Origin of the sequence: Ruegeria sp. R14_0 (genome assembly GCF_017743975.1) — a bacterium.
Lineage (GTDB): Bacteria > Pseudomonadota > Alphaproteobacteria > Rhodobacterales > Rhodobacteraceae > Ruegeria.
Genome location: NZ_JAGHRC010000008.1, coordinates 112,396 through 169,625, shown reverse-complemented (window position 1 = coordinate 169,625; position 57,230 = coordinate 112,396). Strand labels below are relative to the sequence as shown.

The window sequence follows — 57,230 nt, the reverse complement described above, 5'->3', positions numbered from 1 at the left end:
GCCGCCAGAGCTGGGCGCTGACACTGACAGCGTTCTTGCAGTGGGCTCCGTTTGACGGAGCCCACCCACATTTGCGGTCAGCAGGCAAAGGAATATCCCCCGTTCACCGGATAGGTCTGGCCGGTGATCCAGCTGGCGGCATCAGAGCAGAGAAACAGGATCATTCCGGCGGGATCTTCCGGTTCGCCCAGACGGCGGATCACATATTGCGACAAGGCCCGCTTCTCGGTCGCTTCATCCGGGATCAGGTCGGCAACCGCCGGGGTTCTTGTGCCACCCAGAGCGACGCAATTCGCGGTAATCCCGAACCGGCCGCCGGCCTTGGCAATTGCCCGCATGAAGCCCGCCGCGCCGGCCTTGGCCCCGGAATAAACCGCCAGATGCGGTTCGCCGACGCGACCGGCATCGGAAATGACGGTTACGATGCGGCCATAGCCGCCCTTGACCATCAGGGGCATGGCGTGTCGGGTGCAGTTCAGAACCCCGTCGAAATTGGTGGCCATCCAGCGGCGCCATTCGGCGGGATCGGATTCCCAGAACGGAACAAGATCGTCCAGCCCCGATGTCGGCCCGGCATTGCCTGCGTTGTTGACCAGAATATCCACGCCGCCAAAGGCGGTCTGCGCCTCGGCAAACGCCGCGCGGACGGCATCGAAATCCGAGACATCGAAGGCCAGCGGCAGCGCCTTTGCCCCGGCGGCTTCCACTTCTGCGGCAACGCTCTGTGCCCGGTCGGCATGGAAATCGTTGACGACAACAGCACCCGCGCCGTGTTCCGCCAGATACAGCGCGACCTGACGGCCCACGCCCTGACCGGCCCCGGTCACGAAAGCGGTGCGTTCCTTGATGGCAAGCAATTCACTCATTTCAGTTCCCTTCCTATCCCAGCCATCTCTTGCGGCGGCGATAATGTTTGATGTCGCGATAGCTCTTTCGTTCGCCGGACGCGGTAACGCCAAGGTAGAATTCCTTGATGTCCTCATTGTCGGCGAGCTTGTCTGCCGGGCCGTCCATCACGATCCGTCCGTTTTCCATCACATAGGCATAGTCGGCGATGGACAGCGCTGCTGCGCTGTTCTGTTCGACCAGGAAAAAGGTGGTGCCTTCGGATTTGAGCTGCTTGAGAACGTCATAGACATCCCGGATCATCATCGGCGCCAGTCCCAGGGACGGCTCGTCGATCGCGATGATCTTGGGCTTGGCCATCATAGCCCGGCCGATCAGCAACAGTTGCTGTTCGCCGCCGGACATGAAGCCCGCGGTGCGGTTGCGCAGGTCCGCAAGCCGCGGAATCAGGGTATAAACATGATCCAGCCGGGTTTTCAGCTCGGCGGCGTTGGGCACCATATGCCCGCCCACGATCAGGTTTTGCTCAGACGTCAGATGACGCAGCACGCGCCGGCCCTCCATTACGTGGATCAGGCCGTTCTTCACAACCTTCGACGCTTCCATGTTCTGAACAGGGGTGCCGTCCAGAATGATGGACCCCGCCGAGACGTTGCCATCCTCGGATTTGAGCGTTCCCGAGATGGCCTTGAGTGTCGTGCTCTTGCCCGCGCCATTGCCGCCCAGCAGCGCAACACATTGACCTTCCTGCACTGTCATGGACACGCCTTTGAGCGCCAGGATGACATCGGAATATGTCACTTCTACGTTGTTGAGTTCCAGCATGGTCGTATTGCCCGGGGCTGAGGATAAGGACGGGCACCGCTGATGCGGTGCCCAGTTTGGTTCACCATTTCTTGACTTCAGGAATATCGACGCCGGTCGCTTCGATGGTGATTTTCCCGTTTTTGACGGTCCCGACATTCACTTTGAGGCCTTCCAATGGAAAAGGCGCTTCGGGAGTAAACGTGAGGGAGGGAAGAAAGCCGTGGGTTTCTTCGGTCGTGATCGTTTGAGCAAAGAGGGCTTCGCGTACTTTCTCGCCGGTCAGTCCTTCGGCGCCGTTCGCCTCGATCGCGTGCTGGATCACGGTCACGGTATAAAGACCCTGCGACACACCCATTGCTGTCACGACGTTCCAAGGTGCCTCGAGCCCGTACTCTGTAACCAATGTCTCGTAGAATTGTCGCGCGGGAGTGTCCTCATCGGCCGCAATCGCCATGCCGTAGGCTTCAAAGTCTCCCTCCAGTTGCTCAAGGCCGCCAAGTGCCGCCCCCGAGGCTGGAAGACCGTTATGCGAACTCATCATGATCGGGATGTTCGCCCCATTGGCCTGCAGGCCACGTTTCGCGGCAACCACGATAGAGGTGTTCGTTTGGATAATCAGCGCCTCGGCCCCGGCCCGTACAACGCGGCGCATTTGCCCCGTCAGATCGGTGGGTTGCACCTCGGTATAAATGACCTCTACGAGGTCGATCTCTTTGGGGTGCTCTTCGGCATAGAGTTCAAGGCCCTTTGCCATGTCGACATAGGCAGGCGAGGCTTCGGAGGCGAGGATTGCAACCTTGAACGGTTCGTCTCCGCCGCGCTGTTCACGCATCCAGTTCAGAAAGCCCGCGCTTTCGTGCGAGTAGGTCGGGCGTGGGTTGAAAATCCAGGCATCCGGCTGCCAGGCAAAACCGTAGGCCGCTGTCGCCATGAACATCGGAATTTTGTCTTCCGGCAGGCGTTCGGAAAGAGCCGCCACGTCAGGCCCGCCGAGCCCGACAACCGCAATCGGGTCCAGTTCCGATTTGATCCCGGGCCAGAGACTTGCCACCTGTGCCGCGTCATAGCGGGTTTCGTAATTCTTGTAGTTCAGCGTGACGCCAAGGTCCTGACCTCGGGTTTCATTCCACCAGGTGAACACGGCTTCGCGTCCGCCGGCCAGAATGGGCATGATGTCAGCATAGGGGCCGGAAAAGTCCGACAGCAGGGCCAGATTATAGATCTCTTCGGCCTTCGCTTTCAAAGGCATGGTCGCCGCGACGGCCATGGCGCCCGCTGCCAGAAAGCCGCGAAGCCCCCGTTTCGTTTGGTATGTCATGTTCTTCCTCCCAGGTTGAATGCCGCCCCAGATCAGTAAGGAAACGGCCAGATACGGTATGATGATTTCAGGATGTTCCAGCGGTGCATCAGCCCCTTGGGTTCAAGGATCATGAACATCGCGATCACGCCGCCAAGAACGACATTCATGCCGGCGAACACGATATCGCCGCCAAGAAAGGACACCGACTCGGCGATATTGGGGCCAACCGTCGCGATGATTTCCTGAATGATGCGGATGACGAAGACCCCGACCAGAGCCCCCACGATCGAGCCCATGCCGCCGACGATGATCATTGCCACGAAGAAGATCGAATGGAACAGGGTGAACTGATCCACCCCGACAAAGCGGATCAGATAGGCCCACAGCGCCCCGCCGACGCCGGCATAGAACGCTCCGATCAGAAAGGCATTCGCCTTTGTGGCCGCGACATTGATCCCCATGATCCCCGCTGCCACGTCGTCGTCCCGGACCGCCACAAATGCGCGGCCAAAGCGGGATCGCACGATCCCGAACGCGCCCGCGATCATGATTGCCGCGACTGCAAGATTCAGGTAGAACTGAGAAGACTCGCCGACAAAGCGCAGTCCTAAAAGTTCTGCCGGCGGGACGGTGATCCCGTTTGACCCGCCCATCCAGCTCGATGGCAGGTTCAGGACGGCAAAGTGAAAGATGAACTGCGCCGCAATCGTGGTCAGAGCCAGGTAAAATCCCTTGATCCGTGCCGCAGTCAGGCCAAAGAGAAAACCGAACAGGGCGGCCGAGATCCCGGCCAGGGGAATCGTCAGCAGGAATGTCAGACCGGTCTTGGAGGCCAGTATCGAAGCCGTATAGGCCCCGACCCCCATGAACGCCGCCTGGCCCAGGTTGATCTGGCCCGCATAACCGGTGCAGATCTGAAGCCCGACAGCAATGACGGCGCTGATCAGCATCATGTTCAGGATGGCGATGATGCGCCCGCTCACCAGATAGGGTGCTGCCAGCATCAGAGCCATGAAAACGACCAGGGCAAGCGCCTGCCAGCGCGTCCGGACAACACGTCTGTCACTGCGATAGCTTGTGGAAAAAATGCCGGAAGGATCCATGGTTTACACCCGCTCGATTGTGCGCCAGCCGAACAGGCCGGTGGGCCGGATCAGTAGGATGGCGAGCATGATGATGTAAGGCACGACACTGCCAAGTGAGCCGCCGATCAACGGATCAAGGTAGTTGGTGGTCAGGCTCTGGGCGACACCGATGATCACACCCGCCAGGATCAGCCCGCCGATAGATTCCAACCCGGCAAACAATGCCACCGGCAGCGCGGCAAACCCGATATCCGAGGCCAGAAAGGTCAGCGACTTGCCGCTGAGAAAGATCATTGCACCAATCGTGGACAGGATTGCCCCGAGAACCCAGGCAAAGGCAATCGAACCCTTGACCGAAATGCCCATCGAGGATGCGACGACGTGATCTTCCGCCACTGCGGTCATCCGCAGGCCCGACCGGGTCCGGTTGAAGAACCACGACAGGCCGACAGCGGCAACAATGGTGATGATCCCGCCGATCAGCAGGTTCATCGGGATCAGCATATCGCCGACGAACAGGGGCTTCAGTGGGAAAATGATCGGGAAGGGCCGCACGGCGGGACCGAACACAAGCAGCACCAGACCGCGCAACAGGATCAGCAGGCCAACCGTGACCATGACCATCGAAAAGACCGATTCACCGATCAGCTTTGTCAAGAAAATTCGTTCGATTGCGTACCCGACCAGCCCGGCCAGAACCAGCGAAAGGGGTATCGACAACCACAGGCTAAGCCCTGCCTGCATCGTCGTGAACCAGACGATGAAACCGCCGATGATCACCAGTTCACCCTGAGCGAAGTTGAACACCTTGCTGGCCCGGTAAATCACCACGAACCCCATGGCCACCAATGCATACAGCAGGCCGATCAAAGCCCCGGTTATGATGTCATTTATGAAATAGACCATTGTCGCCGACCTCCCCTAATTTTGCGACTGCCGGCTGGCAGCCTTCGATGCGTTTTTGACGTCCGATATGCGAACCGTGGCTTTGAGCACGCCTTGGCGTCCATCCTGATAGGTCACGGCGATCTCAAGGTCAGTCTGGTTGTCGCCGCCATAGATTGCATCGACAAGCTTGGCATATCGCTCTTCCAGAAAGGCACGCCGAAGCTTGCGGCTGCGGGTCAACTCGCCTTCGTCCGGGTCGAGTTCCTTTGGGAAATTCGCAAACCGCTCCAGGCGTGAGCCTTCGGGCAAAAGCGCATTGATGCGCGCCACTTCGCTTTTTATAAGTTCCAGAATCTCGGTTTTTTGCGACAGATCGGTGTAGGTCGAAAAGCTGATATTGTTCTCTTCCGCCCAGCGGCCAAGGACTTCCATATCGATATTGATCAACGCGCTGACGAAGTTTCGGGTTTCGTCGCCCAGCGTCATGAGATCCTTGATATAGGGGCTGTAGCGCAACCGCGTCTCGATGAATTGCGGCGGATAGCTGTGCCCGTTTGCCAAACGGCGCATGTCCTTGACGCGGTCAAAGAACAAAAGTTCGCCACTGTCGGTCATCGACACCGCGTCACCGGTTTTGTACCAACCGTCTTCGGTCAGCTCCTCGGCGGTCTTCTCGGGCTTGCCGTGATAGCCACCGAAGCCCGATCCGCCACGCACCTGAAGCTCCCCTTCGTCCGAAACCCTGTATTCTAGCGGTTCGCCGTAGTTCTTGTTGCTTTGCATCCAACTGCCGCTGGTTTCCAGCTGATAGCTTTCGCCGACATGCGCGGTCAAAAGGCCGATTTCGGTCGCGCCATACACGTTGCGCAGCTTAACCCCCATCGCGTGGAACATACGAAAAACGTCTGGCGCCATCAGGGCGCCGCCGCTCATTGCGTTTTTGGCCTTACCAAGGCCAAGATTGTCGCGCAGGTGATGCAGCACAAGCGCCTCGGCAAAGGGAAGCTGCAGGCGCGCGGCAAGCCTGGGCTTTCGCCCTTCCAGCCGTTCGACATGAACGTCGCGGCCAACCTTCATACCCCAGTCGTACATCGCATTGCGAAACTTGCCCGCGCCCAGCATCCGGGCCTGAACGATCGAGGCAAGGTTTTCCCATTGCCGCGGGCTGAACACCAGGGCGTCAACCGCCAGTTCGCGGATGTTGGCAAGCACATCCTCGGGGCCTTCGGGAAAGTTGACGACCATGGGCGCGAGCAGTCCGATCGAAAGGCCGAAAATCTGTTCAGTTACCCAGGCGGGGGAAATATAGGTCAGGTATTCGGTGCCCGGCGCGATATCGACCGCCCCCATCACCCGCGAACAGTTGTCGAACAGATAGCGTTGGCTGATGACCACACCCTTGGGCTTTCCGGTGGTCCCCGACGTATAGGACAGCAACGCGATATCATCCGCCCGTCCACGTTTTACGTGTTCTTCAAATCTGGTTGGTTCCTTGGCGTGGATCTGACGTCCTGCCGCGCTTACACTTTCAAAGGAATGCAACAGGGGATGATCATAGCCCCACAGGCCGGAATCGTCCCAGTAAACGATCGCCAACGCACCCGAGTACGTGCCAGAGATCTCGACGCATTTATCGACCTGCTCCTGATCCTGCGCCAGGAATATCCGCGTCTGGGAATCCTCAGCCAGATAGAGGATCTCCTCGGCGGTCTGATCCGGATAGACGGAAAGAACCTTACCACCCAGCGACTGCACCGCGTATTCAGCCCAGAAATGTTCGGGTTCGTTTTCGCCGATCATCATGACGGATTCGCCGGCCGACAAGCCCAGGTTCTCCAACCCGAGAGCCAAGGCGCGAACCCTGTCGAGAACATCGGCCCAGGTGAACTCACGCCAGATACCCAGGCGCTTGTGCCGTTCCGCGAGTTTGGTCGGTGTAGATGTCGCTCGCGCGAGCAAAACCTGCGGCAGGGTTTCGCTAGGTGTCACTGCCGGGTCCGAAAAGACCATTGCTGTCCGTTGTTTGACCATGCCGCTACCCCAGATATGCCTTTATGACAGCCGGGTCCTTCTGGATTTCTTCCGGGGTGCCTTCGGCAATGACCCGCCCGAAATCCAGCACCACGATCCGGTCGGCAAGGTCCATGACAACGCCCATGTCGTGCTCGACCAGAACCACTGGGATCTTGCGTGCCTCGCGCACATCGAGAATGAAGCGCGCCAGGTCTTCTTTCTCTTCCGAGTTCATGCCGGCCATCGGTTCATCCATCAGGAGGATCGACGGTTCCTGCGCCAATGCACGGCCCAGATCGACACGCTTTCGCAGCCCATATCCCAACGTGCCCACCGGCCGGTTGCGGATTGCCTCGATCTCTAGAAAGTCGATGATCTCTTCTGCGGCTTCCCGATGTTCCGATTCCTCGCGCATCACGGGACCGAACTGGAAGAAGGCCTGGACCACATTCGATTTCATCAGCATGTGACGACCAATCATGATGTTTTCCACCACGGTCTGCCCGGCAAAAAGATGGGTGCCCTGAAACGTACGCGCCACACCGCGCCGGGCGATCTGATCGACGCGCAGGCCGGTCACGTTCTGCCCCGAGATTTCGACATGTCCCTTTTGCGGGCGGTAAAAGCCGGCGGTCACGTTCAGAAAAGATGTTTTCCCGGCACCGTTCGGGCCGATGATCGCAAGCAATTCATCGTCGTTGACAGAAATGCTCACATCGTTGAGCGCAGTCACACCGCCGAATTTCAGTGTAGCGCCGCGCACGGCGAGCGGTGTTGAAGCATGTCCCGCATCCAGTGTCATGACAAGGCACATGACTGGCCTGAGCAACCCGCCGGGCCGTATTCAACCCGATCGAACGGTGATCCGCTTGTGACATGGTTTCGTCGCATCGTTTCTCCTCCCACCTCTTTTTTCAGAGGCTTGCTGAAAACTAACATATGTTAGAAATTTAAATCAACACCGGAGTCCGTTGACCCTAAAGAACCATTCAGACTTCTGAATATTCGGCGGAAAAACTCCGCATCCCGGTTTGATCCTGGCACCATACTGTTCCGGAGGCACCGGTTCCATCATTATGCAGTTGCAAGTTGCAGGGCAGCGTCAACGGGGCAAGACCCCGGAAAGAAAACCGTCCTGGCGGTTCTTTTAAGGCATCCGCGGCCAGGTTGAGAAGCAGCGTGGCCTGCAAGGGGCCGTGCACAACCAGTCCGCGATAGGACTCGGTTTCGGTCGCATAGACGTGGTCATAATGGATGCGATGCGAATTGAACGTCAGCGCGGAATAGCGAAACAGCAGCACCGGATCGGGTGTCAGGCTTGATGCCAGCGTGGCGGCGTCGGGCGCTGCGGGGGCTGGTGCAGGTGCGGTCCGCGCCGGGCCGGGCGGTGTGATCCCGCGAAAGACAATGGTTTGTGTCTCGCGGATGCAAAGCCGGTCGCCGCTTTGAAACTCCTGTTCGAGGTCAACAAAGACCAACACGCCGCTGCGGCCCTGCTTGGCCGCTATATCCCCGATCGTCGAGCGTCGGGTGACGGTCTCGCCGATTGCCAGCGGCGCGATATGGGTGACATTGCCGCCAGCCCACATGCGGGCAGGCAGCGGGACAGGCGGCAGAAACCCGCCCTTTTCGGCATGGCCGTCCTCTGAGAGGGCCGAGGTCGGCTCGGCATCAAGGGCCAGACACCAGTGAATGCCCAGCGGAACATCGCCCGCGCCGTCCCAAAGATGGCCGCCAAACGTGGCGCGGAACTTGTCGATCAGCCCCTGTGTCAGCAAGTCTTCGCGGGTTTCGGTGCGCCCCTGCCAGGGTGCCAGCGCCTCAAGGTCAATCTCGCTCATGGGCCTCAAACCTCAGAAGGATCGCGGCATGCCGAGGATATGTTCACCGACATAGGAGAGGATCAGGTTGGTCGAGATCGGGGCCACCTGGTAAAGCCGCGCCTCGCGGAACTTGCGCTCGACATCGTATTCCCGTGCGAAGCCAAAGCCGCCGTGGGTCTGGATGCAGGCATTGGCCGCTTCCCAGCTGGCCTCCGAGGCCAGCAGCTTGGCCATATTAGCCTGCGCTCCGCAATCCAGCCCGGCATCGAAGCGCCTGCAGGCTTCAAAGCGCATCAGATTGGCGGCCTCGATGTTGACATAGGCCTTGGCAATGGGAAACTGCACGCCCTGGTTCTGCCCGATGGGACGGTCGAAAACGATCCGCTCGCCGGCATAGGCGCGGGCCTTGTCGGTGAACCAGTAGCCGTCACCGATACATTCCGCAGCAATCAGGGTGCGTTCGGCGTTCAGACCGTCAAGGATATGGTAAAACCCGCGCCCCTCGGTGCCGATCAGGTTCTCGGCGGGTATTTCCAGGTTGTCGAAGAACACTTCGTTGGTTTCGTGGTTGGGCATGTTGTCGATCGGGCAGATCTCCATGCCCTTGCCGATTGCCGCCTTCAGATCGACCATGAAGATCGACAGGCCCTGCGACTTTTTCCTGACCTCTTTCAAGGGCGTGGTGCGCGCCAGCAGGATCATCAGGTCGGAATGCTGGATACGGCTGATCCAGACCTTCTGGCCGTTGATCTCATACCGGTCACCCTTCTTGACCGCGGTCGTCTTCAGTTTGGTGGTGTCGGTCCCGGTTGTCGGTTCGGTCACGGCCATGGATTGCAGGCGCAACGCGCCGCTGGCAATACCGGGCAGGTATTTCTGCTTTTGCTCATCCGAACCATGCCGCAGAAGCGTGCCCATGTTATACATCTGCCCGTGGCAATGGCCCGCGTTTCCGCCGCAGCGGTTCACCTCCTCCATGATGATCGAGGCTTCCGTCAACCCCAGACCCGAGCCACCGTATTCCTCTGGGATCATCGCGGCAAGCCAGCCCTCGCGGGTCAGCGCATCGACAAACTCCTCGGGGTAGCTTTCGCGGCGATGATATTCCGGCGGAAACTGCGCACAAAGCGCGCGCATTGCGTCGCGCAGATCATTATGGGTGTCGGGGGCCGAGGTCTGCATCGCCTATTTCGCCCCCGGTCCGGAGGTTTCAAGGATTTCTTCTTCGGCACGCTGCCACAGCTCATAGGAAATCGGGTTTTCGCTTTCCTCGAGGATATGTCCCACCAGGCCGATGGCCCGCGCCATGACGCCGAAACCGCGCACGATCTTCCAGGGGAAGCCGAATTCGCAGCAGATCGCCCCGATCGCGCCGGTGGCGTTGATCGGCAGCATCTTGCCCGATCTTTCCTCGGCCACGGTCTGAATTTTCTGGATCAACGCGATGTATTCGCCGGATTTTCCGTTCTCGGCGGCGATTTGGAAAAGGCGCGGGGTGCGCGGATCGACGGGCTTGTGCACCGGATGGCCCAGCCCCGGCACGATGGCCTTGCGGGCACGGAATTTGTCCACCGTCTCGACGGCCAGCGCATCCAGATCGACACCGGTGCCCAACTTGTCCTGTGGCAGTGCCTCGTAAAGCATTTTCGAGGCACCTTCCATAGAACCGACAAAGACGGTGCCCAGCCCACACAAGCCAGCCGCCACGGCCGCCTGAAGCGATTCCGGCGCCCCCATATAGGTCATCCGCGCCGCCAGGGCCGACGGCGTGATGCCATGTTCGACCAGGGTAATGACGATGGCGTTGAACACCCGGCTTTCCTCGGATGTGGCCTTGCGACCCGTCAACTGAAGAAACGCCAGATCGCCGAGGTTCATGTGGCCCAGGATTTCGTTGGGCAGATCGAGCCCGCGCACGCTGATCTTGTCAGAGGTGCTCCAGGCAATGTCGGAGCTGATTTTTTCTTTGCGTCTTCCCATCAGACAGGATCCCACGAAAAGACATCCGCCGAAACTTCGAGCGGTGTGAATTGCGATTTGAGCGCGGGAATGGCACGCTCGGCGATTTCGTCGGCGGTCCAGCCATCACCGGAATGAACCGACCGCACCGGGCGGGGCTGGTTGAACAGGAAGATTTCGTTCTTGCGAACCGCAAAGATCTGTCCGGACACGTCGGCCGCGCGGTCGCTCATCAGGAAACAGGCCATTGGAGCGACTTTGGCCGGTGTCATTTCCTTGATCTTTTCGACCCGTGCCGCCTGTTCCGGGGTGTCTGTCTTGATAGACGAGATCATCCGGCTCCAGGCGAAGGGCGCGATGCAGTTTGACCGCACGTTCCAGCGTTTCAGGTCGAGCGCGACCGATTTCGAGAAGGCCGCGATGCCCAGCTTTGCCGCCGAATAATTCGCCTGCGCCAGATTGCCAATCAGCCCCGAGGTCGAGGTCATGTGCACCAGAGCACCGCCCTCTTGTTCGCGGAAATAATCGGCCGCCGCGCGGCTGGTGTTGAACGCACCGTAGAGATGGACCTTCACAACCGCGTCGAAATCCTCGTAGGTCATCTTGTGGAAGAACCCGTCGCGCAGGATGCCCGCGTTGTTCACCACCGCGTCGATGCGGCCGAATTCGCTGACTCCGGCTTCGATCATCGCGCGCGCGGCGTCCGGATCGGTGACGTTGCCGCCATCGGCGATCGCATCGCCGCCCGCCGCCTTGATTTCTTCAACGACTTTCTGCGCCGCGGTTTCCGTCTGTCCGGTGCCCTTCAGTGACGCGCCCAGATCATTGACCACCACGGCGGCGCCTTCCGAGGCTGCCATCAAGGCGATATCACGCCCGATCCCACCGCCGGCCCCGGTGACCAGAACCACCTTCCCATCAAGTGCCTTTGTCATCTTCATTCTCCCTCAGCTTGCCTTGCGATATTTGTCCAGGCCGCCGGTATGCATGACCCGGCCCATGAGCGGCACGCCGATGATCTCTTCTGCCTTGTTCGCCGCTGCGATCAGCTTGTCCAGATCAATGCCGGTTTCGATGCCGAGCTCGTGACACAGGAACACCGCATCCTCGGTGCAGACATTGCCTGCGGCGCGGGCGTGACCGTGGCCCGCGAAAGGACAGCCGCCAAGACCGGCGACCGAGCTTTCGAACATGTCCACGCCCATCGACAGGGCGGCATGGAGATTGGCGATCCCCAGCCCACGCGTATCATGGATGTGCATACCGATGCGCGCCTCGGGCGCCATTTCGCGCAGCGCGCCGATCATCCGTTTGACCGCCTCGGGGTTTCCCCAACCCATGGTGTCGGCGACCACGAGGATCGGCACGGGGATGTTCTCTTCTTCGCACAGCTGAAGGATAAAGCGGAAATCGTCCAAGATTCGCTCTTGCGGGATGGGGCCTTCGAAGTTGCAGCCAAATGCCGTCATCACATAGGCCGCGTCGACGGTATATCCTTCTTCCTTGTAAAGACGGACCCAGTCGCGTTGTTTTTCCCGCATCTCCGCCGAGGAACAATTGTTGTTCGATTGGGCGAATGCCTCGGAGGGATAGAACAGCAGGCGCGGGTCGATATCGACCTCATGCGCGGTCAGGGCCTTGCGAAACCCTTTGTCGTTCAGCCACAGCGATGTGTAATTCACGCCCGGCTTGCGCTTGATACGCTGGAACAACTCGCCGGTGTCGGCCATTTGCGGTACGTATTTCGGGCTGACGAAACTTCCGACCTGAATGCGCTTCAGACCGGTTTCGCTGAGCATGTCGATCAGTTCGATCCGCTCTTCGATCGGATAAATCTTCTTTTCGATCTGAAAACCCTCGCGCGGGCCTTCTTCACGAAATTCGACGAATTTGGGAAAGTCGTTCATTTCATCACTCCTCGGATGGCAGAATCTCGGCGATGACCTGGCCCCGGTCGACCATGTCTCCATTCGAGACGGATATGTGGCTGGCGATCCCGGCCGCGGCCGCCCGGATCGAGATTTCGAGTTTCATGGATTCCAGGACCGCAACCACGTCGCCTTCGGCCACGCTCTGACCATCGGAGACCTTGATTTCGACAATCATGCCGGTCAGCGGAGAGGTCACGGCGCGATCCGCCGCGGCATCGCCGCCGGCAAAGGCAAGGGGCGCGGCGGGGCGGAAGACCAGGCGGCCTTCGGGCGTGCCCAGTTCGATCACGCCGGCATGCAGACGTGCCTCGATCAGGTGGACAGTGTCGCCCTCGTTCAGGCGCCAACGGCCCGGCGTGATTTCGCGTGCCGACAGTGTCAGCGCCTCGCCGTTTTCCGAATAGACGGTGTATCTGGCACCCGGTTTGACAGGACTGACGCGCAATTCCTCGGATACCTCGTCAGAATCGGTAAGCGTCACGCGCTGCCCCGCTTCCATCGCATCGCCGCCCAGTCCAAGCCGCCAGCCGGTAAAGGCATCACGGTTGGTCCAGGGATTGGCGTTTGTGTCGCTGCGCGACTGGGTCACGAAGAGAATGGCAGCGGTTGCTTTCCACAGATCGGGGCGGGTCAGGCCGGGTGCCTGTGTCAGCTCATCCAGCCTGCCGTCGATCCAGCGGGTATGCACCTGCATCCGTTCGAATTCATGGTTTCGCGCCAGCGCCGTCAAAAAGGCGCGATTGGTTTCGACACCTTCGACCGCGACATGATCAAGCGCCGTGGCCAGACGTGCCAATGCGGTTTCCCGGTCGGGCGCGTGCACGATCAGCTTGGCGATCATCGGGTCGTAGTAGGGCGTGACGGCATCGCCTTCCTCGACGCCGCTGTCGATACGCAGGCCCGATGGCAGGCTGAGCGTGGTGAGCGTACCCGTCGACGGGGCGAATTGCATCGCCGGATCTTCGGCGTATAGCCGTGCCTCGACCGCATGGCCGTTGATCGCCAGATCCTCCTGCACCAGCCCGAGGCCCGCGCCTTCGGCAATGCGCAGGTGAAGCGCGACAAGGTCCAGCCCGGTGATCGCTTCGGTGACGGGATGTTCCACCTGAATGCGCGGGTTCACCTCAAGAAAGAAATATTCGTCCCCCGCGACCAGAAATTCGACCGTGCCCAGCCCGCGATAGTCCAGCGTTTCACCGAGGCGCACCGCGTCGCGCGCGATGTCGTCCAGAAGCGTGCGCGGCAATCCCCAGGCCGGGGCTTCCTCGATGACCTTCTGGTGACGGCGCTGAAGCGTGCAATCGCGTTCGAACAGGTGCACCACATGGCCCTTGCCGTCACCTGCGATCTGCACTTCGACATGGCGCGCCTCGGGCAGGAAACGCTCCAACAGCAGCCCTTCGGAACCGAAGGTGGATTTTGCTTCGCGCAGCGCGCCTTCGATGTCCTCGACCAGCGTGGTTTCGTCGGTGACGAGCCGTTGCCCTCGCCCACCACCGCCGCCGACAGCCTTGAGCAGCACCGGCAGGCCCATTTGGCGCACCTCCTCGGCAATCTGCTCGGGATCGGACCGCGCACCTTCGGCGCCCGAAATCACCGGGACGCTGGCCGCCACGGCGGCCTCTTTGGCGCTGGCCTTGTCGCCGAAACGTTCCAGCGTTTCCGGCGTCGGCCCCATGAATATCATGCCGGCGGCTTCGACCGCGCGGGCAAAATCGGGGTTTTCGGCCAGAAAGCCGTAACCGGGATGGATCGCATCCGCGCCCACCGATTGCGCGGCGGCAATCACCGCGTCGATCTTCAGGTAACTTTCGGAGGCCGGTCCGCCGCCGATACAGACAGATTTGCCGATCTCGCGGACATGCAGGGCATTGGCGTCGGCCTGCGAATGTATGCCGACAGGTGTGATACCGCTGGCCCGCGCAGTGCGCGCGATCCGGCAGGCAATTTCGCCGCGGTTGGCGATCAGAAGCGTTTTGATTTTCACGGTTCGCTCCTCACATCCTGAACACGCCGAAGTTGGTCTCGACCTTGGGTCTGCGCGATGTCACATCTAGCATCAGCGCCATGACGTCACGGGTCTCACAGGGCTCGATCACGCTGTCGATCCAAAGGTTGGAAGCAAAATTATAGGCTCCCTGAAAATCTTCGTATTCCTCGCGGATCGGTGCCTTGAAGGCCTCCTCCTCCTCGGCGGTCCAGTTTCTGCCTTCGCGTTCGTTGATCTGCGCGCGCACCTGCGCCAGCACGCTGGCGGCCTGTTCCGGCCCCATGATCGCCGACCGTCCCGTCGGCCAGGCGAACATTGCGTCCGGCTGGAACGGGCGGCCCAGCATCGCCAGGTATCCGGCCCCGTAAGAGCCACCGGTGATGATTGTGAATTTCGGCACCCGGGCCGAAGACATGGCCGTGATCATCTTCGCACCGGCTTTTGCGATGCCCATCTGCTCGACCTCGCGCCCGACCATGAAGCCGTTCACATCGGCCAGGAACAGCAGCGGAATATCACGCTGCACGCAGAGATTGATGAAATGCGTGGCCTTCAGCGCGGCTTCGACGAAAAGCACACCTGTATTGGCGAGAATACCGACCTCGTGGCCGTGGATGCGACCCCAGCCGGTCATGATCGTGTCGCCATAAAGCGGTTTGAATTCGTGAAAATCGCTCTCATCGACCAACCGAGCCACGATTTCGCGGTTGTCGGTCGGTACCTTGGGGTCGCGGCTGATGAGTCCATAAATCTCTTCGACCGGGTAGGCGGGCGCACGGGGCGCTTCGGGCGTCTTGCGGGGTTGGGGTTTTTCGCCAAGATGGCTGACAATTTCGCGCGTGATGGCCAGAGCATGGGCGTCATCTTCAGCCAAATGGTCGGTCACGCCGGAGACGGACGAATGCATCTTGCCGCCACCCAGTTCTTCGGCTTCGACCTTTTCGCCGGTTGCGGCAAAGGTCAATTCCGGTCCGCCCAGATACATAAAGCCCTGACCGCGCACGATCACCACTTCGTCACAGAGCGCGGGGATATAGGCACCACCCGCAGTGCAGGGCCCCATGACCACGGCGATTTGCGGCACACCATCGCCGGACATGCCAACCTGTTGGTGAAAGATGGACCCGAACTGGCCTTCGTCGGGAAAGATGTTTTCCTGATCCGGCAGGAAGGCGCCGCCGGAGTCCACGAGGGTGATAACGGGCAGACGGTTCTTCCATGCGATCTTCTGCGCCCGCACATGTTTGCGCGATGTCATGCCGAAATAGGTGCCGCCCTTTACCGTGGCATCATTGGCGATGATCATGCATTGACGGCCCTCGATCACACCGATCCCGGTGATGATGCCCGCGCCCGGCGGCACGCCATTGTATTTGTTCAACCCGGCAAGTTCTCCGAGTTCCAGAAATGGTGTGCCCGGGTCGATCAGGCGTTCAATCCGTTCCCGCGGCAGGATCTTGCCCTTCTCCACATGCCGGTCGCGCGCCTTTTTGGGGCCGCCGACACGTTGCAGCAGCCGCAGCGCGTGCAGATCGGAGAGTTTTTCACGGTAGTGTGCGTCATTTGCCCGAAAGTCGTCGGACCCGGTATCAAGCAGGGATTTCATTTTGGTCATGGCAGGTTCGGATATTCCCTGAGAACAAAGGCGACCTTGGCGGCGCCGGGTTTTTCGAAAGTGTCAGCCGCCACCAGGTGAACGTCGGCCTTGAAGACAAGCGCGTCGCGCAGGCGTTGCTCGATCTTCTTCTTGAGGGCGGCGTCATCGGCCGGATCACGACCGGGGCCGCGTTCGACAATCACCGTCAGCGCGCCCTGCGTGGTGTGGCCCTCGAAATCAGCGACGATCCGCATGACGCCATTGGTGTCTGGCACCATCTCGGTGATTACGCTGTTGATGGCGGACGGGAATACATTGGCCCCGCGCACGATCAGCATGTCGTCGGTGCGACCGGTGCAGCGGATCTTGGGGCCGGTGCGCCCGCAGGCGCATTCGGTGTCGATGACCTCGATATAGTCGCCTGACCGGAACCGCACGAGCGGGCTCGCCTGGCGGCCGATCGCGGTATAGATCATCTCGCCCTCGGCGCCCTTTTCCCAGGGAATGATCCTGCCGCTATCGGGATCGAGCAATTCGGTGATGATATAGTCCATGTTGACCATATGCATTCCCGACTGTTCGTCGCATTCGGCCCAGTAAGTCACGCCCAGATCGGTTCCGCCCAGCATTTCGGTGCATTTCGCCCCCCAAGCCGCTTCGATCTTGGCGCGGATAGCAGGGATGCCGCCGCCGGGTTCGCCACCGACGATGACCTGTTCCACGCCCAACTCACTAGCCTTGCAGCCCAGCACTTCGGGCGCTTTTTCGGCCAGGTGCAGAACGAAATTCGGAGCACCAACGATGCAGCGCGGGCGCGTATCCGCGCAGGCACGCAGCAGCCGTTCGGCACCGCCATCCGCCCCCACCGGCACATCGATCGCGCCCATATACTGCAACCCCTGCATCACGGGGATGCCGCCGACAAAGCCCTTGGCCAGCGAAAACGCGTGCAACACCATGTCGCCGGGGCGCACGCCATTGGCAAAGAAGCAGCGCGCTGTCATCTCGTGCCACATCTCGGCGTCGGATTCTGTCAGGGCCACATATGAGGGGCTGCCGGTCGTGCCCGACGAGGCCTGCATCTGGATGATGTCCGACATGGGCGCGGCACGGTGCTTGCCAAAGGGCGGCTCGGCAGCGAGGCTTTCGCGGATCTCGGTCTTGTAGGTATAGGGCAGTTTTTGCAGGTCTTCGATGGTGCGGATATCGTCGAAGTCCACACCGGCCTCGGCGAACTTTTCCTGATAGAAGGTCGAGTTCGCCTTGAGATACGCCATCTGATCGCGCAGCCGCTCTTCCTGAATACGGCGCACCTCGTCGAGCGGTGTGCCCTCGATCGTGTGCCAGAAGCGATCATTTATCTTGTCGGCGGCATCCTGCCGCCTGAAGCGCATTCCAAATTGCATGTCGTTCTCCATGTCGGGCAGAGCGATCAATAAGACCGCGGCAGACCCATGACCTTTTCGCCGATGAAGCTGAGGCACAGCTCGCGGTTCACGGGCGCCGTGCGCAACAAGCGCACCAGCGGGTACATCTCGTATAGTCCCGTATCCTCGGTGAAGCCCGATCCGCCATGCGCCTGCAGCGCGGCGTCCACCGCGTCGATCCCGGCTTCGGCGGCGGCGTATTTTGCCATGTTTGACGACGCCCCTGCCGGCAGTTTGTTGTCAAACTCCCAGGCCGCCCGACGGGTCATCAGGCTGGCCATCTCGACCGCTGTGTGCGCCTTGGCCATCGGGTGCTGCACGCCCTGATGCGCACCGATGGGTTGGCCGAACACATTGCGTTCGGAGGCATAGGCCACGCCCTTGTTCAGGGCGAACCGGCCGATGCCGCAGCACAGGGCGGCCAGGATGATGCGTTCGGGGTTGAGACTGTCGAACAGGATCGAGAACCCTTCGTCCACCTCGCCGACCACGTCCTCCGGGCCCAGATCCACCTCGTCGAAGAACAGGGTCCACTGTTCCTCGGGCAGGGGGATCGAGATCTTCACCCGCTGCTTGTCGACGCCCTTTTTCTTCAGATCCACTGCGAACAGGGTAAAGCCGTCGGTCTTGCGGCTGACCTCGGTATGCGGCTTGGTTCGCGCCACGACTAGGCAATAGTCCGAGACCTCGGCGCCAGTGATAAAGGTCTTTTCGCCCGACAGGCTGAACCGGTTGCCCCGACGTTTGGCCAGCGTAGTGGCCTTCATCGTGTTCGACCCGGCGCCCGGTTCCGTGATCGCAAAACAGAACTGGATATCACCGCGGCAGGCCGCCGGCAGCAGCTCTTTCTTGTGGAATTCACTCCCGTGGCTGGCGATATGAGCCAGCGACATGGTCGGCCCGACCACCATCATCAAAAGCGGAATGCCGTGATTGGCGGTGCCTTCCATGAACAGCGCCATTTCGGTCATGCCGAGGCCCGCGCCGCCGTATTCCTCGGGCACCATGATGCCGAGAAAACCGTCATCGGCAATCTGCTTGAACATATCGTGGGGAAACTCGTGCTTGCGCGCGTGTTCCAGCCAATAAGCATTGTCATATGTCTGCGCCAGCTGACCGCCATATTCGTAAATCTGACGCTGTTCATCGTTCAGAGTGAATTCCATGTTTCGTCCTCAAGCCTTGAATTCGGGGGCGCGCCGGTTCTCGAATGCGTCGAGGCCCTCGGCGACGTCATCGCTGGGCAGTGCGCGCACGGCGGCGTCACGCTCAAGCCGCATCTGCTGGTCGATGCCGAGATCTGCGCCTTCGCGCGCCAGCCGCTTCATTTCCGCGATCCCTGGGCGCGATCGGGTCGCGATCTTTTCGCAATATTCCAGCGCGGCTTGGTGCAGATCCGCATCCGGTACGATGTAGTTGACCAGCCCGACCTCCTTGGCCTCGTCGGCTTTGAGCCAGCGCGCTGAGAACATCAGGTCAAGCGCCCGGCGTTCCCCCATTAGCCGCGTCAGCCGTTGCGAGCCGCCCCAACCAGGGATCAACCCAAACTGTGCGTGTTGATCGCCGAACTGCGCGGTTTCGGCCGCAAAGCACACGTCACATCCCAGCATCAGTTCGACCCCGCCGGCCAGACACAACCCCTGCACTGCGACTACGACAGGGAGGGAGGAGGTTTCGAGCGCTCGCAGGTTTTCCATGCCAAAGGCGAGGAAATGGTCCAGCGCGGCGGGATCGTTCAGTTTGCCCTTCACCTCGGTCAGGTCGGCTCCGGTGCAAAAATGTTTGCCCTGCGCCCGGATCAGGATCGACCGGATATCCGGGTCCGCCTCGAACCTGGCGCGCGCGCTCGAAATGCACTCATGCACCTCAAGCGACAGGCAATTGAACTTCTCGGGGCGCGCCAGCTCGATAATGCCGACGCTGCCTTGGGTGATTACTGCGACGGGAGCGCTCATTTCGATGCCCCCTTTGCTTTCTTGTCATATTGCAGCGCCACGCGGCCGGCCTTTTCGCGGGCGATCACAAGCTTCTGGATCTGTGCGGTGCCGTCACCGATCTGCAGACCAAGCACATCGTTGTAGCGCTGGTGGTGGGGCAGGTCGGTCGTGTACCCGTAATGTCCGTGCAGGATCAGACATTGGTGCAGGATTTCGCAGGCGGTCTTAGGCAGGTACCATTTGCACATCGCCGCTTGCGACGTGTGGGGCATGCCCCGGTCGCGCAGGTCCAGCGTGTAATAGCAAAGCTGACGCATCATGGTCAGCTGGGTTTCGGCCTCGGCCAAGGGAAAGCTGACGCCCTGATACTGTACGATCGGCGCACCGAACGCCTCGCGTTCCTGCACATAGGCCCAGGTTTCATCCACCGAGGCCTGCGCCGCGCCAAGGCATTCCAGCCCGATCAGCGCGCGGGAATAATCGAAGCCCGCCATGATCGTCCCGAAGGCACGGTCCTGCTCGGCCATCAGGTTTTCGGCCGGCACAAACACGTCATCAAAGAACACCGATCCGCGGCCGACAGGCTTGGTGCCGATGTCGTCGAAATGGGTTCGCTTGATGCCGTCCTGGTTCAAATCGACAAAAAAGGCGCTGACCCCGCGCGAACCGCCATCGGGATTGCCGGTGCGGGCGAAAACCACGGCCGCATCGGCCTGGCTGGCAAAGCTCATGGACGTCTTTTCACCGTTCAGCCGCCAGCCGTTTCCGGACTTCTCGGCCTTCAGGATCAGGTTCGCCGCATCCGATCCGCCGCGCGGCTCTGTCAGGCCCAGGCCAATGACGGCATCGCCGGAGACCACCTTGGGCACCCACTCCGCAGCGATATCCCGACAGGCGTGCTTGGCCACCATGCCCCCCATGAGAGAGCCAAGAAGCTGCACATAGCTCGCGTTGAAATCGGCATAGGCGATTTCTTCGACGATCAACCCTGATGTGACAGAGCTTTCGCCGAGCCCGCCGAAGTCTTCGGGCAGATCGGCCCCGATCAATCCAAGCGAACCCATCTCCTTGATCAGGGCGCGATCGAACGTATGGCCGCTTGCGCGCGCCTGATAGGTGGGCGCAAGCTTTTCAGTTGCGAAGCGCTTTGCGGTCTCGCGAAACGCCTTCTGATCGTCTGTTGGCTGGAACTGCATCGGTGCTCCTCCCATGAGCGAAAATCTTCTTTTAAAAAATCTAACAAATGTTAGAATGCAGATCAAGCGTAGTTTTAAGGAGGATGCCCACAGTGGAGAATAAGCCAACGGAGAGCTTTGGGACCATGCTCTCGCCCATCCGCGCAGGCCAGCATACATTGCGAAATCGTGTCATCATGGGGTCGATGCACACGCGGTTGGAAACCGAGCCTGACGGCATAGCCAAACAGGTCGCTTTTTACTCTGAGCGGGCGCGGGGGGAGGCGGCGATTCTGGTCACCGGCGGGTTTTCGCCCAATGCCGAGGGCATATTCGATCCAGAAGGTCCGCGAATCGATGATCCGGAAGAAGCGCTTAGCCTGCGCCCGATCTGCGAGGCGGTGCAGGCCGAAGGCAGCCTGATCTGCGCGCAACTCCTCCACGCCGGGCGCTATGCCAAGATCGAAGGCTGTGTCGCCCCGTCGCCGATCCGCGCTCCGATCAACCGTTTCATCCCGCGTGAAATGACCGAAGCCGACATTCTCCGTACCATCGAGGATTTTGCCGTGGCAGCCGCCAATGCGCAGGCCGCAGGCTTTGATGGCGTCGAGATCATGGGGTCCGAGGGATACCTGATCAACGAATTCACCGTCACCCATACCAACAAGCGCCAAGACGACTGGGGCGGCAGCGCCGCGAACCGCCACCGATTCCCGGTCGAGATCGTGCGCGCGGTGCGCGAACGCTGTGGGTCCGAATTTCTGGTTATCTACCGGATTTCGGCGGCCGATCTGATCGAGGGCGGCGCGCCCGCCGATGAAATTGCCGCACTGGCACGCAAGATCGAGGCCGCAGGTGCGGATATTCTGAACACCGGCATCGGCTGGCACGAGGCCCGCGTGCCGACGATCGCCTATCCGGTGCCGCGCGGTGCCTGGCGCAAGGCGGCAGCCAACGTGAAAGCGGCGGTGTCGATCCCGGTGGTCGCCTCGAACCGGATCAACACACCCCAGCTTTCCGAAGACATACTTGCCTCTGGCGATGCGGACATGATCTCGATGGCGCGCCCGTTTCTGGCCGATCCACATTTCGTGAAAAAGGCGCGAGAGGGCCGCGCGGACGAGATCAACACCTGCATCGCCTGCAACCAGGCCTGTCTGGATTTCATCTTTTCGGACCGGCCGGTCGGATGTCTGGTCAATCCAAGGGCCGGGCGTGAAACGGAATTCCGGGATACGCCAGCCGACACGCCAAAGAAAGTGGCCGTCGTTGGCGGTGGTGCCGCGGGCATGGCCACAGCCGCCGAGGCGGCGCGGCTGGGCCATGCTGTCACGCTGTTCGAGGCGCAGGACAAGCTGGGCGGTCAACTGAATCTGGCCCGCGCCGCACCGGGCAAGGACGAATTCGACGAAACCCTTCGGTATTATGCCGGTCAGATGCAGAAACACGGGGTCACGCAGCGTCTGGGACAGCGGGTAGAGGCGAGCGATCTTGAAGGCTTCGACCATGTGGTTATCGCCACCGGGGTCATGCCGCGCATTCCCGACCTGCCGGGTATCGACCATCACAGCGTCGCGACTTACGCCGAAATTCTGTCCGGCGACCGTGTGGCGGGCGACCGTGTCGTCGTGATGGGGGCAGGGGGCATCGGTCATGATGTGGCCGAGTTCCTGGTGACCGAACCCGCCGAGACCGCCAACTCCGACGTCTTTTGCGAAACCTGGGCTGTGGACCCCGAATTTGTCTCATCAGGTGCCCTGGCGGGCGACCCTCTGGCACCGAAGCCGTCGCGCCGCAAGGTCGTCATGCTGCAGCGCAAGACCGCTAAACCGGGGGCGGGGCTTGGTGTTTCGACAGGGTGGATCCTGCGCAACGCGCTGCGCAAACATGGGGTCGAGGCAATGGGCGGCGTGACCTATGAACATATCGACGATGCGGGGCTGCATATCGTCGCGGACGGAATGCCAAAGGTCATCGCAGCCGATACAATTGTGCTGTGCACCGGTCAGGAACCGGAACGGACCCTGGCCCAAGAGCTTGCCGCGCGCAGCGTCCCGGTTACGATGATCGGCGGGGCAAAGGAGGCCGCCGAACTGGATGCGCTGCGCGCCATTGATGAAGGCGTGCGCCTGGCGCAGGATCTCTGAACCGAAGCTCGGGCAAGGGGGAAACTATGCTGACCGACGTCATCCGCGCGGGGCGCGCTGATCTGTATTCGATCTTTCGAACCCGCGCACATGACTGCGCCCGCGCCCTCGCCATCGAGGACGGCAGCAGGAAATTGACCTATGCCGAGCTGCTGGAGCGGGTCGATCGTCTGGCTGCCGTGTTTCTGGCCAAGGGCGTTGCACCGGGCGACAGGATTGCGATCCTGTCGCACAACCGCTCTGAATACTTGGAGGTCGAACTCGCCGCAGCGGGAATCGGCGCGATCGTCGCCTGTCTGAACTGGCGGCTTGTCCCCGATGAACTGTGGCACTGCATCGATCTGGTTGAGCCGGTGCTCGCGGTTGTCGAACCGGAACTTTCAGAAGCGTATCGCGCCGTCGCGTCGACACCCTGTCTAACCGTCGGGCCAGACCTGGAAACGGCCATTGCCGGGGCCGGGCCGGACCCGCGCATCGGAAGCATGGTCGACGATCCAGAGGCCGGTCTGACGATTCTATATACCTCGGGGACTACGGGCCTGCCCAAGGGGGCGCTCATCAGCCACCGCGCGCATATCGCCCGATCCATGGCATTTGCGGCACAACTGGCGCTGGATCCCGGTGACGGGTTCATCGCCTGGGCGCCGATGTTCCACATGGCCTCCACCGATCATGCGCTGGCAACGATCTTGCGGGGCGGGACCGTGGTGATGGTGGACGGATTGCAGCCTGCAGTCATCAACGAGGCGCTGTCGCGCTACCGGATCGGCTGGTTCGTGATGATGCCCGGTGCGCTGGACGCCTTTATCGCAGAACGACGCGCCAACCCTTTGCCCGTGAAGGGGATCAAGGTTTGCGGCGCAATGGCCGATCTGGTGCCGCCGCATCAGATCGCGGAACTGACAGCCCTTCTGGACACGCCCTATCTGAATTCTTTCGGCGCAACCGAAACCGGCCTGCCGCCGGGGACCGCCGATCTGATTGCGCCGGGTGTTACCCCGAACCGGCTTTCCAAGCGCATCAGCGCATTTTGTGAGGTTCGGCTGGTCGATCCTGACGACCGCGAAGTCCCCGATGGGACGCCGGGCGAAATGGCTGTGCGGGGCCCGACATTGTTTTCAGGGTACTGGAACGCCGAGGACACCAACGCTCGCGATTTTCGCAACGGCTTTTTCCACATGGGCGACTTGTTCCGGCGCAATGCGGACGGCACCGTCGACTTCGTGGATCGGGCGAAATACCTGATCAAGACCGGTGGCGAGAACGTCTATCCGGCGGAAATCGAACGTGTGCTTCTATCTCATCCCGGTGTGGTCGATGCCGCGGTAGTGCGGGCATTCGACGTGAAATGGGGGGAAAGCCCGGTGGCCTTTGTCGCCTGCAGCAAGGGCGGGCCGGATGCCGAGGCGCTGATGAAATTGTGCCGCGAAAACCTCGCTGGCTACAAACGGCCGCGCAAGTTTCTGTTCATCGCGTTCGAGGATTTTCCCAGATCGACCAGCGGAAAGGTCCAGCGGCATATCCTCGAAGCCCGGCTCGCAGATTAATTTTTGCTCCGACCCGATCGTCACCCCGCCACGCCCGTTCGCCCCACTAGCGATTTAAGCGTTCCTGTCATCGTTGCGACGAGCTTCTCATCCCCGCCCTTTGGAGTAGCCCCCTGAAAGTGGTCCACCAACCGGGATAGATTGACCCGCGATTGACGTGCTGCCCTCTGTCGGACCACACGGCTGGGGGTTTCCCGGGGGTTTGAGCTCAGGCGGATTCTTCGATCCCTGAGCCATTCATCAGCGCGATCGGTGGTTTGTTCCCGGTTGCGCTGTGGGGGCAGCAGGTCACCCGGCGCTTCGCACGGACGGGCATGGAATGCCGGCAAGTGCCGGTTGGGGCTGCTGCGGGCCTTCAAGGGAAAGTCGGCGACTATCCGATGTGCGGGACAGAGCGGGTATTCACCAAGCGAACTCAAACGTCCGGTTCTGCACTGCGGCCCGACAAAACGATATCAAGTGATCAGCGGTCAGCCGATTGCACCTGTGTAACAGTCTTCTTCGGCCTTCCTGTCTGCATGATCTGGGACAGGTAAGAATTGCGCCGTCTGATGAAGTCACGCAGAAGAGTCGGGTAGTCTTCACTGACGGCACTCTTCACAGAAACCCGACGCTCCAGTTCATATCGCCAGGCCCTTACACGGGCAAGCCCTGTGAAGACGCCAAACTCTCCGATGGCGTCAAAAACGTCGAAATAGCGGAAGACCGGGCCGAAGACGACATCGACGAGGCTGAACTGGTGGCCGTCGAACCATGGTCCCTCCCCAAGCTCCGCGTCCAGCCGAAGGAACTTTGCGCGGAGCGCCGCGACTTTTGCTTCCAACGCTTTATCGTTCGGCGCCGAGTAGAACCCCGCAATGTCGTTCAAGACAGCAGATCCAAATTCAATCCAGGCACGGTGGCGGGCGCGATCGAGAGCGTCGTGCGGATGAAGCGCGTGGGGTTGTGTATCCTCAAGATATTCGAGGATAACCGCAGATTCGAAAATCGGCGTCCCGTCCACAACCAGGACAGGCGTCTTGCCCAGCGGAGATATGGCAAGAAACCAGTCGGGCTTGTTCGAAAGATCGATGTGAGTTCTCTCGAACGTGACACTTTTCTCAGTGAGCGAGATCGCTGCGCGCTGCACATATGGGCAGAGCGCATGGCTAATGAGGTGGAGGCTCATGTTGTCTCTCCCTCCATCTGCACGTTGCCGGGCGCGAAGGAGGGGCTGAGGGCGAAACGGCCGTCGCCCAGAAGTCCTTGCACGACGGCAAGCAGCGTCAGATAGGCCGGGTATTCCCACCCGCCGTTCTCGTATCCGAACATCCAGCCGTTTCCTGAGTGAGCCCAGGTCGCTCCGGCCAAGATGGGCACGGTCGCCGACGCGACCCACCGAGCCTGTACGCCGAGGACCAAAAGGGCACCGGCAATCGCCTCGACTGCAAAGATCATATAGGCAAACCAGCCGGGCAGCCCGATCGAAACGAAGAACTGCGCCGTTCCGGGAAGTGTGAAAATGAAGAGCTTGAGAAACAGGCTGTGCGCCAGGAACATGATACCGAGTGCTATACGGAGCAGGAATATCCCAAATTCTGTGAGGTGCGATTGTGACATGATATGATCCCATGTGTCGATGCATTTGCATCTATATATAACGCGTCACATGCGACGTCAAGGTTGATGCACTTACATGTATATGATAGGTGCTGGATATGAACGAGATTGACCATGCTACTGAGGCCGCCTGGACAGCCCTCATGACTAAAAGCCGCGTTTTGCTTGAGGCTGTCGAATCGTCTCTGAAATCGGCAGGATACCCGCCACTTGCATGGTATGACGCGCTTCTCGAACTCGAGAAGGCAGGCCCGGACGGACTCCGTCCATTCGAACTCAAAGACCGGATTTTGTTACCCCAATACGGTACATCGCGGTTGCTGGACCGCATGGTGAAAGCAGGGCTGGTGGACCGACGGAACTGCTCGGAAGATGGGCGAGGTCAAAACATTTCTATCTCTGAAAAGGGTAAATCTGTCAGGAGGGCGATGTGGCCGATCTATGAACGGGTTCTGTCGGAAAGGATCGGCGCAAAGCTGAAACCCAAAGACGCCGCTCAATTGGCCACGCTACTCTCAAGGCTCTGAAGTCTCGGTCGACTGACGCGAAACCTGTCTTTGACTTTCCACGCTAAGTGGCCCTGATTTTTTTCACGTTAATTGGCCGACAGTTGCCTATGTCGGTGTGCGAAGGGTGTTTCGGGCTGTTTCGACGTCCTTTCGCATCCAACAGACTTCTGCGTGATCGTTGATAAATCCCATGGCCTGCATGAATGCATATACGGTGGTCGGTCCCACGAATTTGAAGCCAAGCTTTCGTAGATCTTTGGACAGGGTCTCGGACGCTGGTGATTTGGACCGCATTTGTGGCAGTGCGTCGTCCTTGGCAGGTTCATATAGCCAGATGAATGCAGCGAAGGAGCCTTCCTCTTGGACGACCTCGAAAGTACGGCGAGCGTTGTTGATCACGGCTTCGATCTTGCCTCGATAGCGAACAATTCCTTCATCGGCAAGTAGGCGCTCAATGTCGTTGTCGTCAAAGTTCGCAACTCCCCGAAAGTCGAACCCGGCGAGGGCAGCACGAAAGTTTTCGCGCTTGGCCAGAATGGTGCGCCAGCTCAGCCCTGACTGGAAACTCCGGCGTGACGGCAGCCCATCGGCACCGTGGGCGTCCATCCGTTCCAATTACGGTTGCAGCATCAGGCCGCTGCAGCATAAACTTGAACAGAAACCGAACCAGATCCTCCGTTACGATACAGTCTCAGCTCTCCGAAAAACCCTGATGACGGACAATCGGCGACCGCACTGCTAAAGGCTAACATTACCGCTTGGCAGGTCTGAACCTGCTGGCGGCGATCTGGATACCGCGCGCGCCTATGGGAAACGGTTGGCCGAGGTCGCGAGCCGCTGGAACAGCTGATCCAGCTGTCTGAATAATCGGCCCGGCCGCCCGGATCGGATGTGCTGCGGCCGGGTTGCGCTCAGTCCGCGACCCCCGCCCGCCCGATCAGCGCCATGAGCGTTCCGGTCATCGTTGCGACGAGCTTTTCATCCTGGCCCTTCACGGCATAGGCACGCGCCTCGCATATGGTCAGCGTCCTGCCTGGTTTCACCACGTCAGCGACGAAGCGAAACCGTTCGCCGTCCGCCGGGTTGAGTAGGTTGATCTTGAATTCGGCCGTCAACACTGCCGCGTCCGCTGGCATCAGCGAAAAGGCCGCGTATCCGCAGGCGCTGTCCAGCGCTGTCGACACGATTCCGGCATGCAAAAACCCATGCTGCTGGGTCAGTGCAACCTGATGTGCCATTTCCAGAACGATGCGGCCGGGTAACAACTCGGCAATGCTGATCCCCAACGTGTTCATTGCCTTCTGGCGATCGAAACTGTTGCGCACGCGTGCGTCATAGTCGGGGTTTTTCGGTTTGAATTGTGTCATGGCGGGTCTTCCTCTTCGATTTCATTCGTCAATGACCAATCTTAGGCGGTCTTTGAGGCGCGTATCTTGTAGCGAAAGGTCAAAACGACGCGGAATAGACAGAGCGCGCAACGCGCCGGGCGGTTTGCCGGCGAAGATCCGGCAAGCGGCGGACAAGTGAGATTGATCGTAATATCCGGCGTCCAGCGCCAGATCGCACAGCGGCAGGGTCTTTGACGCAAGCTGCCCGAGAGCCCGGCGAAAGCGTCGCAAGGTCGCAAGCCGCCGCCGCGACACGCCGGTTTCCGCCCGCGCCTTTCGACGTTTGGTCCGGTCGCTGTAAGCTCCGGGTGGTGCGGCAAAGCGCAGGTCTCTCGCAAGGCCGTCAAGCACCGCGATGAGCGCAGGCAGGTCATCGTCCCCGGTCTGAACCCGGGCCAGTTCTGAGGCCAGCATGTCCAGCCCTTTGGAGTCGGGAAATCGCTGCGGTCGTGACGACAGTCGCAGCCCGGCCACGACACCCTGGAATGGCCTTGGGCGGGGCGAAAAATAGGGGCGCGGTTCTGCCAGCGATACGCGCCCGCCGCCGCAGTCGTCGCGCGTTACCGAAAGGGTAAAGAGGTCGGTTGCGAACCGCCCGCGTCCACCACCGCTCAGCACACCGGTATCGCGGAACACGAACAAGTGGTCGATCTGTCTGGGCGCTTCCTCAGGCGGCGCCAGTTCGAGATAAAGCGGCGCCGCCATCAGGTTACTTGACGAAAGCATCCCGGTTTTCGGCGACGAAATCGGCAAACCGGCGCGCCGGGCGTCCCAGCACGTCGCTGACCGTAGTTTCTATGCCAGCAAGATAGCCCTTGGGCGCGATGGAGGCCAGTTCGACCATGGCCCCGGCGACCTCGTCCTGCATTCCGCCTGCGATCATACCCGCCTTGGCATCCTCGGCCGACAGGGGTGCGCAGGTGACAGTCCGACCTGTCACCTCGAACAGAAGCGCCGCGATATCCTCTCCGGCAAGAGCTTCGGGTCCGGTCAGACCAAGACCCTTGCCTTCGTACCCCGGAGCGGTCAGCGCCTCGGCAGCGACATCCGCGATGTCGCGGGCGTCGATCCAGGCCACAGGGCCGCCCAGATCGTCGTAATAGACCCCATCTTTTGCAATATTGCCGGCCTGCCAGAGCAGGTTCTGCATGAAATAGGTCGGCTGGACGAAGGTCCAGTCAAGGCCGCTTTGCTTCAGCAGTTCCTGGGTTTCGGAATGCCATTTCCCAAATGTCAGCCCCGCCTTGGGCGAGGCGCCAAGCCCGGTGGCCACGACAACATGGCGCACCCCCGCGGTCTTGGCCGCCGCGATCACATTCGCCTTCCACTGACGCATGTCCAGATGGGCAGGCGTGACCAGGTATATCTTTTCTGCCCCGTCACAGGCCCGCGCCAGCGCGGCAGGGTCCGTGAAATTCGCAACGACCGCCTCGCATCCTTTGGCTTTTAGCGCATCGAGCCTGGAAGGGTCGCTGGTGACAGCACGCACGGTCGCGCCTTTTGCCATAAGCGTATCGACAAGAGGGGCGCCGGTGGTGCCCGTGGCTCCGAAAACAGTGATCATGGCTTTTCCTTTTGCAGGTCTGCGATGGGTTGAATGGTTTCCGGGTTGCTGATCGACGACAGATCGCCCGGATCTTCGCCCAGAAAGGCCGCGCGCACGATCCGGCGCATGGTTTTCATGCTGCGGGTCTTGGGCAGGGCCTCGACAAAGTGGATCTCGCGCGGGCGGAAGGGTTTCGAGACGATCTCTCCGACCCGATCCTTGAGCCGCTCCACAAGCTCTGCGTCAGGCGTGACGCCCTGGGCTGCCACACAGACGCAGACGACGGCCACGCCTTTGATATCGTCGGGTGCGGCAATGGCAGCGGCGTCCACCACCTCTCCGGTTTCGGTCAGGGCCGCCTCAATCTCGGGCGGGCCGATGCGTTTGCCGGCGATGTTCAGCGTGTCGTCGGACCGGCCCAGAATATACCATGTCCCGTCCGGATCGCAGCGCACCCAGTCGCCGTGCCGCCAGAGGCCGGGGAAGGTGGACCAATAGGTTTCAAGATAGCGATCGCGGTCCCCCCAAATGGCCGGGGTCAGACCCAGTGGCGGTTGAGTCACGACCAGTTCGCCGACCTCGCCCGGCGCGGCTTCGCTGCCGTCCTGGCGCAGCACCTTGGCGCCGACACCCAAGGCCTGGGCCGAAAATCCGCCGGGCTTGATTTCATGCAGCACGGTCGAGGTCAGGATCGCGCCAAAAAGCTCGGTCCCGCCCGAGATGTTCAGCGGCACCGCGCGGCGGCGGCAGATATGATCGAGCTGCCAGAGCCAGGCGTCGTCGGTCCAGGGTTCACCGGTCGAGGCGACAATGCGCAGGGGCGACAGGTCGTAGCCCGACAAAGGTTCAGTATCCTGCGTCATGAACTGCCGGACCAGAGTCGGGGCCACGCCAAGATGCGTGACCTCCATTTCGGACGCAAGGCGCAGAAGTCTGAAGGGATCGCCGGGCATTGAAGGTGCGCCTTCGGCCAGCACCAGCGTCGAACCGGACAAGAGCACCGACAACAGCGTGAGCGGCCCCATAACCCACCCCATGTCGGTCATCCAAAGATGCCGGTCGTCCCGTTTCATGTCGAGACAAAGCAGGAAATCGGCGGTGGCCTTGGCCTGTACCCCCAGATGGGTATGCACCACCCCCTTGGGCCGCCCGGTGGTGCCCGATGTATAGGCGATCAGAAAGGTGTCGTCGGCACTGACGGGAATGGCGGCAAACTCCGGACTGGCGCGGCCCACGGTTTCGGTCCAGTCCAGATCGCGGGCCGGATCGGCCACCGCACCGCCGAACCGTCGCAGGCTGATCACGGTATGAACCGATGGCACGTCGGTCAAAGCTTGGGCAAGGGTCGCTTCCATCCAGACCGGCTTGCCTCGCCGGGGTGTGGCATCCGCCGTCAACACCGCCACGGCATCCGCGTCGTTCAGACGCGATACGATGGCATGGGGCGCAAAACCGGAAAACAGCGGCACCGCAACCGCGCCCAGCCGGGCAATACCAAGAAGCGCGGCCTCGATTTCGGGGATCATCGGCATATAGATGCCCACCGCCTGACCCGGCTTTACACCGCGCGCGGCAAGGGCCGAGGCGACGCGGGAGGCTTCGGCGGTAAGGTCGGAATAGGTCCAGCGGCGGCGGCTTCCGTCTTCGCCGACCCAGTCGATTGCGACCTTGTCGCCCAAGCCATCGGCAATTCGGGCGTCAAGACAGGTTTCCGTCAGATTCAAAGTACTCCCGACGGCCCACCGGATCGATTCGGGCCCTTCGGAGATATCTCGCAACCGGCTGTAGGGCCGCGCGAACCGTATCCCGGCATGGTCAATGATCTGGCCCCAGAACCAGTCTGGGTCTTCATTCGAACGGCGGACGAGATCCTCGTAACTGTCAATGCCGCAGCCCCTCAGAAATGCGGTCAGCGTGCTTGTCCGCTGGATGTCAGAGCCTGGCTGAAACATTCGCAACCTTTCTACAACGAAAAAGGGCCGCACTTAAGGCGCGACCAGTCGGGGAGGTAACTCTTGGCACGGTTTGGCAGCAGCGCCTTGTGTCCGGCGCTGCTGCCAGCGTTTTAACCGTGCATGGACAAGCCGCCCGAAACCGAAATCACCTGGCCGGTAATGAACCCTGCGTCGTCCGACGACAGGAAGCAGATGATGCCGGGGTAATCTGTCGGCTGCGCAAGACGCTTCATCGGAATCGCCCGCTTGAGACCTTCGGCGATCTTTTGACCGGCCTCGCCCTCGGCAACCTGAGCGAACAGCGGCGTATCGGTCGGGCCGGGGGCGACCGCATTCAATTGAATACCTTTACGCGCCAGTTCGCGGGCTACGGTTTTGGTGAACGAGATGATGCCACCCTTGCAGGCCGAATACACGGCTTCGCCGGATGATCCGACGCGTCCGGCGTCGGACGCGATGTTGACCACACGGCCGCCCCCGTTCTTGACCATGCTCGGAAGCACCGCGTGATGCATATTCAGCGGACCGTAAAGATTGATGTCGATGACCTTTTTCCAAAGATCGGCATCTGTGTCGAGGAACGGTTTGATTACGTCCCAGCCGGCATTGTTCACCAGCACATCGACCGGACCCCCAGCCTCGAACTCGGCTACAGCCTTGTCGACCTGGGCACGGTCGGTGATGTCCACCTTGAAGGCCTGCGCCTTGCCGCCGGCCTCGGTGATCAGGCGAACCGTTTCCTTCGCCCCGTCTTCGCTCATGTCAAAGATCGCAATCTCGGCACCTTCTTCGCCGAACCGTTCGCACACCGCGCGCCCGATGCCGCTGCCGCCGCCGGTCACGATCACGCGTTTTCCACTCAACCCTCGCATATGGAGGTCCTCCTCTTCCGCTATCATCTTGGCAAAGAACTTGATTCGGAACGTTCCTTGCGTTATTCTAACATTTGTTAGATTTAATGCAATGGACAGTCTCGTGTCCCGCAAGTATCGAAATGGAATGGTACACAAGACTGACCCACCCAGGACACTGAGCGACGACTTGAGCAAGTCTGAGAGGACACGCGAAGGCATCCTCTCGGCGGCTGCTCGACTGTTTCGATACGAAGGTTACTACGCAACGACTATGCGCGACATCGCGCAGGAAGCTGGCATTGAGGCCGGCAGCATTTATTATCATTTTCAATCCAAGGACCAGATTCTGAGCGAAGTTCTCGATCTTGGCGTCCGTCAACTATATGAGGCGGTCAGTGAAATCGTTCGGTCGGCACCGACAAGTTCGGAGGATTTTCGCAAGACTTTCGAAGTGCTGATTGAAACACACCTTACCTACCTATTGACCGACAGCGACTTTACGTCAGCCAATATTCGGAACTATCCGATGTTGTCGGACGAAACACGCACCCCGCATCGCGAATTGCGTGCATCATATGCGGGTGCCTGGGGCAAATTCCTGAATGACGCCAAACGCGCCGGCCACCTTCGAAGCGACATATCCACTGCTGTGATCCGCCAGTTCATCCTAAGTGCCATGAACTGGACCGTAGAATGGTACGATGTCGACAAGTATCCGGTGCACATCCTCGCGGAACGAATGAGTAAGCTGATACTTGACGGAATGTGTCTGCATTGTAAGGCGGATACCGAAGGCTTGAAGCAGTGCCCCGCCACACACGTTAAAACTCCGGACCCCGACGGCAAGGCGGCTAAGACCCGTGCAGAAATCCTGACGGCCGCGGCGCGCGTTCTGAGGGACAATGGCTACAAGGCGACGACGCTCAGGAAGATCGCGGAAGAAGCGAACATGAAGGCGGGCAGCGTCTATTACCACTTCGATTCCAAGGATGCAATCGTTGACGAAGTTCTAAACGCCGGACTGAAGGACTTGCTATCAGGTGTCGAAAGCGCCGTGCGGAAATTCGATGCCCCGTACGATCATCACGCCAGGATAGCGACTGCAATCTGGGCGCACCTGGATTTCCTCTTCAAGGCAAGCGAATTCACTTCGGCGAATATCAGAAGCTATGGAATGCTCCCCAATCATTTCAGGGAGAGGCACAGGGGTATTCGCCATGAATATGGAGAACTCTGGGACGGGGTACTCCGTGACGCTCAGGACGACGGTGCCATACGGTCAGATATCAAGATCGTCCCCTTACGCCAAGTAATGTTGGGCGCCTTGAATTGGACGGTGGAATGGTTCGACCCGAACAAGGCAGGAGCGGAAGGATATCTATCACTGCCTGAATTCTCCAGCATGCTCATCAATCTGTTACTCGAAGGAATTTGTAGCCGGGAGGCGACCCCGTCCACGGGACAAGGCACGCCCTGAAAGCGATTGGCTTTTGTCAAACCAGAAGGAAGTGATACAACCCCTCGGCAACCGCCTTTTCCCGTTCCGCCTGCCAGCTTTGTACGCTAACGCTGGCCATCCTATGGCCCTTGCGCGTGACATTGGCGCGCGCAAGAAGCGGTCCTTTCACACCGGGTCTGAGGTAATCGACGGTTAGGTTGATCGGCTTGGCCGGAACGTCGGCGAAATCGGGCTGTACCGCGATGGCAGCCGTGGCTTCCATAAAACTCGCGATTATACCGCCATGGTAGTACTCCATGACCGGGTTCCCGATATGGCGGTCATCAAAGGTCATTTCCGCTTCGGCATGGAGGCTATCCAAACTGTGGACTTCAAAGTTGAGGAATCGAAAAAACGGCACTCGGGATACGTGCGCATTGACAGTTTGCAAATCCATCACGAGGCTTTTCCTTTTGTCATCGCGTCAAACAGGCTGGTCGCACCGCGCGTCAAAGCAAACGACGCGGTTCCACGGGCTATTTCAGCGTCCTCATGGCCATCGAACCAGACGTTGCCGGAATTGAAGGCGATGTGGCGAGTCTCGCGAAAACAATGCGCTTGAACGATGACATCCGCGCGCGAACGAGCAGGGCGCAGGTAATCAACTCTCAGGTCAAGAGTGGCCATGGTACTGACGCCTTCGATGGCCACAAAGTTTGCCAGTCCGAAGACACTGTCCAGAAGGGCCGTCAGGATACCACCATGAAGCAGGGTTTGTGCCGCATCGACGCAAAAGTCCTTATTGAACGGCATCCGAACGCGAACGACTTCGGTCGAGACCTCTTCGATTTCAAGCGCCATATGCGTAATCAGACCCTTGCCGCGCGCATTCCACATCTGCGCGATTTGCTCCATCTTCTTTTGGGTGATGTCAGACATGCGATCTTTTCCTTAACGCCCCGTGAAGTTGGGTTTTCGTTTCTCGATGAACGCAGCAACCGCCTCGTGATGGTCTTCGGTCTGATGCATGAGCGCCTGATAAGCCGCCGCAGAATTCAGGTAATCCGGCAGGTCCATCCGTTCGGCATTGCGCATCAGACGCTTGGCGATCCGAACCGCGCGCGGCGGTTTCGCGGCGATGACAGCGGCCCGTTCGCGGGCTCGTGCCATCAATTTTTCATGCGGCACCAGCTCAAGCACCATGCCAAGCTCCAGCGCTTCCTTGGCCTCGACCATGCGCCCTGAGAAGGTCAGATCGGCGGCCTTCTGGTGGCCCAGACGACGCAACAGGAACCAGCTGCCCGCATCGCCCGGAATGATTCCGAGATTCAGAAACACCTCGCCGAACCTTGCTTTTTCCGACGCGATGCGCATGTCGCACATCATGGTCAGGTCACACCCCGCGCCAACCGCCGGGCCATTGACTGCGGCGATGGTGGGAATGTCCATGTTGTAGAGCGCCTGCGGCAGGCGCTGCACCCCGTCGACATAGCTCTGCGCCGCCGCCAGCGGTTCCTTGCGGAACACGCTTTCGGGATCGTTCATCTCCTTGACGTCGCCGCCGGCACAAAAGGCCGGGTCGGCGCCGGTCAGGATCATGACGCTGACTTGCGGGTCGGCCTGCACCTTGGCGAAGGTCTCCAGAAGGGCAGCGATCATGTCGTTGCCGGTGACCGGGTTGCGCCGCTCGGGGTCGTTCAGCGTGACCGTGGCGATCCTGTCGGAAATCTCCAGAAGGACGGGTTGCTTACTCATTCTTGCCATCTCCCCGTTCGCGTTTCTCGAACATCGCTGGGTTGATCATGTCCCGCGCGTCGTGACCCATGTGCAGGGTTTCACCGCCGTCTACATAAATGTCTTCTCCGGTGATGAAACCGCCAAGTTTCGAGGCCAGGAAAATGATCGTGCCTGCGATGTCCTCGGCCGCCCCCATCCGGTTTAGCACCGAGCGGTTCAGCTTTTTCCACTGTTCCGGCGGAATCGGATAGCGGCCAAGCGCATCGGTCTTGATCGTGCCCGGCGCGACACAGTTCAGGCGGATGCCGTATTCGCCCCATTCGGCGGCCAGCGTTTTCATCATGCCCGTCACACCGGCGCGGGCGGCGACGGTGTGTGTAAAGCCGGTAAGCGCGGTGCGCGCCGAGATGGCGGTGACAAACACAACCGATCCACCATTGTCGTACATGAAGTGATCCGCCGCTGCCCGGGTCATTTGCCAAGATCCGATCAGGTTGTTTCGGATCACGGCTTCGAAGCCCTTGTTGGTGATATCACGGGCGGCCGCGATATATTGGCCGCCGGCATTGTTCACCAAAACATCCAACTGCCCGTAGTGGTCCTTGATCCGCCCCATCGCAGTTTCGATACTGACTTCGTCGCGGGTATCTCCGGGCACGACAAAGGCCTCGCCCCCCGCCGACCGGATCATCTCGGCGGTCTCCTCCAGCGGCTCTTCCCGGCGCGCGAACAGCACAAGCCTGGCCCCGCAAGAGGCCATTTCGATCGCCGTCGCCCGGCCCATTCCGGATCCGGACCCCGTGACCAGGGCAACCTGGCCCGCCATGAGATCCGACGCGTAACGCGTTGATTTCGCTTCGCTCATGTTCCGCCCCTAGTTCTTCAGCAATTCGCCGGATATGATGAGTTTGCGAACCTCCTGGGTGCCCGCGCCGACCTCAAGCACGCGACCGGTCCGGTACAGCCGGTTCACTTCGGTATCACGCATGTAACCCGAGCCGCCGTGAATCTGGACGGCCTTGTCGAGCACGAAGGACGTCGCCTCGGCGGCCTTGTAGATCGCCGCAGCGGTGAGCTTGTGGATTTCGCCACGCCCGCCTTCGCCCTCTTCGAGGCCTTCACACATGGCTGCGGTGCGCAAGGAAAGGCTCCGCGCGGACTCGATCTGCGTATACATGTCGGCCAGCATCGCCTGAACCATCTGAAAACTGGCGATCGGTTTGCCGAATTGCTGGCGTGTCTTGGCGTAATCGATGGAAATATCCAGTGCCCGCTGCGCGATGCCCATTGCGTTGAAACAGACGATGGCACGTTCCAGATCAAGCCCGGACATGGTCACGGCAACGCCGCCATCGAGCTTGCCCACCATGTTCCCCGCCGGAACGCGGCAGTCTTCGAACACGAGCTCCCCCGTCGGCGAGCCGCGGAACCCCATCTTGTTGAGCTTCTGCGCAACCTTGAAACCCGGCGTGTCGGTTTCCACGATGAAAGCGGAGATACCCTTGGCTCCCTTCTCGGGCGCGGTCTTGGCATAGACCAGCACCAAATCGGCGATCGGCCCATTGGTAATGTAGATCTTGGCGCCATTCAGGATGTAATCGTCGCCATCCTTCGTGGCCGTGGTCCGCATGGACCCAAGCGCATCGGACCCCGCGCCGGGTTCGGTCAGACCCAGAGCGCCGATCAGCGTGCCATCGCACAGGCCCGGCAGATATTTGTGGCGCAGATCGTCATTCGCGTTGCGATAGATGTTGTTGACGCACAGGTTGTCGTGGGCCACGTGGGTCAGCCCGATCGCGGCAGAGGCCCGCGACATCTGTTCGGTGATGATACAGGCCGAGGTGAAGTCCAGCCCGGCACCGCCAAATTCCGGCGGTACGTTGAGGCCCAGATAGCCCATCTCGCCCAGCTTGGGAAAGACCGAGGCCGGCAGGTCATCGGTATCGTCCATCTCCGCGTTCAGGTGATGAAACTCGGACATGAAGAACTTTTCGGCCAGATCGGCCAGGGCCTGCTGTTCGTCGGTCATGAAATGGGTGGGCAGAGCGGTGTCGTTGCGCAGTTGCTTGTTCATGGTCTTGTCTCCCTCAGGCGCGCAGAAGTTCTTCGGCGATGATGATCTTGCGGACTTCGCTTGTGCCCGCGCCGATCTCCAACAGCTTGTTGGCGCGGTAGAGCCGGTTGATCTCGGTGTCCTGCATGTAGCCAGAGCCGCCGTGGATGTGGCAGGCTTCGGTCACTGCCTTGTTGAAAGCCTCGCCCGCATAGAGACAGGCCGCCGCCGTCAGTTTGTGTATTTCACCGCGACCCCCGGCGCCCTTCGGCAACCCGGTACAGGCGGCCAGCGCCCGATAACTGAAGGCACGCGCGGTTTCGACCTCGGTGTAGATCTCGGCCAGCTTCGACTGCATCATCTGGAAGCTCGAGATTGGTCGGCCGAATTGTTCGCGAATCTTGGCGTATTCCAGCCCCAGTTCCAGCGCGCGTTCCGCCATGCCCACGCAGACCGAAGCGACCATCGCGCGTTCAAGGTCCAGCCCGCTCATGACCACCGAAACGCCGGTGTTTTCCTGTCCAACCATGGCGGACGCGGGTACGCGGCAGTCCTCAAACACCAGTTCTCCGGTAGGCGAGCCGCGAAAGCCCATCTTGTCAAGCTTTTGCGCCACCTTGAAACCGGGATTGTCCGTCTCGATTATGAAAGCGGAAATGCCCTTGGCACCCTTCGACTTGTCGGTTTTAGCGTAAAGCAGGATCACATCGGCAATCGGCCCGTTGGTGATATAGATCTTCGAGCCGTTGATGACGTAGTCATCGCCGTCGCGGCGCGCGGTGGTCGCCATGGACCCAAGCGCATCGGACCCCGCGCCCGGTTCGGTCAGGCCTAAAGCACCAACCAGCTCGCCCGAGCAAAGACCCGGCACGTATTTCTTCACATGCTCTTCGGATCCATTGCGCAGCAGGTTATTCAGGCACAGGTTGTCATGCGCCCCGTGTGAGAGGCCCACAGCCGGATTCCACTTCGAAATCACCTCGGACACCAGCGCCTGGGTGAACTCGTTCTGTCCCGATCCGCCCAGCTCTTCGGGTGCGGTAATCCCCAGCAGGCCCAGCCCGCCCATCTGCTTGAACAGATCATCGGGCCACCATTCCTCGTCATCCATACGCGCTTGCAGCGGGTGCAGCACCTCGCGCGATACCCGATCCACGTGATCGACAATCTGGCGTTGCTCATCAGTCAACGAATAGTTTGCCCTGATGGCCTCCAGATCAGCCGCGAGAGCCTCTCTTTGAGTGGTCATATCATCCTCCCGAAAAATGTCGTCTGCAGTGTTGACCAAAATCAAACATATGTTAGAAAATAGATCAAGCCAAGCTTTTGACGACCCGACGTATGAATGCGCGGTGCGCTGAATACAGGGGGGAGCTACGGAAATGACTGAGACCGCTGTTCAATCGCAGGCGCTCGGCCAGGAAGTGCGTATCACGATTCGACGTCCTGAAAACCGAAATGCCCTCAACCGTGAAGTCGCAGACGGGATCATTGCTGCCATTTGTGCTGCCGAGAGGGACAGCGATTGCCGCGTGATCGTTCTGACCGGCGAGGGTGAGCGCGCCTTCTGTGCCGGGGGCGACATCAAGGCGGGGGCGGATGGCGGCCCGTTTGTTCAGGATCCGGCAGATCCGGATCACTTTGCCGGAAGGTTGTTTGAAACGATACAGGCGTGCCGCAAGCCAACCATCGCGCGCATCAATGGAGCCGCGATGGGGGCGGGGGCTGGCATCATCTGTGCCTGCGATCTGGCTGTAATGGCAGAGCATGCCCGCATTGGGACGCCCGAAGTCAAGGTGGGCCTGTTTCCCATGACGATCGTACCACCCATGATGCGCGTGCTGCCCCGGCGCAGGCTGATGGAGATGTTCATCACCGGCGTTCCTCTGACGGCCTCGGAAGCCCTGCAATTCAATCTGGTCAACTATGTGACCGATGCCGCGGAACTGGACAACAAGGTTGCAGAACTGGTCGCCCAGATTGCTGCGCAGTCGCCGAGCGCGATCCGGCTGGGAAAATACGCCTGTCACGCGATGGAGGACATGACCTATCCGCAGCAGATGCGGTTTGCGGAAACACTTTTACCCCGCGTTGCGCAGACAGAAGACGCGCGCGAGGGCTTTGATGCCTTCATTGCGAAACGCAAACCTGAATGGACGGGCCGTTAATCAAGCGGGGAGGAGAAGAATATGTCAGATCGGAAACTGCGCATCGGATGCGCCTCGGGATTCTGGGGCGATACGCCCGAAGCGATCGGTCAACTGGTCTCAAAGGGCGAGATCGACTATCTGGTGTTTGACTATCTGGCAGAGGTGACAATGTCGCTGATGGCGCGGGCCCGCGCCAAAGCGCCCGAGTCGGGCTATGCGCCGGACTTCGTCAAGGCGCTGGCTCCCTGGTTGCCGGATATCAAGGCAAAAGGGATCAAGGTCGTTGCCAATGCCGGGGGCGTGAACCCGCGTGGCTGCAGCGATGCGCTTGCCAAAGCCGCCGCCCAAGCCGGGATCGATCTGTCCATCGGAGTCGTGCTGGGCGATGACCTGTTGCCTAGGGTCGATGAAATTCGCAAAAGCGGTCAGACGGAAATGTTCTCGGGTGTTGAGTTTCCAGACGATATCTGGAGCATGAATGCCTATCTGGGTGCCCGCCCCATCGCGGCCGCGCTGGATGCCGGGGCCGAGATCGTGATCACCGGGCGCTGCGCCGACAGTGCGGTGGCGCTCGGTCCCTTGATGCATGAATACGGCTGGGGCGATGACGACTGGGACAGGCTCAGCCAAGGGTCGCTGGCCGGGCACCTGATCGAATGCGGCCCTCAGGGGACGGGCGGCAATTTCACCGACTGGCAGGACGTGCCGGGTTGGGACGATATGGGGATGCCCATCGTCGAGGTGTCGGAAGACGGCAGTTTCGTCATGACCAAGACGCCGGATACCGGCGGGCTGGTCGTGCCCGGCGCGGTCGGCGAACAGATGCTTTATGAAATCGGCGATCCGCGCGCCTATCTGCTGCCTGATGTGATCTGCGACTGGTCGCAGGTCACGCTGGAACAGGTGGGCCCCGACCGGGTGCTGGTGAAGGGCGGCAAGGGGCTGGGGCGCACCGGCAGTTACAAGGTGTCGGCGACCCATGCCGATGGCTGGCGCGCCGTCACCACGCTGACCCTCGCCGCCATCGACGCGCCCGCCAAGGCCGAGCGCGTGGCCGAGGCCATCCTGACCCGTTGCCGCCGGATATTCCGCGAAAAGAACCTGGGCGATTTCCGGCAGGTCAGCGTCGAGGTGCTGGGCGCCGAGGCCGCCTATGGGGCCAATGCATGCGCCCAAACCCGCGAGGTCGTGCTCAAGATCGGCGCGGTGCATGACGACCGCGCGGCGCTCAACATCTTTGCGGGCGAGATCGCGCCGATGGCGATTTCCACCGCGCAGGGCCTGACCGGGTTCTTTGCCGGGCGGCCCAAGGTGCAGCCGGTGGTCCGTCTATTTTCCTTCCTTCAGAGCAAGGCCGATACCCCCGTCGCGGTCGAGGTGGACGGCAAGGAGGTTCCAGTCACCATCGCTACGAATGCAGTGAAGCTCGACCCGCCCGCTGCACGGCCCGCAGATAGCCACGAGCCCGGTCCGGACGTTGTCAAGGTCCGCCTCGTCGATCTGGCCTGGGGCCGCTCGGGCGACAAGGGGGATATCGCCAATATCGGCATCCTCGCGCGCAAGCCGGACTACCTGCCTTATATCCGCTCGGCTCTTAGCGAAGAGGCGGTGAAAGACTATTTCGCCCACGTCTGCGAAGGCAAGGTCGAGCGGTTCGACCTGCCCGGAAGCCATTCGCTGAACTTCCTGCTGCATGAATCGCTTGGTGGTGGCGGCATCGCCTCGGTCCGCATCGACCCGCAAGGCAAAGGGTTCGCGCAGATGCTGCTTGATATTGAAATTCCTGTGCCGGTCGATCTGGCCGCCCGCGACGGGCTGAACGCCTCGGACCGGAACTAAAAGGACAATACCATGACCATTTCGAAACTCCTGGTCGCCAATCGGGGTGAAATCGCGGCGCGCGTGTTGCGCACCGCCAAGGCCCGCGGGCTTGCGACGGTCGTGTTGCGCCATGTCGCCGAGCAAGAGGGGCCGGCCCATCTGATCGCGGATGAGGTCGCGATGATCGACGGCCCGACGCCCGTGGCCGCCTATCTCGATATTTCGCAGATCGTCGCGGCTGCAAAGAAAATCGGCGCCGACGCGGTGCATCCCGGCTATGGTTTCCTGTCGGAAAATGCCGGGTTCGTCGCGGCGCTGGAAGAGGCCGGTGTGACATTTGTCGGCCCGACCTCCCAAGCCATCGACCTGATGGGCGACAAGGTGCGCGCGCGCGCCTTTGTCGAGGAGCGCGGCTTTCCCGTCGCGCCGTCGGCGATTGAGGATGACGACCCCGCCACCTTTGTGGACCGCGCCCGCGCCGTGGGCTACCCGCTGCTGATCAAGCCCTCAGCCGGCGGCGGCGGCAAGGGGATGCGCGTCGTGCGCGAGGACAGCGCCCTGGAGACCGAGATCGAGACCGCGCGCCGCGAGGGCGAGCGTTATTTCGGCGATGGCCGGCTGTTCGTCGAACGCTACATCGAGAGCCCGCGCCATATCGAGGTGCAGGTGATGGGCGACGGGCAGGGCAACGTGGTGCATTTCTGGGAACGCGAGTGCTCGATCCAGCGCCGGTTCCAGAAGATCATCGAGGAAACGCCGTCACCGGCGCTCTCGCCCGAGCAACGTCAGGAAATCTGCGAAACCGCCGCCGGGATCGCCCGCGCGGTCAAGTATCGCGGGGCCGGGACGGTCGAGTTCATCTATGCGCGGGACGGGGCGTTTTACTTCCTGGAAATGAACACCCGCCTTCAGGTCGAACATCCGGTGACCGAGATGGTCACGGGTTTTGATCTGGTGGCCGAACAGCTGCGCATCGCTGCGGGCGAAGGGCTGAGCGCGGTGCAGGCGGATATTCCGCAGACCGGCCATTCGATCGAACTGCGCATCTGTGCCGAGGACGCGACGGCCGATTTCCGCCCCGCGATCGGGGATATCCTGCTGCTGGACGAACCCCAAGGCGAGGGTGTCCGCGTGGACAGCGGCATTCTGGACGGTGGCAAGGTGACCACCGATTTCGACCCGATGTTGTCCAAGCTGATCGTGCATGGCCGGGATCGCGCGCAGGCCATCGCCCGTGCCCGGAATGCGGTGCAAAACTATGTGATTCTCGGGGTGACGACCAACACCGGATACCTGGATGCGATCCTTTCACATCCAGATTTTGCCTCGGGTGACGTTTCAACCGGCTTCCTGGCTGAACAATCCGAAATGCTGACCGCACCGGGCGAAGATGTCTCTGACCTGCTGATGGCGGCGGCGGCCCTGTCAGACGATCGGCTGGTGAGCGACGTAATGCAAATACCGAAAATGCACCGCAAGATGGGCGGGTGGAGAAACTGATGCAACGGATTTTTCAGATCGACGGCGAAGAGACTGAATGCTGGCTGGGCCATGATGGCAGCCGGTTCGTGCTGAATACCCCCGATGGTACTGTTGCCTGCCAATTGGACCCGACTGGCCTGCCGGGCGGTTACACGTTGCGGGCCAAGGGTGTTGTGCGCGAATTGCGACTGGCCGTGGGGCCGGAGGCGACTTTTGTGCACATGGACGGGCGAACCTACGGAGTCGGGCGGGTTGACCCCGCCGAACGTCTGGCGGGGCGTGACGGGGGCGCAAGCGACGATCGACTGGTGGCACCAATGCCTGGGGTCGTGGTTTCGGTCGCGGTCAAACCCGGCGACACAGTTGAAGAAGGCCAGCCGCTTTTGGTTATCGAAAGCATGAAGCTGGAAACCACACTGACGGCGCCACGCGACGGGGTCGTTGCCGAAATGCCATTCGCCGAAGGCGACAGTTTTGGGCTGAAAGATATCCTGGCCCAATTGGCCCCGGAGGAGGAGTGAGAATGCGCAGGATTGAAAGTCTGGTCGATACCAACGCCGCCGACTACAAGGCAAATTATGCCGCCATGTCCGTGCGGCTGAAGGAATTTCACGCCCGCCAGCACGCGGCGCGTTTCGAACGCCCGCAACGGGACATTGACCGCCTTGCGCGGCAAAACAAGCTGGGGGTGCGCGAGCGGCTGAAGCTATTGCTGGATCCCGGCACACCGTTTCTGGAGTTTTCAACCCTGGCCGCCTGCCGCGAATACGATGGTGCGGTGCCCGGCGCCGCCGTGGTAACGGGTATCGGCATCGTGCAGGGCCGCGAGGTCGCTATTCATGCCAATGACGCCAGCGTCAAGGGCGGTGCTTGGTATCCGCATACGGTTAAAAAGATCGTGCGACTTCTGGATGTGGCATTGGAAAACCGTTTGCCGGTCATCCATATCTGCGACAGCGCCGGCGGTTTCCTGCCGCTGCAACATGGCGTCTTTCCCGACCGCTATCTGGGCGGGCGGGTGTTTCGCAACCAGGTCAAGCTGAGTCAGGCCAATATCCCGCAGATTGCTGTGGTCGGCGGGCATTGCACCGCAGGCGGTGCCTATGTACCTACGCTGAGCGATTACAACATCATCATCGAAGGCACTGGGGCGATTTTCCTTGGCGGTCCCCCGCTGGTCAAGGCGGCCACCGGCGAAGAGGTCGGCGTGCAGGAGCTTGGCGGCGCGGTGATGCACACCTCTGTCTCGGGGACGGGAGATTATCGTGCCGCGACCGAACAGCACGCCTTTTCACTGGCGCGCGAGATTGTCAGCCAATGGAAACGCACACCGAAAACGATCATCGAAACTGCTTCCTATGAAGAGCCTTACTACGACCCGACCGAGCTTTACGGGATCATTCCCAAGGACCGGAAAACCCAATTCGACATGCGCGAGGTTCTGGCCCGGATCGTGGACGGTTCGCGCTTTCACGAATACCAGCCCGATTACGGCACCACGATGGTCTGTGGTTTTGCCCATATCTGGGGTTTCAAGGTGGGGATCCTCGCCAATAACGGGGTGCTGTTCAACGACAGCTCGCTGAAGGCCGCGCATTTCATGCAGCTATGCAACCAGAACCGTACGCCACTGGTCTTTTTTCAGAACATCACTGGCTATATGGTGGGCCGCGAATACGAAGAACGCGGCATCGCCAAGGACGGCGCCAAGATGCTGATGGCGCAGGGCGGCTCGGTCGTGCCGAAGTTTACCGTGATCGCCAATGCGTCCTATGGGGCAGGCAATTACGGCATGTGCGGACGGGCCTGGGATGCACGCACGCTGTTCATGTGGCCGCAGGCCGAAATCGGCGTGATGGGTGCGGATCAGGCTGCCAATACCATGGCCGACGTCAAGATCCGGCAGCTTCAGCGCGAAGGCAAAGAACTGAGCGAGGAAGAAATCGCCGCGATCCGTGATCCCGTGCTGGAGAAATTCCGCCGAGATGTCGAAGCCTATACCTCGACCTCGGAATTGTGGGACGATGGCATCCTTGACCCGGCGGACACACGCAATGCGCTTGGCATGTCGATTTCCGCCTCGCTGAACGCGCCGATCGATGATCCGCACTACGGGATCTTCCGGCTGTGACGGCTTGAGGGGTAGGGCGGCACGCCGGCTTTCCGCTGGGGCCGGCCCGTGCCAAGGCGATACCACTTGGCGCATTCGGCACCTGCAGAGACCCGCCCCTGTCCGGCTTCCGGGCAGGTCAGGACGGCTTCTGCCGCGCTTCCTGAATGGAGACGACGTCGGAGGCAGCCATCTCCGGTCGGTTGGCCTCGACCGCCTTCAGCGGCTCGACGGGCTTCAATCCGGCCAGACAGTCGCGCGCGAGTTGCTGATACTCGGCAGTTCCGCGTGTTTTCCAAGCGACTTCCTTCTCGGTGACGTCGCGGATCACCTTCGCAGGCGACCCGACAACCATCGAGCGTGGCGGAATCACCGTTTCACCACGCACGAAGGCTTGCGCGCCGACAATCGATTCCGCGCCAAGCTCGACGCCGTCCATGATGACCGCGTTCATGCCGATCAAAGCGTTTCGTCCAACGATGCAACCATGCAGAATCGCGCCGTGGCCGACATGCCCGTCCGGTTCCACCACCGCGTCGCGGCCGGGGAAGGAATGCATGATGCAATTATCCTGAACATTGGCACCGTCTCCAATCACGATCCTGCCGAAATCGCCCCGCAGGCTTGCTCCGGGTCCGATATAGCATCCATGACCCAGGATGACATTTCCGATCAGAACCGCCTGAGGATGGACATATGTATCCTCAGGCACAACGGGCACGAACCCTTTGAATTCATAACAATACGCCATTCTCTCTCCCTTTAGTGGGTTGGGTGCCACTGATTACCGGAACCAGACGTCAAACGCTCATCAACCGTCATGCCGGGACCCAAAAGCCTGAAAGGTGCTGGCTTCCGGAACGCGCGGTCAAGAAAATCAGTCATGTGTTAGCAAATGACGCAAGCGCCCTACATCACGTTTTAACTATGTTGACAGTTATCGAGGCTAAGCGCTAAAATCAAACATGTGTTAGAAAATGATATGGCTTACCGTTCACAATAGCCAGACCAAGCATGGGAGAGAGAAAGAAATGACAGGCAAAGCCTATGTCACCGGCGTCGGGATGGTCCCGTTCCAGAAGCCGGGAAAATCCGAAAGCTATGATGTGATGGCGAGCGCAGCCACCCGTTCTGCCCTGGCCGACGCGGGTCTGGATTATGACAAGGTTCAGCAGGCCTATGTTGGCTATGTCTATGGCGATAGCACCTGTGGCCAGCGGGCTTTGTATCAGGTCGGCATGACCGGCATCCCGGTTCTGAATGTGAACAACAACTGCTCGACCGGGTCGTCTGCCCTGTTCCTGGCCCGCCAGGCAGTTGAAAGCGGCGCGGTGGAATGTGCTCTGGCACTAGGATTCGAGCAGATGCAGCCCGGCGCAATCGGCGCGATGTTCCACGATCGGGTCAGCCCGTTTGCGGCTTTCGACGAAGAAACCGACGATCTGGTTGGCAACCCCGATATTCCGCTGGCGCTGCGCTATTTCGGGGGCGCGGGCAAAGCGCATATGGACGAGTTCGGCACGCCTCTTGAGACCTTCGCCAAAATCCGAGCCAAGGCCAGCCGCCATGCGGCCAAGAACCCGGTGGCCCTATTCCGCCAGGAAGTGACGGCGGAAGACGTCATGGCTGCGCAGGTGGTCTGGCCCGGCGTCATGACCAAGCTTATGGCCTGTCCGCCAACCTGTGGCGCAGCCGCCGCGATCATCTGTTCCAAGGAATTCGCCGACAAGCACGGACTGGACAGTTCGGTTCGGATCGCGGCGCAGGCCATGACAACGGACGGCCCGGAAACCTTCGAAGCCCATGATATGCGCGAGGTGGTCGGCTTTTCGATGGCCAAGCGCGCCGCCGATCAGGTCTACGAGGCTGCGGGCATCGGGCCCGAAGACGTGGATGTGGTCGAACTGCACGACTGTTTCGCCCACAACGAACTCATCACCTACGAGGCGCTTGGCCTTTGCGGCCGAGGCGAGGCTGCGAAGTTTGTTGATGATGGCGACAACACCTATGGCGGAAAATACGTGACCAACCCGTCGGGCGGTTTGTTGTCCAAAGGTCATCCTCTTGGGGCGACCGGCCTTGCGCAATGTACCGAGCTTGTCCAGCAGTTGCGCGGGCAGGCTGATGCGCGCCAGGTCGATGGCGCGCGCTTGGCACTTCAGCACAATCTGGGCCTCGGTGGGGCCTGTGTCACCACACTCTATGAAAAAGCCTGATAGCGCCTTTCGGGAGGAATTAATATGACTGGAAAACTCGACGGTCGTGTTGCCCTGGTCTCGGGTTCGGGCCGAGGCATTGGCCGCGAAATCGTACTCAAACTGGCCTCGGAAGGGGCCCGGGTAGTGGTCAACGATCTGGACGCCGACCCGGCCAATGAAGCCGCTGAAGCTATCCGCGCCGCTGGCAGCGAAGCGGTGGTCTGCGCCGGCAGCGTGACCGAAGACGGTTTTGCCGAACGGTTCATCAAGACGGGCGTGGACAGCTTCGGCGGACTCGACATCATCGTGAACAACGCCGGCTACACCTGGGACAGCGTCGTTCAGAAGATGACCGACGAGCAGTGGCAGGCGATCATCGACGTTCACATGACAGCGCCCTTTAAGATCCTGCGCGCCGCCCAGCCGGTAATCAGCGCCAAGGCCAAGGAAGAGGCCGCGGCCGGGCAAGAGGTGTTCCGCAAGGTGGTGAATATCTCGTCCATCGCGGGGACCGGCGGCAATGCCGGCCAGATCAACTACTCTGCCGCCAAGGCCGGTATCCTGGGTGTCACCAGGACGATGGCCAAGGAATGGGGCCGCTACAAGGTCAACGTCAATGCCGTGGCCTTCGGCCCGATCCGCACCCGCCTGACGGAGGGCAGCGCAGACGGCGACAGCACGATCAAGATCGAGGAAAAAGAAATCAAGGTCGGCGTGAACCCTGATCTCTTGTCCCAGATGGAACGCATGATTCCGCTGGGCCGGGTAGGCACACCGGAAGAGGCCGCGGGCGCGGTCTATTTGTTCTGTGCGCCGGAATCGAACTTCATCTCGGGTCAGCACATCATCTGCGGCGGGGGCTTTTCGATCTGATCCCCGCCACCCGGGCCACCTGTTCGGGGTCCGGCGTACGACTGACATTTCCGGGCGGCTGTATCACGGTTGCCCGGACGGCATTTTCCACAAGTTCCAACCCGAGCCAGGTTTGGAATAATTGTTTGTTGACTCATTGGCGCTAGCAACCTAACAGATGTTAGTTATGTATCGTACCGAAGGGAATCGCATGGCGGATACGACAGCCGGAGAGGTCAGCGAGACATCGCGCAGCGCGGTCGGGCGTAAAGGCGTTCTGGATGTCGCTGCCAGGCTCTTTCGGGAACAGGGCTATGGGCCCGTGTCGCTCAGAAAAATCGCCGAGGCCGCAGGGATCAAGGCGGGCAGCATCTATTACCATTTCGGCTCCAAGGATGAGATCGTCGTGGCCATTCTGGATGCGGGCATCCAGGCCGTTCACGACGATATGCGCCAGGCTGTCGGTGCATTGCCTGCGGATACCGGCGCCGAGGCGGCCCTTCGGGCCGCAATCGGGGCGCATCTGCGCGCGCTTCTGGATGTCAGCGATTATTCCTCGGCCAATGTGCGCATTTTCGGGCAGGTTCCGCAGTCCGTCCGGGATGCCAATCTGCCCACGCGCCGCGCCTACGAGGCCGAATGGGACAGCCTGTTGTCCCGGCTTCAGCGGGATGGAGCGCTGAAACGAAACGTGGATATCCGCCGCCTGCGCCTGATGCTGATTGGCGCGCTGAACGCCACGCTGGAATGGTTCGACCCCGAACGCGGCGGTGCCGATGCCCTGTCACGCACCTATGCCGACGTGTTCCTGCACGGAATCTTGCAAGAAAAGGAAACCTGACAGATGGCACGACTTGACACGGCGGTGCTGACCGCATCGGAGGCCTATGCCCGCAATCACGCGGCGCAAAGCGAGCGTGTCGAAACCCTGCGCGCGCGTATTGCCGAGGCCACGTCGGGCGGGCGGCCCGATATGGTCGAACGTCACCGCAAGCGCGGCAAGCTTCTGGTCCGCGAAAGAATCGACCTGCTGGTCGATCCGGGCACTGCGTTCCTGGAGCTGTCGTCGTTGGCGGCCCACGGACAATACGGCGGAGCCGTACCCGGCGCCGGGATCGTCACGGGCATTGGTAACGTGCACGGCCTGCCTTGCATGATCATCGCCAATGATGCCACGGTGAAAGGCGGATCATTTTACCACGAAACCGTCAAGAAGCACATCCGCGCGCAGGAGATCGCGGCGGAAAACCGGCTGCCCTGCCTCTATCTGGTGGACTGCGGCGGGGCATATCTGCCCGAACAGGACAGGGTCTTTCCCGATGCCCGCCATTTCGGCAATTCCTTCTATCGCCAGACCAACATGTCGGCTAGTGGCTTGCCGCAGATCTCGGCGGTATTCGGCGGCTGCACGGCGGGCGGCGCCTATATTCCAGCACTGTCAGACGAGGTCATCATGGTGCGCGGCAATGCGCGCATCCATTTGGGCGGACCCTCGATCGTCAAGGTTGCGATCAACGAAGAGGTCGATGGCGAGACGCTGGGCGGGGCCGAGATGCATTCGCGCGTGTCGGGTGTTTCCGACCATCTGGCCGAGGACGAACATCACGCGCTCGCGCTGATGCGCGATATCGTGGCCGAGCTGGGCCAGTCGCGCCCGATGCAGCCCGACACGGCGCCTGCACCGCCGGCGCATGATCCGTCGGAATTGCTTGGCGTCATCAGCGCCGACCGCAAACAGCCCTATGACATGCGCGAGGTTCTGCTGCGCATGATCGACGCCGGCGAGTTCCGCGAATTCAAGCCCGGCTGGGGCGAAACACTGGTCTGCGGCACGGCGCGGATCCACGGCTACCGGGTCGGTATCCTGGCCAATAACGGCGCGCTTCTTTCCGACAGCTCGCTCAAGGGCGCGCAATTCATATCAATGTGCGATCAGCGGAACATCCCGCTATTGTTCCTGCACAACATTTCCGGTTTCATGGTCGGCACCGAAGCCGAGCGCGGCGGCATCGCCAAAGACAGCGCCAAGCTGGTCTATGCCATGTCCGTCGCCAAGGTTCCGCGCCTGTCGGTCCTGCTGGGCGGATCCTACGGGGCGGGCAACTATGGCATGTGCGGGCGTGGCTTCGCGCCGAATTTCCTCTTTGCCTGGCCCACGGCGGAACTGGCCACGATGTCGGCAGACATCGCCTCCAATGTGATGCTGGAGCTGCGCCGCCAGAAAGGCGGCGAGCCTGAAAAGATGGAGACCGATCTTGCACAGATCGAGGCGCAGGTGCGTGCCCAATATGGCGAACAGTCCGATCCCTATTACGCCACTTCGCGGCTCTGGGATGACGGGCTGATCGAGCCCGGGCAAACTCGCGACATTCTGGGTCTATGCCTGGCCATAGTCTCTTCGGTGCCCGACCTAGGGCGCCACACGCCCGTATTCAGAATGTGAGATCGGAAAAATGACGACAGTTCATGAAACCATCCAGCTTGAGACCGACGCGCGTGGCGTCGCCACCCTGACCCTGAACCGGCCGGACAAGCACAACGCCCTGAACGGTACGCTGATTGCGGAACTTTATGACGCGACCGGGCGGCTGGCTTCAGACGACGATGTGCGCATCGTTGTGCTGACGGGCACCGGCAAGAGCTTCTGCGCCGGGGGGGATTTCAACTGGTTCGCCTCGAACGTCGAGAAAACCCGCGCCGAGCGGGTCGAACAAAGCGCCACGCTGGCGCATCTGCTGCGCCGGCTGGACACGTTGCCCAAGCCACTGATCGGGCGGATCAACGGGCCGGCCTATGGCGGTGGGGTCGGCATGATTTCGGTCTGCGACTATACCATCGGCGTCGAAGGCGCGCGCTTTGGCCTGACCGAGGTGAAACTGGGTCTGCTGCCCGCGAATATCTCGCCCTACGTCGTGGCCCGCATCGGCAAGGTGCATTCGCGCGAAACCATGCTGTCGGGCGCCCTGTTCGACACGGCGCGCGCTGAACGGATCGGTCTGCTGACCGAAGTTGTCGCTCCGGACGACCTGGACGCCGCGGTGGACCGGGTGGTGCACGATCACCTTCAGGCTGCGCCGGGGGCCGTGGCCGATACCAAGGCGCTGGTCGCCTATGTCGCCTCCCACGACCTTGAAACCAACATGATCTACACCGCCGACCGACTGGCCGATGCCTGGGAAACCGAAGAAGGCATCGAGGGCATCAACAGCTTCATCAACAAAGACATTCCGTCATGGCGGGTCAAATGAGCTTTACCCGCGTCCTGATCGCCAACCGGGGCGAGATTGCCCGGCGCATCCAGCGCGGATGCCGCAAGCTGGGGCTGGAAAGCGTGGCGGTGTTCTCCGAGGCCGACCGCGATGCGCCCTTCGTGGCCGAGGCCGATCATGCGGTCTGCCTCGGTCCGTCCGCGCCGTCGGAAAGTTATTTGAACATTGAGGCCATCCTTGATGCCGCCCGCGCAACCGGCGCCGGGGCGGTGCATCCCGGCTATGGCTTCTTGTCGGAAAATGCCGATTTCGCGGCAGCGGTCGAGGCGGCGGGCCTTGTGTTCATCGGGCCTTCTGCCGCTGCAATCGCACGGATGGGAAGCAAGATCGAAGCCAAGGCCGCCGCCGAGGATGCGGGAGTTCCTGTGCTGCCCGGCTATCGCGGCGAAGATCAGTCCGACGCACGATTGCTGGAAGAGGCGCGCATGCTTGGCACCCCGTTTCTGGTTAAGGCCAGCGCCGGTGGGGGCGGGCGCGGCATGCGGCTTGTTTCTGATCTGAGCGGCGCGTCTGAAGCAATCGCATCTGCCCGGGCCGAAGCGCAAGGCGCCTTCGGCGATCCCGCAGTGTTCCTTGAGCGCTACGCGCCTCGTGCGCGGCATGTCGAAGTGCAAGTGTTCGGCGACAGCCATGGCAATGTCCTGCACCTCGGTGATCGCGACTGTTCGCTTCAACGCAATCATCAGAAGCTGATCGAAGAAGCCCCTGCTGCCGATCTTCCCGAGGCCCTTCGCGACGAAATGCGCGCAGCATCTGTGCGACTGGCGCAGGCGATAGGTTATCGGTCCGCCGGGACGGTGGAATACCTCTATGATCCCGAGCGCGGCGAGTACTACTTTCTCGAGATGAACACCCGGTTGCAGGTGGAACACCCTGTGACCGAGGCAATCACCGGCATCGACCTTGTTGAATGGCAGTTGCGCATCGCGCGGGGCGAGCCGTTGGCGCTGACGCAAAGCGATGTGCAGTTTGAAGGGCACGGCATTGAAATCCGCATCGCCGCCGAAAACCCGGGCGAGAATTTCCGCCCCGAAACGGGCGAGATCACCCTTTGGGCGCCGCCCGCGGATGTGCGGCTGGACACTGGGGTAGAGTGCGGTTCGGTCGTCGGCCACCACTATGATTCCATGATTGCTAAGCTGATCGTCCACGCGCCGGATCGGGCCGGGGCGATCCGCCGGGCGATCACCGCGATCGATGCTTTTGCCGTCGGCGGCGTCGGCCTGAACCTGGCCTATCAGCGCGCGTTACTGGCACACCCGGATTTTGAGGCGTTCCGGCACCATACCTCGGGCCTGCCCGAGATGTTCCCAGGCGGCTGGACTGAACCGTCCGCTGATCCCCGGGACATGGCCTTTGCCGCGATGGCGCTGCATCTGCGTCTCGTCCCGGCAGGCGCGTCGCCCTGGGAAAGCCTGGGGTCATGGCGACTCACAGCCCCTGCGGGACAGCCCGGTGCGGCCTTCTATTGGGACACAACCAACGAAGCGCCGATCCGCGTGACCGAGTCCGGGCCGGGGCCCGGGACGGTGCTTGCCGCCGTACAGCCGGACGGCCAGACAATAACGGCCGAAAATGTCGCCCTGAAAGGGAACCGTCTGAGCGGACGCATCGACGGCGTTCCGTTTTCGCGCATCGCCCATGTCGTGCGCGCGCCGGGTCACTGGCGGGTGCACCTGCAAACCCCTGCCGGAATGACCGCGACAGACCTGCGTACGCTGGAAGATCAGCATCTGCAACGTGCCACCGGCGGATCTGGCGGCGCTGACATGTTGTCGGCGCCCATGCCCGGCGCCGTTGCCGAGGTACGTGTTGCGCTCGGCGACCGCGTCGAAGCCGGTGACACGCTGGTGGTGCTGGAGGCCATGAAGCTCTTGCAAAGCCTGCCCGCGCCGGTCGCGGGCGTGGTGACGGAAATCTATTGTGCACCAGACGATACGGTCGCCGGGCACGCCCCACTTATCAAACTCGACCCGGAGGAAAACACATGACCAGACAAGACACCATCACCGCGGCCACCGGCCCGTTCAACGAAGACCTCAACATGATCCGCGACCAGCTGCGCCGGTTCATTGAAACCGAAGTGACAACCAAGGCCGAGTCCTGGGAAAATGACGGCATGGTGCCGCGCGACGTGCTGCGCCGGATGGGCGATCTGGGCGTGCTGGGCATGCGCTATGACGCGCAATATGGCGGCGCAGGGCTGAATGTGATGTCCAGCGTCGTGCTGGCCGAGGAAGTGGGGCGTTCCACCTTCGGCGGCTTTTCGGCCACGGTTCTTGTCCATACCGACATGGCCTCGCCGCATCTGGAAAACGCCGGTACGCCCGAACAAAAGGCGCGTTGGATGCCGTCGATCACGTCGGGCGAAAAGATCACCGCCGTGGCCGTGACCGAACCGGGCGCGGGCTCGGACGTGGCCGGCATGCGCACCCGCGCGGTGCAGGACGGGTCGGACTGGGTGCTGAACGGCACCAAGATGTTCATCACCAACGGTGTACATGCCGATCTGTATTTCGTCGGCGCCAAGACCGACCCCGATGCCAAGGGCTCGCGCGGGATCACCATGTTCGCGGTCGAAAAGGGCACGCCGGGCTTTTCGGTCGGTCGGGCGCTGAACAAGACCGGCTGGCTGTGCTCGGACACTGCCGAACTGATCTTCGAAGATGTCCGCATCCCGGCCGAAAACGTTTTGGGCGAGGTCAACCGCGGCTTCTATTCGGTGATGAAGAACTTCCAGAACGAACGCATCGTGCTGGGTGCGATGGCCTGTGCCGAAGCGCAATCCGCGCTGGACATGACAGTGGAATACGTCAAGCAGCGCAAGGCCTTTGGCGGTGTTCTATGGGAAAAGCAGGTGGTGCGCCAGCGGCTGGCAGACTGCCAGACGAGGATCGCGGCGGGACGGCAGCTGGTCTATCATGCCGCAGGTCTGGACGCGGCGGGCCACGATTGCGTGAAGGAGGTCTCGATGGTCAAGGCCTATTGCGGCGAACTGGTAAACAGCGTGCTCTACGACTGCGTCCAGTTTCACGGCGGCATGGGCTATATGCGCGAAACCCCGGTTGAACGCATGTCGCGCGACGCCCGTGTTCAGGCCATCGGCGGCGGTGCGAGCGAGGTCATGCTGGAAGAAGTCGCCAAGCGCATGTGAGCTTCCCTATCCAGCAAATCAACGATCTACAGAAACAAGGACGAAACAGATGAATTTGGAAGCCACTCAACGCCAACCGGTCGCAAGACTGACCCGAGAGATCTCAATAATACTCATCGGCACAATACTTCTGACACTATCCGCCAAAATCGCGGTGCCATTCTACCCGGTACCGATGTCAACACAAACCCTGGTGGTCTTGGGTCTCGGCCTTTTCCTGGGGCCGGTGCGCAGTAGTCTAGTTGTCGCTGCGTACCTTCTGGAAGGTCTGTTTGGCCTGCCGGTTTTCGCTGGCACGCCTCCCGCACCGGCGGGTCTGGCCTATTTTGCGGGTCCCACTGGCGGATTCTTGATTGGGTTTGCGCTCGCGGCGGCGGCTGCAGGATGGATGGTTCAAAAGCTGGCAGGGCTTCCGCCTTCAATCAGAGCATCTGTAGCGGTCCTCTCCGGTTCGATACTTATGTATTGCGCAGGGCTATTCTGGTTGGGTGGCTTTGTCGGCTATGGCGAAAAATTGCTGAACGCCGGGCTTTACCCGTTCCTGCTTGGAGACCTGACGAAGGCAGCAATTGCTGTAGTGCTGTATACAGGTTTCCATAATCGGGGTCACGCTTGACTGCTGGGCTTTGTTGCCTTGTTCCAGCGCCGGTTCTGACCGGCGCTGGACGCCAGCCCGAGGCTTCCAAAGCTATGCAAAGCAAAAGGCGGCTTTGCAAGTCCCAGACTTTTCACTGTCAGAAAGTGGTCGTATTCAATGACAAAACGCAGCATGTTTCACACAGAGCCGGAACCGTGTCGCGCGCGTGCAGAACAGGTGGCCGAGGGAATCCTGAGGATCGTTGCGAGCAATCCCGGGAAGATGACCTATCACGGGACGAACAGCTACATCATTGATACACCTGACGGTCGGTTCATTCTCGATCCGGGTCCAGCAGAAGACAGTGCACATTTCGAAGCAATTGTCGAGAATCTGGGAGGCAACCCGGCCGGAATTCTAGTGTCACACCACCATTCCGATCATTTCGGTGCCGTGCCGGGATTGCGCGAACGGACAGGTCTGCCCGTTTATGTTTCGCGTGCCTTTCCAGACGATGCATTTCAACCCGACGGGTTTTTGGAAGACGGGCAAAGGATTGCCGGTCTTACTGTCCTTCACACACCCGGTCACGCGAGCGATCACCTCTGCTTTGCGAGGCTGGATGGAGTGTTATTCACGGGCGACCACGTGATGAGTTGGAACAGTTCGATCGTCAGCCCCCCTGACGGCAACATGCGTGATTACTGCGACCAGCTTCAACGGCTTATTGATCGCGACGATAGGATCTGCCTGCCGGGTCACGGGCCCGTACTCCAGGATCCGCGCCCTTACATCGAACGGTTACTTGCCAACCGGATGCGCCGCGAGACCCAGATCCTCAAGCATCTCCTAAATACTTCCGATACAGTCCAGAATATCGCCGCTTCAGTCTACAAGAAATCTGACCCGCATATTGCAATGGCCGCCGAAAGGAATGTTGTGGCTCATTTACAGAAACTTCTTTCTGAATCGCGAGTGGCTCAGGAAGAAGGGATCTGGAGGGTAAATTAACATAAACTTCATTATGCGGCTTTATATTTTTCGTTGCGATAGTATATTATCGTATGTATGCTGAACTCCTCTCACGGAGGTCCCCCAGTATGCGCCATTTACTCAAGAAGCTCCTCCCCTCGGTCGCAGTCGCTTTGGCCGTGACAAGCTTTTCGCTGCCGGCACCCGCCCGCGCGCAGACCTACCCGATCGATTGCGCGATCCTCTTGTGCCTGTCTGGCGGCTGGCCCGCTTCCGTCCCTTGCGCCCGAGCCCGCGCCGAGTTCATCCGGCGGATTACGCCTTGGCCAGTGGAACCGCCGCTGCAAATCTGGCGCTGTCCCATGGGCGCGTCCTATGAGAGCGATCGGCAATCAAACAACGCTGACCGCATAATTGAAGCCTTGTACCGGACCGACAACCGTCGACCGCTCCAATCCTTGCCAGTAGATAATCTCGTTCCCACAGACTTCACCCTTCGGCTTGTTCAGGACCGCGCGGACATCGATATCAGCGGGCCAGAGTTCAATTTCGTGCGGTCCATCCGCGTCTTCGATGTACGGTATGCACGACAGCACGAGTCCGGGCGCGATGGGGATTGTAACCGAAGCGCGACCGTGGTCCTCGGCACCTACGGGACCCAAGGCGATTTCTCATGGCAGCGATCTTCCATAACTGCCCTGCCCGAGGCCCATGTGGGACTTGAACGTTGGGGCCAGAATTGCCCGGGTATCTATCACCGATCTGTCTTCGTCGATTGGCGTGACTATGAGGGCAATTACGGCTTCGAACAGGTGAACTACTAGCGCTGACAAAGACAGCTTTGCCATCATGCTGCGAGAATTTTAGCGTGCTGAGTTGTTCAAATACCGGCCCTTCGCTGCTTTCGGTGCGTTTGTCCGGAGAGCGGGACAAAGCGGCCGTTTTTTCTGTCCAGACCAATGACGGCTCCCAGTCCGACGCGGAAGCACAATTCGTGGTGCGAATCTGGGATAGCTGACCCTCACCGCACCGGCTGTGAACTGAAAAATACCGTAATGGCTGCTGTTAGTCGCGGCTTTGTCAACGGGAGCGTA

53 protein-coding genes (1 of these 53 running past the window's edge) are annotated in these 57,230 nt (G+C 60.7%); 20 read left to right on the top strand and 33 right to left on the bottom strand.

What is annotated here, in order from left to right; genetic code table 11:
* A protein-coding gene (locus J7416_RS19240) for a CaiB/BaiF CoA-transferase family protein (protein ID WP_244867367.1) crosses the window boundary here: on the top strand, positions 1–55 show its final stretch. 1,049 nt of this gene lie to the left of the window's left edge; 55 of the gene's 1,104 nt are visible here — the last part of the coding sequence; the start codon falls outside the window, past its left edge; the stop codon is at positions 53–55.
* A 22-nt stretch (positions 56–77) separates the two neighbouring features.
* Here the strand turns inward: J7416_RS19240 and J7416_RS19235 are convergent, their stop codons facing one another.
* The 18 genes from J7416_RS19235 to J7416_RS19150 all read right to left on the bottom strand — a co-directional run bounded on the left by J7416_RS19235 (position 78) and on the right by J7416_RS19150 (position 20,799).
* A complete protein-coding gene (locus tag J7416_RS19235) occupies positions 78–866 on the bottom strand; it encodes an SDR family NAD(P)-dependent oxidoreductase (protein WP_009803527.1) in 789 nt (262 codons plus the stop codon).
* 13 nt (positions 867–879) lie between these two features.
* Positions 880–1,671 (bottom strand): ABC transporter ATP-binding protein, encoded by a 792-nt coding sequence (locus tag J7416_RS19230; RefSeq protein WP_009803526.1) that lies wholly within the window; start codon positions 1,669–1,671, stop codon positions 880–882.
* Between the two features lie 61 nt (positions 1,672–1,732).
* Positions 1,733–2,971, bottom strand: coding sequence for an ABC transporter substrate-binding protein (locus tag J7416_RS19225; RefSeq protein WP_040608746.1), 1,239 nt, complete (start codon positions 2,969–2,971; stop codon positions 1,733–1,735).
* A 32-nt stretch (positions 2,972–3,003) separates the two neighbouring features.
* Positions 3,004–3,966, bottom strand: coding sequence for a branched-chain amino acid ABC transporter permease (locus J7416_RS19220; protein WP_209227032.1), 963 nt, complete (start codon positions 3,964–3,966; stop codon positions 3,004–3,006).
* A 93-nt stretch (positions 3,967–4,059) separates the two neighbouring features.
* Positions 4,060–4,944, bottom strand: a complete 885-nt coding sequence (locus tag J7416_RS19215) for a branched-chain amino acid ABC transporter permease (protein ID WP_209227031.1) — start codon at positions 4,942–4,944, stop codon at positions 4,060–4,062.
* 15 nt (positions 4,945–4,959) lie between these two features.
* Complete coding sequence (locus tag J7416_RS19210) at positions 4,960–6,957, bottom strand: AMP-binding protein (RefSeq protein ID WP_244867363.1); 1,998 nt, start codon at positions 6,955–6,957, stop codon at positions 4,960–4,962.
* A gap of 4 nt (positions 6,958–6,961) precedes the next feature.
* Complete coding sequence (locus J7416_RS19205; RefSeq protein ID WP_040608818.1) at positions 6,962–7,741, bottom strand: ABC transporter ATP-binding protein; 780 nt, start codon at positions 7,739–7,741, stop codon at positions 6,962–6,964.
* A gap of 187 nt (positions 7,742–7,928) precedes the next feature.
* Positions 7,929–8,780, bottom strand: a complete 852-nt coding sequence (locus tag J7416_RS19200; RefSeq protein ID WP_009803520.1) for a MaoC family dehydratase N-terminal domain-containing protein — start codon at positions 8,778–8,780, stop codon at positions 7,929–7,931.
* A gap of 12 nt (positions 8,781–8,792) precedes the next feature.
* Positions 8,793–9,944 carry an acyl-CoA dehydrogenase family protein gene (locus J7416_RS19195; RefSeq protein WP_209227030.1) on the bottom strand — a complete coding sequence of 384 codons (1,152 nt, stop codon included), beginning with the start codon at positions 9,942–9,944 and terminating at the stop codon, positions 8,793–8,795.
* A gap of 3 nt (positions 9,945–9,947) precedes the next feature.
* Entirely contained in the window at positions 9,948–10,742 is a 795-nt protein-coding gene (locus tag J7416_RS19190; RefSeq protein ID WP_009803518.1) for a citryl-CoA lyase, read from the bottom strand.
* Positions 10,742–11,656: an SDR family NAD(P)-dependent oxidoreductase gene (locus J7416_RS19185; RefSeq protein ID WP_040608815.1), complete on the bottom strand. Its 915-nt coding sequence runs from the start codon at positions 11,654–11,656 to the stop codon at positions 10,742–10,744. The genes J7416_RS19190 and J7416_RS19185 overlap by 1 nt, the downstream gene beginning before the upstream one ends.
* A gap of 12 nt (positions 11,657–11,668) precedes the next feature.
* Positions 11,669–12,628, bottom strand: a complete 960-nt coding sequence (locus J7416_RS19180; protein WP_009803516.1) for a hydroxymethylglutaryl-CoA lyase — start codon at positions 12,626–12,628, stop codon at positions 11,669–11,671.
* A 4-nt stretch (positions 12,629–12,632) separates the two neighbouring features.
* Positions 12,633–14,639 carry a biotin carboxylase N-terminal domain-containing protein gene (locus J7416_RS19175; protein WP_209227029.1) on the bottom strand — a complete coding sequence of 669 codons (2,007 nt, stop codon included), beginning with the start codon at positions 14,637–14,639 and terminating at the stop codon, positions 12,633–12,635.
* A gap of 10 nt (positions 14,640–14,649) precedes the next feature.
* Entirely contained in the window at positions 14,650–16,257 is a 1,608-nt protein-coding gene (locus J7416_RS19170; protein WP_088652161.1) for a carboxyl transferase domain-containing protein, read from the bottom strand.
* On the bottom strand, positions 16,254–17,645 hold the full coding sequence (locus J7416_RS19165; RefSeq protein ID WP_040608814.1) for an AMP-binding protein: 1,392 nt from the start codon (positions 17,643–17,645) through the stop codon (positions 16,254–16,256). Before J7416_RS19165 ends, J7416_RS19170 begins: the two co-directional genes overlap by 4 nt.
* 26 nt (positions 17,646–17,671) lie before the next feature.
* Positions 17,672–18,832 carry an acyl-CoA dehydrogenase family protein gene (locus J7416_RS19160; protein ID WP_009803512.1) on the bottom strand — a complete coding sequence of 387 codons (1,161 nt, stop codon included), beginning with the start codon at positions 18,830–18,832 and terminating at the stop codon, positions 17,672–17,674.
* 9 nt (positions 18,833–18,841) lie between these two features.
* Complete coding sequence (locus tag J7416_RS19155) at positions 18,842–19,621, bottom strand: enoyl-CoA hydratase/isomerase family protein (RefSeq protein WP_009803511.1); 780 nt, start codon at positions 19,619–19,621, stop codon at positions 18,842–18,844.
* Complete coding sequence (locus J7416_RS19150; protein WP_009803510.1) at positions 19,618–20,799, bottom strand: acyl-CoA dehydrogenase family protein; 1,182 nt, start codon at positions 20,797–20,799, stop codon at positions 19,618–19,620. Before J7416_RS19150 ends, J7416_RS19155 begins: the two co-directional genes overlap by 4 nt.
* A gap of 125 nt (positions 20,800–20,924) precedes the next feature.
* Between J7416_RS19150 and J7416_RS19145 the strand changes: the two genes are divergently transcribed.
* A complete protein-coding gene (locus J7416_RS19145; protein WP_040608739.1) occupies positions 20,925–22,925 on the top strand; it encodes an NADPH-dependent 2,4-dienoyl-CoA reductase in 2,001 nt (666 codons plus the stop codon).
* Between the two features lie 26 nt (positions 22,926–22,951).
* Entirely contained in the window at positions 22,952–24,472 is a 1,521-nt protein-coding gene (locus J7416_RS19140) for an AMP-binding protein (protein WP_209227027.1), read from the top strand.
* Between the two features lie 463 nt (positions 24,473–24,935).
* Here the strand turns inward: J7416_RS19140 and J7416_RS19135 are convergent, their stop codons facing one another.
* Positions 24,936–25,640 carry a glutathione S-transferase family protein gene (locus tag J7416_RS19135; protein ID WP_209227026.1) on the bottom strand — a complete coding sequence of 235 codons (705 nt, stop codon included), beginning with the start codon at positions 25,638–25,640 and terminating at the stop codon, positions 24,936–24,938.
* Positions 25,637–26,071, bottom strand: coding sequence for a DoxX family protein (locus J7416_RS19130; RefSeq protein ID WP_040608736.1), 435 nt, complete (start codon positions 26,069–26,071; stop codon positions 25,637–25,639). Before J7416_RS19130 ends, J7416_RS19135 begins: the two co-directional genes overlap by 4 nt.
* A 98-nt stretch (positions 26,072–26,169) precedes the next feature.
* Between J7416_RS19130 and J7416_RS19125 the strand changes: the two genes are divergently transcribed.
* Complete coding sequence (locus J7416_RS19125) at positions 26,170–26,598, top strand: MarR family transcriptional regulator (RefSeq protein WP_084658444.1); 429 nt, start codon at positions 26,170–26,172, stop codon at positions 26,596–26,598.
* Positions 26,599–26,685: 87 nt separating this feature from the next.
* Here J7416_RS19125 and J7416_RS19120 read toward each other — a convergent pair whose 3' ends face one another.
* The 6 genes from J7416_RS19120 to J7416_RS19095 form a co-directional block, all read right to left on the bottom strand.
* The gene (locus tag J7416_RS19120) at positions 26,686–27,186 is read right to left on the bottom strand and encodes a DNA-3-methyladenine glycosylase I (RefSeq protein ID WP_209227046.1); all 501 of its coding nucleotides are present in this window, start codon (positions 27,184–27,186) and stop codon (positions 26,686–26,688) included.
* 305 nt (positions 27,187–27,491) lie between these two features.
* The gene (locus tag J7416_RS19115; RefSeq protein ID WP_209227023.1) at positions 27,492–27,947 is read right to left on the bottom strand and encodes a PaaI family thioesterase; all 456 of its coding nucleotides are present in this window, start codon (positions 27,945–27,947) and stop codon (positions 27,492–27,494) included.
* Positions 27,948–27,968: 21 nt separating this feature from the next.
* Positions 27,969–28,673, bottom strand: coding sequence for a helix-turn-helix domain-containing protein (locus J7416_RS19110; protein ID WP_244867361.1), 705 nt, complete (start codon positions 28,671–28,673; stop codon positions 27,969–27,971).
* Between the two features lie 4 nt (positions 28,674–28,677).
* The gene (locus J7416_RS19105) at positions 28,678–29,532 is read right to left on the bottom strand and encodes an SDR family oxidoreductase (RefSeq protein WP_009803501.1); all 855 of its coding nucleotides are present in this window, start codon (positions 29,530–29,532) and stop codon (positions 28,678–28,680) included.
* Positions 29,529–31,466: an AMP-binding protein gene (locus J7416_RS19100; protein WP_009803500.1), complete on the bottom strand. Its 1,938-nt coding sequence runs from the start codon at positions 31,464–31,466 to the stop codon at positions 29,529–29,531. Before J7416_RS19100 ends, J7416_RS19105 begins: the two co-directional genes overlap by 4 nt.
* Positions 31,467–31,579: 113 nt before the next feature.
* Positions 31,580–32,341, bottom strand: coding sequence for a glucose 1-dehydrogenase (locus tag J7416_RS19095; protein WP_209227021.1), 762 nt, complete (start codon positions 32,339–32,341; stop codon positions 31,580–31,582).
* A 169-nt stretch (positions 32,342–32,510) separates the two neighbouring features.
* Between J7416_RS19095 and J7416_RS19090 the strand changes: the two genes are divergently transcribed.
* On the top strand, positions 32,511–33,800 hold the full coding sequence (locus tag J7416_RS19090; protein ID WP_244867357.1) for a TetR/AcrR family transcriptional regulator: 1,290 nt from the start codon (positions 32,511–32,513) through the stop codon (positions 33,798–33,800).
* A 16-nt stretch (positions 33,801–33,816) separates the two neighbouring features.
* Here the strand turns inward: J7416_RS19090 and J7416_RS19085 are convergent, their stop codons facing one another.
* Genes J7416_RS19085 through J7416_RS19060 form a run of 6 tightly spaced genes read right to left on the bottom strand, consistent with a single transcriptional unit; the run spans position 33,817 to position 38,800 of the window.
* The gene (locus J7416_RS19085) at positions 33,817–34,218 is read right to left on the bottom strand and encodes a PaaI family thioesterase (protein WP_009803497.1); all 402 of its coding nucleotides are present in this window, start codon (positions 34,216–34,218) and stop codon (positions 33,817–33,819) included.
* Entirely contained in the window at positions 34,218–34,700 is a 483-nt protein-coding gene (locus J7416_RS19080) for a PaaI family thioesterase (protein WP_209227020.1), read from the bottom strand. Before J7416_RS19080 ends, J7416_RS19085 begins: the two co-directional genes overlap by 1 nt.
* Before the next feature lie 12 nt (positions 34,701–34,712).
* Complete coding sequence (locus J7416_RS19075) at positions 34,713–35,516, bottom strand: enoyl-CoA hydratase-related protein (protein ID WP_009803495.1); 804 nt, start codon at positions 35,514–35,516, stop codon at positions 34,713–34,715.
* The gene (locus J7416_RS19070; RefSeq protein WP_009803494.1) at positions 35,509–36,363 is read right to left on the bottom strand and encodes an SDR family oxidoreductase; all 855 of its coding nucleotides are present in this window, start codon (positions 36,361–36,363) and stop codon (positions 35,509–35,511) included. Before J7416_RS19070 ends, J7416_RS19075 begins: the two co-directional genes overlap by 8 nt.
* 9 nt (positions 36,364–36,372) lie before the next feature.
* A complete protein-coding gene (locus J7416_RS19065) occupies positions 36,373–37,572 on the bottom strand; it encodes an acyl-CoA dehydrogenase family protein (protein WP_209227019.1) in 1,200 nt (399 codons plus the stop codon).
* A 13-nt stretch (positions 37,573–37,585) separates the two neighbouring features.
* Positions 37,586–38,800, bottom strand: a complete 1,215-nt coding sequence (locus J7416_RS19060) for an acyl-CoA dehydrogenase family protein (RefSeq protein ID WP_050759166.1) — start codon at positions 38,798–38,800, stop codon at positions 37,586–37,588.
* A gap of 133 nt (positions 38,801–38,933) precedes the next feature.
* Here J7416_RS19060 and J7416_RS19055 point away from each other — a divergent pair, with 133 nt between their 5' ends.
* Genes J7416_RS19055 through J7416_RS19035 form a run of 5 tightly spaced genes read left to right on the top strand, consistent with a single transcriptional unit; the run spans position 38,934 to position 45,135 of the window.
* Complete coding sequence (locus J7416_RS19055) at positions 38,934–39,719, top strand: enoyl-CoA hydratase-related protein (protein ID WP_040608656.1); 786 nt, start codon at positions 38,934–38,936, stop codon at positions 39,717–39,719.
* A 21-nt stretch (positions 39,720–39,740) separates the two neighbouring features.
* Positions 39,741–41,540: an acyclic terpene utilization AtuA family protein gene (locus tag J7416_RS19050; protein WP_209227017.1), complete on the top strand. Its 1,800-nt coding sequence runs from the start codon at positions 39,741–39,743 to the stop codon at positions 41,538–41,540.
* A 12-nt stretch (positions 41,541–41,552) separates the two neighbouring features.
* Positions 41,553–43,022, top strand: coding sequence for a biotin carboxylase N-terminal domain-containing protein (locus J7416_RS19045; RefSeq protein WP_209227016.1), 1,470 nt, complete (start codon positions 41,553–41,555; stop codon positions 43,020–43,022).
* Positions 43,022–43,525: a biotin/lipoyl-containing protein gene (locus J7416_RS19040; RefSeq protein ID WP_244867355.1), complete on the top strand. Its 504-nt coding sequence runs from the start codon at positions 43,022–43,024 to the stop codon at positions 43,523–43,525. Before J7416_RS19045 ends, J7416_RS19040 begins: the two co-directional genes overlap by 1 nt.
* A 2-nt stretch (positions 43,526–43,527) precedes the next feature.
* Positions 43,528–45,135: a carboxyl transferase domain-containing protein gene (locus J7416_RS19035; RefSeq protein WP_209227014.1), complete on the top strand. Its 1,608-nt coding sequence runs from the start codon at positions 43,528–43,530 to the stop codon at positions 45,133–45,135.
* A gap of 118 nt (positions 45,136–45,253) precedes the next feature.
* On the opposite strand, the gene J7416_RS19030 is transcribed toward J7416_RS19035, so the two are convergent.
* Positions 45,254–45,865, bottom strand: coding sequence for a transferase hexapeptide repeat family protein (locus J7416_RS19030; protein WP_067629730.1), 612 nt, complete (start codon positions 45,863–45,865; stop codon positions 45,254–45,256).
* A 280-nt stretch (positions 45,866–46,145) separates the two neighbouring features.
* On the opposite strand from J7416_RS19030, the gene J7416_RS19025 reads away from it, so the two are divergent.
* From J7416_RS19025 to J7416_RS18980, 10 genes are all read left to right on the top strand, one after another.
* Complete coding sequence (locus J7416_RS19025) at positions 46,146–47,330, top strand: lipid-transfer protein (RefSeq protein WP_067629733.1); 1,185 nt, start codon at positions 46,146–46,148, stop codon at positions 47,328–47,330.
* Between the two features lie 24 nt (positions 47,331–47,354).
* Positions 47,355–48,185 carry an SDR family oxidoreductase gene (locus J7416_RS19020; protein WP_209227013.1) on the top strand — a complete coding sequence of 277 codons (831 nt, stop codon included), beginning with the start codon at positions 47,355–47,357 and terminating at the stop codon, positions 48,183–48,185.
* A gap of 190 nt (positions 48,186–48,375) precedes the next feature.
* Entirely contained in the window at positions 48,376–49,005 is a 630-nt protein-coding gene (locus J7416_RS19015) for a TetR/AcrR family transcriptional regulator (protein WP_067629751.1), read from the top strand.
* 3 nt (positions 49,006–49,008) lie between these two features.
* Positions 49,009–50,607, top strand: coding sequence for a carboxyl transferase domain-containing protein (locus tag J7416_RS19010; RefSeq protein WP_209227011.1), 1,599 nt, complete (start codon positions 49,009–49,011; stop codon positions 50,605–50,607).
* A 10-nt stretch (positions 50,608–50,617) separates the two neighbouring features.
* Positions 50,618–51,412 carry a crotonase/enoyl-CoA hydratase family protein gene (locus J7416_RS19005; RefSeq protein ID WP_209227010.1) on the top strand — a complete coding sequence of 265 codons (795 nt, stop codon included), beginning with the start codon at positions 50,618–50,620 and terminating at the stop codon, positions 51,410–51,412.
* Positions 51,409–53,424: a biotin carboxylase N-terminal domain-containing protein gene (locus J7416_RS19000; protein ID WP_244867353.1), complete on the top strand. Its 2,016-nt coding sequence runs from the start codon at positions 51,409–51,411 to the stop codon at positions 53,422–53,424. The genes J7416_RS19005 and J7416_RS19000 overlap by 4 nt, the downstream gene beginning before the upstream one ends.
* Positions 53,421–54,587, top strand: coding sequence for an acyl-CoA dehydrogenase family protein (locus J7416_RS18995; RefSeq protein ID WP_209227008.1), 1,167 nt, complete (start codon positions 53,421–53,423; stop codon positions 54,585–54,587). The genes J7416_RS19000 and J7416_RS18995 overlap by 4 nt, the downstream gene beginning before the upstream one ends.
* Positions 54,588–54,636: 49 nt before the next feature.
* Positions 54,637–55,203 carry a biotin transporter BioY gene (locus J7416_RS18990; RefSeq protein ID WP_074838768.1) on the top strand — a complete coding sequence of 189 codons (567 nt, stop codon included), beginning with the start codon at positions 54,637–54,639 and terminating at the stop codon, positions 55,201–55,203.
* A gap of 138 nt (positions 55,204–55,341) precedes the next feature.
* A complete protein-coding gene (locus J7416_RS18985) occupies positions 55,342–56,175 on the top strand; it encodes an MBL fold metallo-hydrolase (protein WP_240672155.1) in 834 nt (277 codons plus the stop codon).
* 89 nt (positions 56,176–56,264) lie between these two features.
* A complete protein-coding gene (locus J7416_RS18980) occupies positions 56,265–56,960 on the top strand; it encodes a hypothetical protein (RefSeq protein ID WP_230802396.1) in 696 nt (231 codons plus the stop codon).
* The last annotated feature ends 270 nt before the right edge of the window (positions 56,961–57,230 follow it).

Coding starts and splice junctions, on each gene's coding strand:
- J7416_RS19235 (WP_009803527.1), bottom strand. CDS start 866: ATGAGTGAATTGCTTGCCATCAAGGAACGCACCGCTTTCGTGACCGGG.
- J7416_RS19230 (WP_009803526.1), bottom strand. CDS start 1,671: ATGCTGGAACTCAACAACGTAGAAGTGACATATTCCGATGTCATCCTG.
- J7416_RS19225 (WP_040608746.1), bottom strand. CDS start 2,971: ATGACATACCAAACGAAACGGGGGCTTCGCGGCTTTCTGGCAGCGGGC.
- J7416_RS19220 (WP_209227032.1), bottom strand. CDS start 3,966: ATGGCTCTGATGCTGGCAGCACCCTATCTGGTGAGCGGGCGCATCATC.
- J7416_RS19215 (WP_209227031.1), bottom strand. CDS start 4,944: ATGGTCTATTTCATAAATGACATCATAACCGGGGCTTTGATCGGCCTG.
- J7416_RS19210 (WP_244867363.1), bottom strand. CDS start 6,957: ATGGTCAAACAACGGACAGCAATGGTCTTTTCGGACCCGGCAGTGACA.
- J7416_RS19205 (WP_040608818.1), bottom strand. CDS start 7,741: ATGACACTGGATGCGGGACATGCTTCAACACCGCTCGCCGTGCGCGGC.
- J7416_RS19200 (WP_009803520.1), bottom strand. CDS start 8,780: ATGAGCGAGATTGACCTTGAGGCGCTGGCACCCTGGCAGGGGCGCACC.
- J7416_RS19195 (WP_209227030.1), bottom strand. CDS start 9,944: ATGCAGACCTCGGCCCCCGACACCCATAATGATCTGCGCGACGCAATG.
- J7416_RS19190 (WP_009803518.1), bottom strand. CDS start 10,742: ATGGGAAGACGCAAAGAAAAAATCAGCTCCGACATTGCCTGGAGCACC.
- J7416_RS19185 (WP_040608815.1), bottom strand. CDS start 11,656: ATGACAAAGGCACTTGATGGGAAGGTGGTTCTGGTCACCGGGGCCGGC.
- J7416_RS19180 (WP_009803516.1), bottom strand. CDS start 12,628: ATGAACGACTTTCCCAAATTCGTCGAATTTCGTGAAGAAGGCCCGCGC.
- J7416_RS19170 (WP_088652161.1), bottom strand. CDS start 16,257: ATGACCAAAATGAAATCCCTGCTTGATACCGGGTCCGACGACTTTCGG.
- J7416_RS19165 (WP_040608814.1), bottom strand. CDS start 17,645: ATGCAATTTGGAATGCGCTTCAGGCGGCAGGATGCCGCCGACAAGATA.
- J7416_RS19160 (WP_009803512.1), bottom strand. CDS start 18,832: ATGGAATTCACTCTGAACGATGAACAGCGTCAGATTTACGAATATGGC.
- J7416_RS19155 (WP_009803511.1), bottom strand. CDS start 19,621: ATGAGCGCTCCCGTCGCAGTAATCACCCAAGGCAGCGTCGGCATTATC.
- J7416_RS19150 (WP_009803510.1), bottom strand. CDS start 20,799: ATGCAGTTCCAGCCAACAGACGATCAGAAGGCGTTTCGCGAGACCGCA.
- J7416_RS19145 (WP_040608739.1), top strand. CDS start 20,925: ATGCTCTCGCCCATCCGCGCAGGCCAGCATACATTGCGAAATCGTGTC.
- J7416_RS19140 (WP_209227027.1), top strand. CDS start 22,952: ATGCTGACCGACGTCATCCGCGCGGGGCGCGCTGATCTGTATTCGATC.
- J7416_RS19135 (WP_209227026.1), bottom strand. CDS start 25,640: ATGAGCCTCCACCTCATTAGCCATGCGCTCTGCCCATATGTGCAGCGC.
- J7416_RS19130 (WP_040608736.1), bottom strand. CDS start 26,071: ATGTCACAATCGCACCTCACAGAATTTGGGATATTCCTGCTCCGTATA.
- J7416_RS19125 (WP_084658444.1), top strand. CDS start 26,170: ATGAACGAGATTGACCATGCTACTGAGGCCGCCTGGACAGCCCTCATG.
- J7416_RS19120 (WP_209227046.1), bottom strand. CDS start 27,186: ATGGACGCCCACGGTGCCGATGGGCTGCCGTCACGCCGGAGTTTCCAG.
- J7416_RS19115 (WP_209227023.1), bottom strand. CDS start 27,947: ATGACACAATTCAAACCGAAAAACCCCGACTATGACGCACGCGTGCGC.
- J7416_RS19110 (WP_244867361.1), bottom strand. CDS start 28,673: ATGGCGGCGCCGCTTTATCTCGAACTGGCGCCGCCTGAGGAAGCGCCC.
- J7416_RS19105 (WP_009803501.1), bottom strand. CDS start 29,532: ATGATCACTGTTTTCGGAGCCACGGGCACCACCGGCGCCCCTCTTGTC.
- J7416_RS19100 (WP_009803500.1), bottom strand. CDS start 31,466: ATGTTTCAGCCAGGCTCTGACATCCAGCGGACAAGCACGCTGACCGCA.
- J7416_RS19095 (WP_209227021.1), bottom strand. CDS start 32,341: ATGCGAGGGTTGAGTGGAAAACGCGTGATCGTGACCGGCGGCGGCAGC.
- J7416_RS19085 (WP_009803497.1), bottom strand. CDS start 34,218: ATGGATTTGCAAACTGTCAATGCGCACGTATCCCGAGTGCCGTTTTTT.
- J7416_RS19080 (WP_209227020.1), bottom strand. CDS start 34,700: ATGTCTGACATCACCCAAAAGAAGATGGAGCAAATCGCGCAGATGTGG.
- J7416_RS19075 (WP_009803495.1), bottom strand. CDS start 35,516: ATGAGTAAGCAACCCGTCCTTCTGGAGATTTCCGACAGGATCGCCACG.
- J7416_RS19070 (WP_009803494.1), bottom strand. CDS start 36,363: ATGAGCGAAGCGAAATCAACGCGTTACGCGTCGGATCTCATGGCGGGC.
- J7416_RS19065 (WP_209227019.1), bottom strand. CDS start 37,572: ATGAACAAGCAACTGCGCAACGACACCGCTCTGCCCACCCATTTCATG.
- J7416_RS19060 (WP_050759166.1), bottom strand. CDS start 38,800: ATGACCACTCAAAGAGAGGCTCTCGCGGCTGATCTGGAGGCCATCAGG.
- J7416_RS19055 (WP_040608656.1), top strand. CDS start 38,934: ATGACTGAGACCGCTGTTCAATCGCAGGCGCTCGGCCAGGAAGTGCGT.
- J7416_RS19050 (WP_209227017.1), top strand. CDS start 39,741: ATGTCAGATCGGAAACTGCGCATCGGATGCGCCTCGGGATTCTGGGGC.
- J7416_RS19045 (WP_209227016.1), top strand. CDS start 41,553: ATGACCATTTCGAAACTCCTGGTCGCCAATCGGGGTGAAATCGCGGCG.
- J7416_RS19040 (WP_244867355.1), top strand. CDS start 43,022: ATGCAACGGATTTTTCAGATCGACGGCGAAGAGACTGAATGCTGGCTG.
- J7416_RS19035 (WP_209227014.1), top strand. CDS start 43,528: ATGCGCAGGATTGAAAGTCTGGTCGATACCAACGCCGCCGACTACAAG.
- J7416_RS19030 (WP_067629730.1), bottom strand. CDS start 45,865: ATGGCGTATTGTTATGAATTCAAAGGGTTCGTGCCCGTTGTGCCTGAG.
- J7416_RS19025 (WP_067629733.1), top strand. CDS start 46,146: ATGACAGGCAAAGCCTATGTCACCGGCGTCGGGATGGTCCCGTTCCAG.
- J7416_RS19020 (WP_209227013.1), top strand. CDS start 47,355: ATGACTGGAAAACTCGACGGTCGTGTTGCCCTGGTCTCGGGTTCGGGC.
- J7416_RS19015 (WP_067629751.1), top strand. CDS start 48,376: ATGGCGGATACGACAGCCGGAGAGGTCAGCGAGACATCGCGCAGCGCG.
- J7416_RS19010 (WP_209227011.1), top strand. CDS start 49,009: ATGGCACGACTTGACACGGCGGTGCTGACCGCATCGGAGGCCTATGCC.
- J7416_RS19005 (WP_209227010.1), top strand. CDS start 50,618: ATGACGACAGTTCATGAAACCATCCAGCTTGAGACCGACGCGCGTGGC.
- J7416_RS19000 (WP_244867353.1), top strand. CDS start 51,409: ATGAGCTTTACCCGCGTCCTGATCGCCAACCGGGGCGAGATTGCCCGG.
- J7416_RS18995 (WP_209227008.1), top strand. CDS start 53,421: ATGACCAGACAAGACACCATCACCGCGGCCACCGGCCCGTTCAACGAA.
- J7416_RS18990 (WP_074838768.1), top strand. CDS start 54,637: ATGAATTTGGAAGCCACTCAACGCCAACCGGTCGCAAGACTGACCCGA.
- J7416_RS18985 (WP_240672155.1), top strand. CDS start 55,342: ATGACAAAACGCAGCATGTTTCACACAGAGCCGGAACCGTGTCGCGCG.
- J7416_RS18980 (WP_230802396.1), top strand. CDS start 56,265: ATGCGCCATTTACTCAAGAAGCTCCTCCCCTCGGTCGCAGTCGCTTTG.